The 57,671-nt window shown below is 72.8% G+C and carries 41 protein-coding genes and 1 pseudogene (2 of these 42 cut by a window edge); 29 read left to right on the top strand and 13 right to left on the bottom strand.

All coding sequences use genetic code 11. The annotated features are described in order from the left end of the window. The 3 genes from KBZ10_RS18895 to KBZ10_RS18905 all read left to right on the top strand — a co-directional run. Positions 1 to 341: the 3' portion of a hypothetical protein gene (locus tag KBZ10_RS18895; protein WP_210988835.1), read on the top strand. Its footprint begins 286 nt before the window's first position; only the last 341 of its 627 coding nucleotides appear in the window; the start codon falls outside the window, past its left edge; its stop codon occupies positions 339 to 341. Positions 342 to 474: 133 nt separating this feature from the next. Further along, positions 475 to 1,416, top strand: coding sequence for an NAD-dependent epimerase/dehydratase family protein (locus KBZ10_RS18900; protein WP_210988836.1), 942 nt, complete (start codon positions 475 to 477; stop codon positions 1,414 to 1,416). A gap of 71 nt (positions 1,417 to 1,487) precedes the next feature. Beyond that, positions 1,488 to 4,979 carry an aminotransferase class I/II-fold pyridoxal phosphate-dependent enzyme gene (locus tag KBZ10_RS18905; protein WP_247702622.1) on the top strand — a complete coding sequence of 1,164 codons (3,492 nt, stop codon included), beginning with the start codon at positions 1,488 to 1,490 and terminating at the stop codon, positions 4,977 to 4,979. A 10-nt stretch (positions 4,980 to 4,989) separates the two neighbouring features. Here KBZ10_RS18905 and KBZ10_RS18910 read toward each other — a convergent pair whose 3' ends face one another. From KBZ10_RS18910 to KBZ10_RS18930, 5 genes are all read right to left on the bottom strand, one after another. Continuing rightward, entirely contained in the window at positions 4,990 to 5,583 is a 594-nt protein-coding gene (locus tag KBZ10_RS18910) for a toxin (RefSeq protein WP_210988837.1), read from the bottom strand. A 13-nt stretch (positions 5,584 to 5,596) separates the two neighbouring features. Further along, the gene (locus KBZ10_RS18915) at positions 5,597 to 6,079 is read right to left on the bottom strand and encodes a helix-turn-helix domain-containing protein (RefSeq protein WP_210988838.1); all 483 of its coding nucleotides are present in this window, start codon (positions 6,077 to 6,079) and stop codon (positions 5,597 to 5,599) included. A gap of 348 nt (positions 6,080 to 6,427) precedes the next feature. Further along, the gene (locus tag KBZ10_RS18920) at positions 6,428 to 7,588 is read right to left on the bottom strand and encodes an MAB_1171c family putative transporter (protein ID WP_210988839.1); all 1,161 of its coding nucleotides are present in this window, start codon (positions 7,586 to 7,588) and stop codon (positions 6,428 to 6,430) included. 71 nt (positions 7,589 to 7,659) lie between these two features. Beyond that, positions 7,660 to 8,388, bottom strand: a complete 729-nt coding sequence (locus KBZ10_RS18925) for a TetR-like C-terminal domain-containing protein (protein WP_210988840.1) — start codon at positions 8,386 to 8,388, stop codon at positions 7,660 to 7,662. A 165-nt stretch (positions 8,389 to 8,553) separates the two neighbouring features. Continuing rightward, the gene (locus KBZ10_RS18930; RefSeq protein WP_210988841.1) at positions 8,554 to 9,057 is read right to left on the bottom strand and encodes an ATP-binding protein; all 504 of its coding nucleotides are present in this window, start codon (positions 9,055 to 9,057) and stop codon (positions 8,554 to 8,556) included. Between the two features lie 249 nt (positions 9,058 to 9,306). On the opposite strand from KBZ10_RS18930, the gene KBZ10_RS18935 reads away from it, so the two are divergent. After that, entirely contained in the window at positions 9,307 to 10,545 is a 1,239-nt protein-coding gene (locus KBZ10_RS18935; RefSeq protein ID WP_210988842.1) for a helix-turn-helix domain-containing protein, read from the top strand. Between the two features lie 12 nt (positions 10,546 to 10,557). Next, a complete protein-coding gene (locus KBZ10_RS18940) occupies positions 10,558 to 11,034 on the top strand; it encodes a hypothetical protein (RefSeq protein WP_210988843.1) in 477 nt (158 codons plus the stop codon). Positions 11,035 to 11,481: 447 nt separating this feature from the next. Here the strand turns inward: KBZ10_RS18940 and KBZ10_RS18945 are convergent, their stop codons facing one another. The 3 genes from KBZ10_RS18945 to KBZ10_RS18955 form a co-directional block, all read right to left on the bottom strand. Continuing rightward, positions 11,482 to 12,150 (bottom strand): nucleotidyl transferase AbiEii/AbiGii toxin family protein, encoded by a 669-nt coding sequence (locus KBZ10_RS18945; RefSeq protein WP_210988844.1) that lies wholly within the window; start codon positions 12,148 to 12,150, stop codon positions 11,482 to 11,484. 5 nt (positions 12,151 to 12,155) lie between these two features. After that, positions 12,156 to 12,548: a hypothetical protein gene (locus tag KBZ10_RS18950; protein WP_210988845.1), complete on the bottom strand. Its 393-nt coding sequence runs from the start codon at positions 12,546 to 12,548 to the stop codon at positions 12,156 to 12,158. Between the two features lie 274 nt (positions 12,549 to 12,822). Continuing rightward, positions 12,823 to 14,352 (bottom strand): UDP-N-acetylglucosamine 1-carboxyvinyltransferase, encoded by a 1,530-nt coding sequence (locus KBZ10_RS18955; RefSeq protein WP_210988846.1) that lies wholly within the window; start codon positions 14,350 to 14,352, stop codon positions 12,823 to 12,825. A gap of 251 nt (positions 14,353 to 14,603) precedes the next feature. Here KBZ10_RS18955 and KBZ10_RS30075 point away from each other — a divergent pair, with 251 nt between their 5' ends. The 23 genes from KBZ10_RS30075 (at position 14,604) to KBZ10_RS19070 (ending at position 50,048) form a co-directional block, all read left to right on the top strand. After that, a complete protein-coding gene (locus KBZ10_RS30075; protein WP_210988847.1) occupies positions 14,604 to 15,248 on the top strand; it encodes a gas vesicle protein in 645 nt (214 codons plus the stop codon). Continuing rightward, a complete protein-coding gene (locus KBZ10_RS18965) occupies positions 15,241 to 16,323 on the top strand; it encodes a gas vesicle protein (protein ID WP_210988848.1) in 1,083 nt (360 codons plus the stop codon). Before KBZ10_RS30075 ends, KBZ10_RS18965 begins: the two co-directional genes overlap by 8 nt. Next, positions 16,307 to 16,657 (top strand): gas vesicle protein K, encoded by a 351-nt coding sequence (locus KBZ10_RS18970; RefSeq protein ID WP_210988849.1) that lies wholly within the window; start codon positions 16,307 to 16,309, stop codon positions 16,655 to 16,657. The genes KBZ10_RS18965 and KBZ10_RS18970 overlap by 17 nt, the downstream gene beginning before the upstream one ends. Continuing rightward, entirely contained in the window at positions 16,654 to 17,610 is a 957-nt protein-coding gene (locus tag KBZ10_RS18975; protein ID WP_210988850.1) for a GvpL/GvpF family gas vesicle protein, read from the top strand. Before KBZ10_RS18970 ends, KBZ10_RS18975 begins: the two co-directional genes overlap by 4 nt. A 530-nt stretch (positions 17,611 to 18,140) precedes the next feature. After that, a complete protein-coding gene (acnA, locus tag KBZ10_RS18980) occupies positions 18,141 to 20,864 on the top strand; it encodes an aconitate hydratase AcnA (RefSeq protein WP_307847509.1) in 2,724 nt (907 codons plus the stop codon). Positions 20,865 to 21,835: 971 nt separating this feature from the next. Beyond that, entirely contained in the window at positions 21,836 to 23,269 is a 1,434-nt protein-coding gene (gene ngcE / locus KBZ10_RS18985; RefSeq protein WP_210988852.1) for an N-acetylglucosamine/diacetylchitobiose ABC transporter substrate-binding protein, read from the top strand. Between the two features lie 107 nt (positions 23,270 to 23,376). After that, positions 23,377 to 24,309 carry a carbohydrate ABC transporter permease gene (locus tag KBZ10_RS18990; protein WP_210988853.1) on the top strand — a complete coding sequence of 311 codons (933 nt, stop codon included), beginning with the start codon at positions 23,377 to 23,379 and terminating at the stop codon, positions 24,307 to 24,309. 5 nt (positions 24,310 to 24,314) lie between these two features. Then, the gene (locus KBZ10_RS18995) at positions 24,315 to 25,262 is read left to right on the top strand and encodes a carbohydrate ABC transporter permease (protein ID WP_210988854.1); all 948 of its coding nucleotides are present in this window, start codon (positions 24,315 to 24,317) and stop codon (positions 25,260 to 25,262) included. Positions 25,263 to 25,600: 338 nt separating this feature from the next. Continuing rightward, on the top strand, positions 25,601 to 26,803 hold the full coding sequence (locus KBZ10_RS19000; RefSeq protein WP_210988855.1) for an ROK family transcriptional regulator: 1,203 nt from the start codon (positions 25,601 to 25,603) through the stop codon (positions 26,801 to 26,803). Positions 26,804 to 26,920: 117 nt separating this feature from the next. Beyond that, a complete protein-coding gene (locus KBZ10_RS19005; RefSeq protein WP_210988856.1) occupies positions 26,921 to 28,006 on the top strand; it encodes a sugar ABC transporter substrate-binding protein in 1,086 nt (361 codons plus the stop codon). A gap of 176 nt (positions 28,007 to 28,182) precedes the next feature. Further along, positions 28,183 to 28,971: an ATP-binding cassette domain-containing protein gene (locus tag KBZ10_RS19010; protein WP_210988857.1), complete on the top strand. Its 789-nt coding sequence runs from the start codon at positions 28,183 to 28,185 to the stop codon at positions 28,969 to 28,971. Further along, positions 28,968 to 30,236: a sugar ABC transporter permease gene (locus KBZ10_RS19015; protein WP_210988858.1), complete on the top strand. Its 1,269-nt coding sequence runs from the start codon at positions 28,968 to 28,970 to the stop codon at positions 30,234 to 30,236. The genes KBZ10_RS19010 and KBZ10_RS19015 overlap by 4 nt, the downstream gene beginning before the upstream one ends. Before the next feature lie 215 nt (positions 30,237 to 30,451). Further along, positions 30,452 to 32,404, top strand: a complete 1,953-nt coding sequence (gene dxs / locus KBZ10_RS19020; RefSeq protein WP_210988859.1) for a 1-deoxy-D-xylulose-5-phosphate synthase — start codon at positions 30,452 to 30,454, stop codon at positions 32,402 to 32,404. Positions 32,405 to 32,618: 214 nt separating this feature from the next. Further along, on the top strand, positions 32,619 to 34,142 hold the full coding sequence (locus KBZ10_RS19025) for an amino acid permease (RefSeq protein WP_210988860.1): 1,524 nt from the start codon (positions 32,619 to 32,621) through the stop codon (positions 34,140 to 34,142). A 477-nt stretch (positions 34,143 to 34,619) separates the two neighbouring features. Then, entirely contained in the window at positions 34,620 to 35,924 is a 1,305-nt protein-coding gene (locus KBZ10_RS19030) for an ATP-grasp domain-containing protein (RefSeq protein ID WP_210988861.1), read from the top strand. Positions 35,925 to 36,225: 301 nt separating this feature from the next. Then, complete coding sequence (locus KBZ10_RS19035) at positions 36,226 to 42,450, top strand: non-ribosomal peptide synthetase (protein ID WP_210988862.1); 6,225 nt, start codon at positions 36,226 to 36,228, stop codon at positions 42,448 to 42,450. Between the two features lie 19 nt (positions 42,451 to 42,469). Further along, a complete protein-coding gene (locus KBZ10_RS19040; protein WP_210988863.1) occupies positions 42,470 to 42,889 on the top strand; it encodes a RidA family protein in 420 nt (139 codons plus the stop codon). Continuing rightward, complete coding sequence (locus KBZ10_RS19045; protein ID WP_210988864.1) at positions 42,886 to 43,761, top strand: alpha/beta hydrolase; 876 nt, start codon at positions 42,886 to 42,888, stop codon at positions 43,759 to 43,761. Before KBZ10_RS19040 ends, KBZ10_RS19045 begins: the two co-directional genes overlap by 4 nt. Continuing rightward, positions 43,758 to 45,011 carry an MFS transporter gene (locus tag KBZ10_RS19050; protein ID WP_210988865.1) on the top strand — a complete coding sequence of 418 codons (1,254 nt, stop codon included), beginning with the start codon at positions 43,758 to 43,760 and terminating at the stop codon, positions 45,009 to 45,011. Before KBZ10_RS19045 ends, KBZ10_RS19050 begins: the two co-directional genes overlap by 4 nt. Further along, positions 45,008 to 46,882 carry a non-ribosomal peptide synthetase gene (locus KBZ10_RS19055; RefSeq protein WP_210988866.1) on the top strand — a complete coding sequence of 625 codons (1,875 nt, stop codon included), beginning with the start codon at positions 45,008 to 45,010 and terminating at the stop codon, positions 46,880 to 46,882. The genes KBZ10_RS19050 and KBZ10_RS19055 overlap by 4 nt, the downstream gene beginning before the upstream one ends. 129 nt (positions 46,883 to 47,011) lie before the next feature. Further along, complete coding sequence (gene gntA / locus KBZ10_RS19060; RefSeq protein WP_210988867.1) at positions 47,012 to 47,716, top strand: guanitoxin biosynthesis heme-dependent pre-guanitoxin N-hydroxylase GntA; 705 nt, start codon at positions 47,012 to 47,014, stop codon at positions 47,714 to 47,716. Continuing rightward, entirely contained in the window at positions 47,713 to 48,408 is a 696-nt protein-coding gene (locus tag KBZ10_RS19065; RefSeq protein WP_210988868.1) for an MOSC domain-containing protein, read from the top strand. The genes gntA and KBZ10_RS19065 overlap by 4 nt, the downstream gene beginning before the upstream one ends. 59 nt (positions 48,409 to 48,467) lie before the next feature. Beyond that, positions 48,468 to 50,048, top strand: coding sequence for a glycosyltransferase family 39 protein (locus KBZ10_RS19070; RefSeq protein ID WP_210988869.1), 1,581 nt, complete (start codon positions 48,468 to 48,470; stop codon positions 50,046 to 50,048). A gap of 80 nt (positions 50,049 to 50,128) precedes the next feature. Here the strand turns inward: KBZ10_RS19070 and KBZ10_RS19075 are convergent, their stop codons facing one another. The 3 genes and pseudogenes from KBZ10_RS19075 to KBZ10_RS19085 all read right to left on the bottom strand — a co-directional run. Next, positions 50,129 to 51,019, bottom strand: coding sequence for a class I SAM-dependent methyltransferase (locus KBZ10_RS19075; RefSeq protein WP_210988870.1), 891 nt, complete (start codon positions 51,017 to 51,019; stop codon positions 50,129 to 50,131). 106 nt (positions 51,020 to 51,125) lie between these two features. Further along, positions 51,126 to 51,725: a helix-turn-helix domain-containing protein gene (locus KBZ10_RS19080; protein ID WP_210988871.1), complete on the bottom strand. Its 600-nt coding sequence runs from the start codon at positions 51,723 to 51,725 to the stop codon at positions 51,126 to 51,128. A 341-nt stretch (positions 51,726 to 52,066) separates the two neighbouring features. Then, a pseudogene (locus KBZ10_RS19085) lies at positions 52,067 to 52,471 on the bottom strand (NTP pyrophosphohydrolase); the annotation flags it as partial. 274 nt (positions 52,472 to 52,745) lie between these two features. Between KBZ10_RS19085 and recQ the strand changes: the two are divergent. Next, positions 52,746 to 54,890: a DNA helicase RecQ gene (gene recQ / locus KBZ10_RS19090; RefSeq protein WP_210988872.1), complete on the top strand. Its 2,145-nt coding sequence runs from the start codon at positions 52,746 to 52,748 to the stop codon at positions 54,888 to 54,890. Positions 54,891 to 55,282: 392 nt separating this feature from the next. Here the strand turns inward: recQ and KBZ10_RS19095 are convergent, their stop codons facing one another. Together KBZ10_RS19095 and KBZ10_RS19100 are read right to left on the bottom strand one after the other, a co-directional pair. After that, positions 55,283 to 56,410 (bottom strand): LCP family protein, encoded by a 1,128-nt coding sequence (locus tag KBZ10_RS19095; protein WP_210988873.1) that lies wholly within the window; start codon positions 56,408 to 56,410, stop codon positions 55,283 to 55,285. A gap of 439 nt (positions 56,411 to 56,849) precedes the next feature. Then, positions 56,850 to 57,671 carry the end of a 3-hydroxyacyl-CoA dehydrogenase NAD-binding domain-containing protein gene (locus KBZ10_RS19100; protein WP_210988874.1) on the bottom strand. The gene runs 1,308 nt beyond the window's last position, so the window shows 822 of its 2,130 coding nt (coding positions 1,309-2,130); its start codon lies beyond the right edge, outside the window; the stop codon is at positions 56,850 to 56,852.

The following is a 57,671-nucleotide window of genomic DNA, read 5'->3' on the forward strand; positions in this document are numbered from 1 at the left end:
GGGTGGCCATGTACCGGCTGCTGGTCCACCGCCGCCACCGGATGCGCCACGCCTGGATCGCCCTGCCCGCCCTGGCCCTGGGCATCGCGACGGCGCTCGCCGTCATGGTCAGGGGAGCCGTGGGCGCGGGCCTGTTCCTGCTCACCGTCCTGCTGTCCGTCGCCGCCGTCGGCGCCTGGGGCAGCCGCCGCCGGCTCACCCGCCTCCGGCGCCTGGAGGAGTCCCTCGTCCGGGAGCGCGAACGGGAACGCGAACGGGAACGCGCACGGGAACGCGCGCGCGACCGCGCACGGCAGCACGCACGGCAGCGCGCCCGCGTCCGCCTCTCGGCGGGAGCCTGAGGCCGGACCGGCCGTCCGGCCGCGGGCTTTCGTACGGTATCCGCGGCTGACCGCGCGACGGTGCACCGGCCATCCGTCGTCGCACCCCGCCACCGTTCACCCAGGCGCCGCACACTCGCGCTAGTGTGCGCGCGTGAGCCTTTCTGTCGTTTTAGGTTTCGGGCCCGCCGGAGCAGCCACCGCACGGCTGCTGGCCGGACAGGGGCATTCCGTACGTGTCATCACCAGGTCGGGCCGGCCTCCGGAACCCGGCATCGAGCACGTCGCGCTGGACGCGGCGGACAGCGAGCGGCTGACCGGCGCCGTGCGGGGCGCGGACGCGATCTACAGTTGTGCCGCACCGCCCTATCCACGCTGGACCCGTGACTGGCCGCCGCTGGCCTCCTCGGTCTGCGCGGCGGCCGAGGCGACCGGGGCGGTCCTGGTCATGCTGGGCAATCTCTACGGCTACGGCCCGGTGGACGGCCCCCTGACCGAGGACCTGCCGCTCGCCGCGACCGACCGCAAGGGGCGGGTGCGCGCCGCCGTCTGGGAGCAGGCGCGGAGCCTGCACGAGCAGGGCCGGATCCGGGCGGTGGAGCTGCGGTCCTCGGACTTCTTCGGGCCCGGCGTGACCGACGGCGGGCACCTGGCCGGGCGCGTCATGCCGCGGCTGCTGCGCGGCAAGCCGGTCTCCACGCTCGGCGATCCGGACGCCCCGCACAGCTGGACCTACCTCTCCGACGTGGCCCGGGCGCTGGCCGAGGCCGCGGAGGAGGAGCGGGCCTGGGGGCGCGCCTGGCACGTTCCGACGGCGCCCCCGCAGTCCGTCCGGGAGATGGCCGGCCGCCTCGCCGACCGGGCCGGGACGGGCCCGGTCGCGGTGCGCGGCCTGCCGCCGGCGGTGCTGGGGATCGCGGCGGTCTTCTCCCCGCTGCTGCGCGAACTGAAGGAGATCCGCTACCAGTTCGACCGCCCGTTCGTCGTGGACTCCAGCGCCTGGGAGGCGGCGTTCACGGTACGGGCCACCCCCGTCGACGAGCAGGTCGGGGCGACGGTGGACTGGTGGCGCGAGCGGACGGCGGACGCCCGGTGATGCCGGTGGCAGCGAAGGAACCCCCGGTGCACTTAACCGGAGCGAGACGCGAGGACATCGCGATCGTCGGGATGGCCTGCCGGTTCCCGGGGGCCCGGAACGTGACCGAGTACGAGCGGCTCCTCATGGACCCCCGGGCCCAGTTCTCCGCCGTTCCCGACGCGCGATGGCGCGCCGCCGCCCTTCTCGGCGAGGACTTCCGCGACACGTCCTCCGCCTACACGGACACCATGGCGCTGCTGCCGGACGTGGGCCACTTCGACGCCGCGCACTACGGCATCCCGCCGCGGCGGGCCAAGGCGATGGACCCCCAGCACCGGCTGCTCATCGACCTCGCCCGGGAGGCCGTCCAGGACGCCGGTTGGGAGGCCGGGGGCTTCGACCGCGAGGAGACCTCGGTGATCACGGCGCTCACCGAGAGCGGCTACCGCGCGCTCAGCACCCTGCGGATCCGGATGCGCCAGCTGGCCGGCGGCGAGTTCGGGGCGCCCGCCACCGACCCCGGCTGGCCGGAGACGGTCCGCGCGGTCGGCGGCCTGCACGGCACCTCCGCGGCCGGGCTCCTGCTCAACATGGGCCCGAACACGATCAGTTCCGTCTTCGATCTGCACGGCGAGAGCTATGCGCTGGACTCGGCGTGCTCCGGCGGCCTCATGGCCGTGGCCAACGCCGTGTTCGCGCTGCGCGCCGGCCGGTGCCGCATCGCCCTCGCGGGCGGGGCCCAGCTGCACATCACCCCCGACCTGCTGGTGGGGCTGTGCCGGATCGGCGCCATCTCGCGCACCGGCCGGTGCCTGCCGTTCGGCGCGGACGCCGACGGCTTCGTCCTGGGAGAGGGCGCCGGGGTCCTGGTGCTGCGGCCACTGGCCGACGCGCTCGCGGCCGGCGACCGGGTCTACGCGGTGATCCGGGGCGTCGGCACGGCCAACGACGGCACCGTCCAGGGCGGCATGCACCCCGAGGCGGCCGGCCAGCTCCGGGCGCTGCGCCGGGCCTACCGCGACGCGGACCTGTCCCCGGACGCGGTGGACTACCTGGAGGCGCACGGCACCGGTACCACGGTCGGCGACCCGGTCGAGGTCGGGGTCCTGCGCGAACTGCGCGGGGAGGGCGGCGTGCCCGCCTACCTCGGGGCGGTCAAGGCGGTGGTCGGGCACGCGCTCAACGCCGCCGGGATCGCCGGGCTCGTCAAGACCGTCCTGGCCGTGCACCGCGGGGTGATACCGCCGCAGCCGGAGTTCGGCCTGGCCGACCGCGCCGGGCTCGACGCCGCGCGGCTGACCGTCCCGGTGGAGCCCGTCCCGTGGCCGGAGCGGGCGCCCCGGCAGCCGCGCCGGGCGGGGGTGAGCGCCTTCGGCTTCGGCGGCACCGGGGTCCATCTGGTGGTGGAGGAGTGCACCACGGCGGCGGCCCGCCCGGCATCCGGCGAGGGTCCGCACCTTCTGGTGCTCAGCGCCCGGGACCGCGCCGGACTCGCCCGCCACGCGCGGGAGCTGGCGCACACCCTCGACGGCGACCGGCCGCCACCGGCCGGGGTGGCGGACACCCTGGCCCGCCGGACCCTCTTCGCGGAACGGCTGGCCGTGGTGGCGGAGGACACCGCGGACGCCGTCACCAAGCTCACCGCGGCGGCCGGGGCGGTGGCGGCGGGACGGACCGGGAAGCTGGGTCCGGGACAGGTGGCCGGCACGGCACGGCTCGCCGCCGGCGAACTGCCCGAGGTGGCCGTGCCGGCACCGGGCTCGCTGTCCGCCGAGGCGCGCGGGGCGGTGCTGGCGCGGCTCGCGGAGCGCGTGGCCGCCGGCGCGGGCCTCCGCCCGGCCGGGCAGCGCATACCCCCGTGCACCCTGCCCCCGAGCCCGCTCGCCCCGCGCCACCACTGGGTGGTGGACGAGACGGCCCGCGGGGACGGGGGCCACGGGAACCGGCCCCCCGCCGCCGGGGCGGTGAACGGGGCCGCCCCCGCGGCCGGGGCGGCGGGGGAGGAGCGGCCCGCCCCGCCGGCCCCGCCCGACGGGGCGCCCACCGACGGGGCGCTCACCGACGGGGTGCCTCCCGCCGACGCGTCCACCGCGGCGGCGTCCCTCGTCTTCGAGGAGGTGTCGCGCACCGGCGTCTTCCCGCTCTCCGACCTGACCGAGCGGACGGTGCTGGTGACCGACCTGGGCTTCGACTCCCTGATGCTGCAGGAGCTGGAGTCCGGCATCGGCAAGCGGATACCGGGCTTCCACACCGACGAGATCTTCTCGCGCGACCTCACCATCGAGCGGCTGATCGCACTGGTCGCCCCGCACGTCTCCCGCCCGCCCGCTCCCGGCGGTGCCCTGCCCCCGGAGGCGGGCGCCGACCCGGTCGCGGGCACCGTGTGCGTCGACGACTTCCCCGAGGTACGGCAGTTCGAGGAGCGCCTGAGCACGATCACCGGCAGCGGCGCGGACTTCCCGTACTTCCGCGTCCACCAGGGCACCATCCGCGACACGACCGTGATCGGCGACCGCGAGTACCTGTCCTTCGGCAGCTACAACTACCTCGGCCTGTCCGGCCATCCGGCGGTCCGCGAGGCCGCGCACCGGGCGGTGGAGCGGTACGGGACCTCCGTCTCCGCGAGCCGCGTGCTCTCCGGTGAGCGGGACCTGACCGTCGCGCTGGAACGGGCGCTCGCCGGCTTCCTCGGCGTCCCGGACTGCCTGGCGCTGGTGAGCGGCCACGCCACCAACGTCACCGCGATAGGGCACCTCATCGGCGCGGGGGACCTCGTGGTGCACGACGAACTCGCCCACGACAGCATCCTGCAGGGCTGCGTTCTGTCCGGCGCGGCGCGGCGCCCGTTCCCCCACAACGACACCGGCCGGCTGGACCACCTGCTGCGGCTCAACCGGCCCCGCTTCCGGCGGGTGCTCATCGTGGTCGAGGGCGCCTACAGCATGGACGGCGACCTGGCCGACCTGCCGGCCGTCATCGAACTGAAGAAGCGCTACGGCGCCCTGCTGATGGTGGACGAGGCGCACAGCATCGGCACCGTGGGGGAAAGCGGGCGCGGCGTGGGCGAGTTCTTCGGCGTCGACCGGTCCGATGTGGATCTGTGGATGGGCACCCTCTCCAAGGCGTTCGCGAGCTGCGGCGGTTACCTCGGCGGCTCGGCCCGGACGGTGCGGTGGCTGCGGCACACGCTGCCCGGCTTCGTCTACAGCGTGGGCCTGACCCCGGCCAACGCGGCCGCCGCGCTGGCCGCCACCGAGCTGATCGACGCCGAACCGCACCGGGTGCGGGCTCTGCAGCGCAACGCCGAGCTGTTCCTCGGCCTGGCCGCCTCGGCCGGCCTGGCGACGGGCTCCAGCGCCCACACGCCCATCGTGCCGTGCGTCCTCGGCGATTCGGCGAGGACGCTGCGCGTCGCGGACCGGCTGTTCGACCGGGGTGTCGTCGCCGATCCGATCTTCCACCCCGCCGTGGAGGAGGGGCTCGCCCGGCTGCGGTTCTTCGTCACCGGCGAGCATCGCGAGGACGACATCCGGCGGGCCGTGTCGGTCCTGGCCGAGGAGGTGGCGGCCACCGGGCGGTGAGGACGTCATCTCAGAACAGCGTGCGTTCTATCCGGTTGAGCGTGGCGTTCTCCCCCGGTGCCCCGCCCTCTCCGGCGTCACCCGCGTCACCGGGCGGGGCCTGGGGCGCGCCGCGCCGTTCCCTGCCGCCGGCCAGCCGCTGGGAGAGCAGATAGGCGATGATCTCCGCCTCCTGCTCCTGGACGTCGTCGTAGGTCGCGCGCAGCAGCATGTCGCGCACGAGGTCGGGGTCGAGGTTGGGGAAGAGGAGGCGGGCGCTCGCCTCGTCCAGCCAACCCGCCCCGCGATGGCAGCAGATGATGTGCCCCAGCTCATGCAAGATGATGTGCTCCCGATGCGCGCTGGTCGTGTTGGCGTCGTAGAAGATGAGGTCCTCGTCGCGTGCGGCGACCCACATGCCGCACGGGTGCGTCGCGGGCATCTGCATCGGGACCACCGTGATGGGACGGTTCCGGACCTCGCCGAGGTGGCGGCAGAGTTCGGCCACATCGGCGACCTTCGGCAGATCCAGTTCGGCGATCCGGCGCGCACCGGCCTTGCGGAGCCTCTTGAGCCGGCTGCGGCGGTCCTGGTCGGCCGGCTGCCCCTTTCTGACCCCTCTCACCGGTCCGTGCCCCTCACGCCCGCTCCGAGGGGCCGGGGCGGGGGCCGGGCTCCGGCTCGGGGCCGGGCTCGGGGTCGGTGACGGGCGGCAGGCCCTGCAGCTGCCGGTACTGGTCCATGATGGCCGTGATGGCCTGGAGGTTCTCCTTCTTCATCCCGGCAGCCCGCATCGCCACGGAGCGGACTCCCGCCTGCCGCAGTGCCTCGATGGCGGCGACCTCGCTGAGCACCGACTCGGCCACCTCGTCGTCGAAGAAGTAGGCCACCGAGACGCCGAAGAAGCGCGCCAGAGCGGCCAGCAGGTCCGGGGAGGGGTTGGAGCGCTTGCCCGTCCGCAACTGCGACAGATACACGCCGCCGGCCCTGAGGTCGGGGTTGGCCCGCTTCAGCTCCTCCGCCACCTCGGCATTGGTCCAGTGCCTGCCCTTGGGGCGCACCGTTTTGAAGAGCTGGTCCAGACGCACTGCCAGCACGGGCCGGTCGTCAGTGTCGGACATCGAAGAATCTCCCTCCTGCCACCTCCTCGGACGTGCTCTCAGCTATCCGTCAGTTTTCCAGATTAGCGGTCAGTTGACAATCTGACGAGACTGCGCCAACGTGGACCCCGGCCGATAGCTGCCAGCTAACTCGCTTACGGGGGAAGTGAGTTGTTGGACTGTCGGGCCGGCCTGGCCCGCGCTCGGGGGATCGAGCCGGGCCGGGCCGGGCAGGACGCACCTGCCCGCTCCGGAGAAAGCACGGGGGACCACGGGGGAAGCGGGGGAGGCCCGCCCGGTCTGCAGGGGGCAAACCGGGCGGGTCCCCACCCGCGAGCGGCCGCGAGCACCCTCAGGCCCCAGGCCCCGTCAACTCGTCTTCCCCAGCCTGCGATAGGCCGACGCGACCTTGGTGAGCCAGACCACCTCGGCGGTGAGATTGTCCGTGTCGCGGTCCTCGAAGTCGCCGCCGGTGTCCTTGTTGTCATCGGGGATGGTGCCGGTGCGCTTGGCCCGCAGAGCCTGCCGGATCTGCGCCGCCTCGGCGAAGGCCTGCCGGGACTCCTCACTCGCCCCGGAGCCCGTCCCGTCCGCGCCGCCGGACGTGCGCTCGATATAGGGGCGCAGATCACGCCAGCCGTCGCGGATCTCGATGACCCGCCGGTGGAGCCGGTAGTTGAGGTCGGAGACCGAGGCGGCCCCGGACGGCTCCAGCACGATGTCCGGCGAGGACTCGTACAGGTCCCGCCAGAGCGGGTAGAGCGCCCGGTACGACCGGTAACTCCGCGCCCACTCCACGAGCCTGGCCACCGAGCCGCCCCAGGACGGGACGGTCAGGCTGAGGGAGAGGACGACGATGCCCGCCGCGCTGAAGACATTGGAGGCGAGCTGCCAGACGCCGATGTCGATCCCGCTCGCGGCGGTGAGGATGTTGACCGTCCTGGCGCAGCAGTAGAGGAAGAGGATCACCGCGGCGACCCGGAGCATCCGCAGGGCCTGCCGCAGCGAGTCGTTGTCCGTCATCCGGGCGTAGCGGCCGCACTGGCGGAAGATGGTGACGCACGGAATCGCCTGGGAGACGATGAAGAACAGCAGGTAGGTGAGCACCAGCGGCCGGCCGCTGCCGGTGTTGAAGTCCGCCGCCGGCCGGCCGGGGCCGTCCGCGACGAAGAACAGCGCGATCAGCAGCGCGTTGAGGGCGACACCGGCCGCCAGCCAGGAGCGTGTCTTCCAGACCGCCTCCTCGGCGTCCGTCGCCCAGCGCAGCAGGATGATCTGCGCGCTGACGCAGAAGGCCACCGCCGACACGTGCATCACCAGGATGGCGAGGTTGCCGACGCCCAGGAAGCTGTCGCTCCCCATGGCGACGGCGCCCATCGTGAAGGTGAGGCACTGGAGCAGCAGCGTGACCACCAGTGTGCGGTACGCGAGGTCCCGCCAGCTGCGCCGTACCTGCAACAGCCGGTAGACGAGCGCGGCGTAGGACGAGAGCGCCGCGATGGCGAAACAGAGGGTTCTGATGCTGTTCACGTCTGGCCTGATCCCCCGGTTGGTGCCGCGCGGGTGCGCGGACGGACTGATCGGACGGCTGGACGGACGGTCTAGTCGCCGGCCCCGCCCGCGGGAACCGTGAGCCCGATGCCCTCGGCCGCCACGGCGATCGCGTAGTCGAAGAACGCGGACTCGTCCCGGACGCTGTCGTGGGTGCGGCTGAAGACCTGGAACACCAGGAGCCCGATCAGGCTGCTCCACAGCACGATGCCGCGCTCGATGAGGTCCGTGTACGGAGCCGGTGGCGTGCCGCCGAAGAGCTGCACGGCCTCCGGCAGGAGCAGCGGCGGCCCGGGCACCTCCCGCCGCGGCGGGGCCAGTTCACCGGCCTCCAGCGCCGACCGCACGATCCCGGCCAGCACCGCGGGGGTGCGTGAGGCGGGCGGGACGGTGTCCTGCGGGGCGTGATAGCCCGGCACGGGCGAGCCGTAGATCAGCGTGAACTCGCCGGTGCTGGCGAAGGACCACTCCCGCAGCGCGCGCGCCACCGCGAGGAGCCGCGCCCCCGCCGAGGCCCCGGCCTCCCGGGCGGCCTCGTCGGCCCGCTCCATCGCGGCGGCTGAGCCGTTGTAGGCGTCGATGACCAGCGCGGTCAGCAGATCGTCCCGGTGCGGGAAGACGGCCTCCACGGCGGCGGCGTCCAGGCCGCCCTCGCGGGCCACGGCCTCCGGGGACAGCCCCGCGGCGCCCAGCTTCACCAGCAGTTGGCGCGCGGTGGCCTTGACGGCCTCCGGGGACCCGCTGTTCTCATCGGCAACGCTTGATCCGGTAACTCCCATGGCCAAACCGTAGCGGCCGGTTACCGAAGCCAGAAGTGCCGCCGCCCCGGCGCACGGGCCGTGCGACGCGATCCAGCCACATCCTGTCCGAACGACGCCTGCGTCGGCCCCGGACGGGCTCAACGGGGCGCCGTACGACGGTCCATGACGTCATGCGCGCGGCACTCACGGCCCGGGCGCCTCGGCGAAGCCCTCCGGCACGACGGCACGGACGGAGACGCCCGGAGCCGGGGCCCGCTCGCGCCCGTGCCCGCGCGGGACCCCACCGGGTGCTGCCGGGTTGGGCGCGGGCACGGCGAACTCGGCCCACACCCTCTTGCCGTGCCGCGTCGGCTCCCAGCCGTGCCGTGCGGCGAGCAGGCCTACCAGGGCGAGGCCCCGCCCGCCTTCGTCGTCCTCGGTAGTGGTCAACCGTTTGGGCGGCTCGGGGTTGCCGTCGTAGACCACCAGAAGCAGTCGGCCCTCACTGAGATGGAGACCAACCGTGATGAAGCCTCCTGCGTGGACCACGGCGTTCGTGATCAGCTCCGACGTGACGAGCCTGACCGCGTCCTGCTGCCCCTCGCCCAGCCGCACACCCCAGGCCCGGATCTGCGTTATGACACGGTCCCGTGCGAAGGCGACGGCGGACGGGTCACCGGGTACGGCAAACCGGGCTCGGCGGGTCATGAGGAGCACTCCTCTGCGGTTTGGGGCGGCTGTTCGGGCTCCCACGCGGGACGCGGGGACCGAGCCGTCGTCTGCTGGCGCCGGACATGGGGAGCCTGTGGCTCCGGCTTGCCCGGCTGATCACAGACAGTCAACTCCCGCTCACGCACATGGGAACATTGCTGATGCGGCCCCCGCATGGCGATATGCGCTCTGCGGGTACGGGTTCCCGGCGCCGCTGGTTGAGGCTCGTAGCGTGGAGGGACGCCGATGAACGGGCGGTCACCGGTGCTCAGAGAAGCGTCTCGCGGGGGCGATTACGGAAAGGTCATCGAGCTCGTCCGGAAGGAAGCCCGCTTGACTCAGAAGCAGTTGGGACAGGCATGCGGGCTCTCCCAGTCAGCCGTTTCCCGTCTGGAGAAGCGCGGGACCGGCTCCTACAGCACGGACATCCTGGCGTCGGCAGCCGCTCATCTGGGCATCCCCGCCCGGCTGGTCGGACTGGCCGAGCGGAGCACGGTGCGGAACGGGACGGAACAGGTGGAGCGACGCGGTTTTCTGGGTGGTGTGGCCGCTGTGGCGGCCGGTCCGATACTGGGTGCGTTGCCGCACGTGGAGGCGTCGGAAAACCAGGCGGCAGCCCTCCGGCTGAACACGGCGACGTACCGTCGACTCGACAGCTCGACGCCGGCCCGTGATCTCGCGGAGGCTGTCCACGCGCACATCCGGCTGATCCAGAACGTGGCGCGGGACGCCGGAGGGGACGGACAGCGACTGCGGCTGGCGGCCGTCGGCAGTGAGGCGGCCGGCCTGGCGGCCTGGCTGGCATGGGACACGGGCGACAGCGGGTCGGCACGATCCTGGTACGGCTCGGCGCTCCGCGCGGCGCGCTCCGCGCATGATCCGCTGCTTGCGGCATACCAGGCGGGCAGCCTGGCGCAGTTCGAGGCGCATGCCGGGAACGGCACGCAGGCGCTCAACCTCGCGCGGAGTGCCCGGCGGTACCTCGGAGAGCGGCATCCCGCAGTGGCGGACGCCTGGTTGTGTTCCGTCGAAGCACTCGCCCACGCTGCGAACGGCGACCGGCGGGCCGCGGACCACGCGCTGACAAGGAGCAGGGCCCTGGCGGAGAAGACCGTGTCCGAGGAGCCGCCACCGTGGCCGTGGGTTTTCCCTTTCGACGCGAACAAAGTGGCCGCGTGCCGCATCACTTGTGGCGCCCGTCTCGGCCGGGCGGACTGGGTCTTCGGCGGCGACACCGAAGCGCTCGCCTCCGGCCACGCGAAACAGCGGGCGCTCGTCGTTCTGGATCTCGCAGCCGGCCACCTCGCGGCCGGGAGGATCGAGGCCGCGTTCGCCCTGGCCTCCAGGGCCCTGGACACAGGGCTGCGATACCGTTCCGGCCGGATCGTGGAGCGCTCACGCTCGGTGCGCCGGTCACTGATGTTGGCGTCACCACCCAAGGTGGTGCGGGACTTCGACGAACGCCTTCACGGCGTCCACCTGTAGGGGGAAGCGTCCATGCGCGTCGGGATCACCGGGCACCGGGGACTGAACCGAGTGGTCGAACAGCAGGTCCGCCGGCTTCTTGACAAGGCCGTTCATGGGTTCGACGCATCCGAGTTGGTGGGCATCTCGTGCCTCGCGGACGGCCCGGACGCGTGGTTCGCCGACGCGGTGCTCCAGCACGGCGGAAGTCTCGAAGTCGTCGTACCCGCCGGGCAATACCGCGAGAACCTACCGGAAAGCCACTGGCCGCTCTACGACGAGCTGACGCGCCAGGCGGCGCACGTGCACCACACCGGCATGAAGGCCTCGGACTCCCGCGCCCACATGGCGGGCAGCGAAATCCTCGTCGGCCTGGCCGACGAACTGCTCGCCGTGTGGGACGGGAATCCGGCGCGGGGATACGGCGGCACCGCCGACGTGGTGTCGTACGCGCGTCGGAACGGAGTCCCGGTGCGCGTGCTGTGGCCGGAGGGCGCGACGCGTGAGTGAAGGCGTCGGCGCCCTGGCTCCGGACGGGGCGGTCCTGTCGTCGTTGGCACCGACGTAGCGGCTGGGACTGTGAGGAGGCCATGTAGTCCCCGGCCGGAGACTGCCGGTCCTCAAGGCGCACGCTTCGCGACGAACCAGTTCGTCCAGCCGGCCATCCACCGGCCCCTGCTGTGGTACTTGCCCCGGCAAGAGCACGTGCACAACGGCAGCTTGGCGTTCTTGCAGCTGATCGCTCTTGCGCAGGCCGCGATGTACCTGTAGGCCAACCCTGGCAATATGCCCAGGCTGACCCAGTGGTTCTGCGACAACCACGGACTGAAGTACGCGCCCAGCGATGAGATGGCCCGGCGTGCTGGGTGTGGGACGAGCCCATGACCTACTGCTGTCCCACCTCCCACTTCGGCTCTTGCCCTGATCGCTTGCAGCTCCGGTCTTATTCCGACGCGATCAGTCAATGTGCGGATCACCGGCCTCTTCGAGGAGGCGGGTCGCGAGGTCGTCGGCCCACTCCAAGGCCCAAGCGCGGAGTGCGGTGATTGTGGCGTCATCGAGCCCATAGGCGGCGAAAGCTTCGTCGTCAGTCCACTCGGCGCCTGTGAGATTCGACTGCAGATCCTCGTGCTCGAAGCGGCCGCGAGCGTGGCGGCGGCCGAACTCCTCGAGCTCGGCAGTGGTCCAGCGGCGGGAGGCTGCGAACACGTCGATCAGGTCGCGGGGCGCTCCGCGGTCGGCCAGGGCGCGGACCTTGGTCCCGATCACGTCCTCCTCCGCGAGGACGGGCCCGTACGGGCTCTGGGCGACAGGCCGCCAGAAGATCTCCTTGAGGATGTCGACTTCGCACTCCTGCCCGGTGGCCGGGTCGGTCACGGTGAAGCGGGCGGACAGCGGGGCGGTCTCCAGCGCGTGCACCTTCCAGCCGCGGTCTTCCAGGCCGGCGCGGAGCGTGGCGGCGATGTCGGCCATGGGCGCCGGGTTCTCGGTGGCCACGTCGAGGTCCTGGCTGGGGCGGTTGACGAGGTGGTGCGCCCGCACGGCATACCCGCCGGTGAGAACCAGGGGATACGGGGAGCCGAGGGCGATCACATCTGCCAGGAGCCGCGTGTGCAGCTCCGGCATGTCCGTCACGCGGCTGCCCGGGTGCGGGAGGCGAGCTGGGGGAAGGCGTCCTCCCACACGGTGCGCACGGTGCGGCCGACGAGTGTGCGCAGCACCGGCCACAGGTCGAGAAGTAGATCCCGGTTGAGGTAGCGGGGCAGATCGTCGTGCAGGCCCTCGTGCAGAACGGTGCGGTACAGGCCCATACGCTGGCGCGGCTTGTCCAAGTCGTAGGAGGTCATCCCGGACCAGGCCATGTGCAGCGGAAGTTCCAGGACACCGTAGGCTGGCCCGTGCAGCTCGTCCAGCGACTCCGGTAGACGGCGGCGGAACTTCTCCTGGTACCGCGCAAGGTCCTCGGTGTCCGCGCTTGAGACGTTCCTCGGGGCGCGTGCGGGGTGCTGCGGGCTGGACGGCATGACTCCATTATGGCGGCCGGAGACGTTGTGAGGGTCATCATCCGCGAGCCGGCGTCCGGAGGGGATGGTGGCAGATCTCACGGCGCGCTGGTTGCCGCAATCGGCTCAGCCCGAGCAGGACGAACCTCGCTTGACGCTCGTTCGAGGCTCTGCGCGTCCGCACGAACGACGATGAGCCGGGAAGCCGAGTCTGCCCGGGGACTTTTTGGGATCCGTCCAGGTCCCCGCGTTTGTGCAGGTCATGAGGGGGTTCGTGCTGCTTTCCTCAGAGCTTTCAGATGTCCCGGAAGATCTCGATCTGCGCTCCGACCGAGTTCAGGCGTTCCGCCAGTTCCTCGTAGCCGCGGTTGATGACGTAGACGTTGCGCAGTACCGAGGTGCCCTCGGCGGCCATCATCGCCAGCAGGATCACCACCGCCGGGCGCAGCGCCGGCGGGCACATCATCTCCGCGGCCCGCCAGCGCGTCGGGCCCTCGACCAGCACCCGGTGCGGGTCGAGGAGTTTGACGTCGGCGCCGAGCCGGTTGAGGTCGGTGAGGTAGATCGCGCGGTTGTCGTAGACCCAGTCGTGGATCAGCGTCGAGCCCTGCGCGGTGGCGGCGATGGCCGCGAAGAAGGGGACGTTGTCGATGTTGAGGCCCGGGAACGGCATCGGGTGGATCTTGTCGATCGGGGCGTTCAGCTTCGAGGGGCGCACGGTGAGGTCGATGAGCCGGGTGCGGCCGTTGTCGGCGCGGTACTCGTGGCTGCGCTCGTGGTCGAGGCCCATCTCCTCCAGGACCGCCAGCTCGATCTCCAGGAACTCCACCGGCACCCGCCGGATGGTGAGTTCGGACTCGGTGACGAGGGCCGCGGCGAGCAGGCTCATCGCCTCCACCGGGTCCTCGGAGGGCGAGTAGTCCACGTCCCGGTCGATGTGCGGGACGCCGTGCACGGTGAGGGTGGTGGTGCCGATGCCCTCGACCGTCACGCCGAGCTGCTCCAGGAAGAAGCAGAGGTCCTGGACCATGTAGTTGGAGCTGGCGTTGCGGATGACGGTGACGCCGTCGTGCCGGGCCGCCGCCAGCAGGGCGTTCTCGGTGACCGTGTCGCCGCGCTCGGTGAGCACGATCGGGCGGTCCGGGTGGATGCTCCGGTCGACCTCGGCGTGGTAGATGCCGTCGGTCGCCGTGATCTCCAGGCCGAAGCGGCGCAGTGCCGTCATGTGCGGCTGCACGGTGCGGGTGCCGAGGTCGCAGCCGCCGGCGTACGGGATGCGGAACCGGTCCTCGCGGTGCAGCAGCGGGCCGAGGAACATGATGACGCTGCGGGTGCGCCGTGCCGCCTCCATGTCCATGGAGTCCAGTTCGAGGCGGTCCGGCGGGACGATCTCCAGGTCGGCGCCGTCGTTGATCCAGCGGGTGCGGACGCCGACGCTGCCCAGCACCTCCAGGATCCGGTAGACCTCCTCGATCCGGGCCACCCGGCGCAGGGTGGTGCGGCCGGAGTTGAGCAGGGTGGCGCAGAGGAGGGCGACGCAGGCGTTCTTGCTCGTCCTGACGTCGATGCCGCCCGAGAGGCGGCGGCCGCCGACCACGCGCAGATGCATCGGCCCGGCGTAGCCGAGCGAGACGATCTCGCTGTCCAGGGCCTCGCCGATACGGGCAATCATCTCAAGGCTGATGTTCTGGTTGCCGCGCTCGATGCGGTTGACGGCGCTCTGGCTGGTGCCCAGAGCGTCCGCGAGATGCGACTGTGTCCAGCCGCGGTGCTGCCGGGCGTCTCGGATGAGGCGTCCGATGCGTACGAGGTAGTCGTCTCCCATGCGGTTCACGTTATCTCAGATATGAGATTCCCGCGCTTTGGAGAGTCCGGAGGGTGGTCGGCCGGATGAGGGTGGAGTGCCCGTTTTGTTCGCGTTCTCACCCGGGTGGGCGCATGACTGCCCAGTGCGGGGTCGTCCGTCCCGCAAAGAGCCGGGCGTCCGGGACGGCGGGGGCCCCGGCGCGGCGCGGGGCCGCCCGGCACCCGGTTTTCCGGAGGGTTGACGGCGGGCGCTCAGGTAAGGCGAGGGACATGAGAGAACCCGATCCGATACGTGACGTCCGGGGCCCCTCGGGAGCCCCGGCGCCGGCTGCGCGTGCGCCGGCGGCCGCGGTCGGCACCGGGCGGTACGGCGGCGGTGCCCGCGCGCTGGAACCGCAGCGCGGCGGCGAGGGCAGCCTCGCCCATGTCGTCGAGACCCTGCTGGACAAGGGGCTCGTCCTCAACGCGGACATCATGGTGTCGGTCGCCGGTGTCGAACTGCTGGGCATCCGGCTGCGCGCCGCGCTGGCCTCCTTCGAGACGGCCGCCCGCTACGGGCTGGAGTTCCCCTCCGGCACGGACATGGAGACCGCCGCCTGGCGCGAGGTCAAGGAGGACAAGGAGACCTGTCCCGAGTGCCACAAGAAGGTGCCCACCCGGGAACTCCTCAACGAATGGTGCCCCTGGTGCGGCTGGCGCAGTGCCAGGGCGCTGTCCCGGGCGTCCGCCGCCGACCCCGGCGCGGTGCCCGGCGGTGCTTCCGCCGGGCCGGAGGACGGGGAGCCCGCCGCGGTGGAGGGCGGCGCGCCGGGTGGCCGGCCGCACGCCCGGCAGGGCGGGAGCGAGGCCCGGGGCGAACGGCGGGGCGAACGGCGGGACGCGCGGCGGGATGCGCCGCAGGCGGACGATGCCTGACCGCGCCCCGGCCCTCCCGTCGCTCCGGCCCACCCGCGACCCCCGGGTCACCCTGGACGACCTGCTGGAGGTCGTCCTCAACAAGGGGGCCGTCCTCCATCTGGACCTGATCATCGCCGTCGCCGACATCCCGCTGATCGGCGTCAACGTCCGCGCCGCCATCGCCGGCATGGAGACGATGCTCGAGTACGGGATGCTGCGGCAGTGGGACGAGGCCACCCGCGCCTGGGCGGAGCGCTCCGGCGGCCGGGGCCTCGAACTGCGGGACGGCGAGCGGCTGGTCAGCAAGATGTTCGGCGGCCACCGGCTGACGGGCGAGGTGTACTCGGCCTGGCGGCCCGGCAGCGTCCAGCTGACCGACCGGCGCCTGGTCGTGCTCCGCCGGGAGCCGCGCGAGATCCTCTGGGAGGCCGAGCTGGCCGAGCTGGAGTCGGCCGCCCTGGAGACCGAGCGGGCCGTCGGCGGCGAGGACCGCACCCGGCTGCGGGTCCGGCTGCGCGACGGCGGGGAGGCGCTGCTCTCCGCCGCCGAGCCGGAACGCCTGCACCGGGAACTGCTGCGGCTGGCGCCCGGTGCGCGGCCCCTGACGGCGGCGGACGGGAGCGACGGCGGAACGGCCGGCCCGGGCGGGGACGAGGGCGGGCACGAGGGCCATCTGTGGTACCACGAGCCGCGCCGTGGCGGCGCGCTGTGGCGCGGCGGCCGCGGCCGGGTCGACGCCGGCGGGCTCTCCTGGAAGTCGCCCGTCGACGCCCGGCCCGCGCTGGTACTGGCGCCCGGCGATCTGCTCGGCGTCCGCCTGGAGGAGCGGGACAACCCGACCGGCGGCCCGTACACCCTGGTGCTGGACACCCCCGGCGGCGAGGTGGCCCTCGCGGCCGACGCACTCCCCGACTGGACCGGCCCTCTCCACCGCGTGACGGCGGGCGGCGCGGGTCAGGAGACGGGGCGGGCGGATCGGGACGCGGGTGGGGAGGACGTGGGCCGGGAGGACGCGGGCCGGGAGGACGCGGGTCGGGAGGAGAACGGGGAATCCCCGGAGCGAAGGAGGGATGACGGTGGCCCTCACCGTTGACGAGAAGAGCCTCAAGCACGGGGTGCTGACCCTGGTCGTCACCCTGGTCGAGGTGATCCAGGAGGCCCTGGAGCGCCAGGCGCTGCGGCGGATGGAGGGCGGCGACCTCACCCCCGAGGAGACCGAGCGGCTCGGTGAGGCACTCCTCGAACTGGACGAGGCCATGAAGGAGATCAAGGACGAGCACGGCATCACCGTCTCCGTGGCCGACCTCCACCGCGGACTCGACGAGGTCGTGGACGACGTGGTGGACAAGCTCGTCAACCCGGCGCGCTGGGCCGAGGAGGCCGGAGCGGGGGAGGGGCCCGGGACCGGGACGGGAGGTGCGCGATGAACGGCACCCCCGGCCCGGCGAACGGCACCCCCGGCCCCGCCACCGCGCCGGGCACCCCCGGCCCCCACCCGGAGCACGACCGGTCCGCGCCGGCGGAACAGCCCCAGGCCCTGTACGTCTACGCGCTGCTGCCCGACCCGGGTACGGAGGCCGCTGAGACCCTGCCGGGCACGACCACCGGCCTCGACGGCCGACCCCTCCGGCTGGTGGGCGACAAGCCCGGTGGTCCGGTGGCACTGGTCCACGCGACGGCTCCGGCGCCGTACCAGGGCCCGGACGAGGACGTGCGCCGCTGGATCGTCGAGCACGACCGCGCCGTCGACGCGGCCTGGCAGCTCACCGGGGCCGTCCTGCCGATGACGTTCAACGTGCTGGTGCGGCCGGAGGACGGGCGGAGCGCGGAGCAGCGGCTGCGTGGCTGGCTGGCCGAGCACCACGACGAACTCACCGCCAGGCTCGACGACTTGGCGGGCCACGCCGAACTGCGGGTGGAGATCACCCTGGACCGGGAGGCCGCCGCCGTGAGCAGCGAGCGGGCCCGGTCCCTGATGGCGGACATGGCGGAGAGCTCGCCCGGGGTGCGCAGGCTGCTCGCCAAGCGGCTGGAGATGGCCCGCCGTGAGGCGTCCGAGCAATTGGCCGACGCGCTGTACGCGGACGCCCGGCGCCGGCTGGCGGTCGTCTCCGAGGACCTCCAGGACCGGCGCCGCGCGGTCCGCGACCCCGGCGAGACGGACGTGCTGTCCGTGTCCCTGCTGGTGCGGCAGGACGGGATCGAGACGGTGGGCCGGGTGCTCGCGGAGATCCAGGACGAGCAGTCGGCGGTCCGCATCCGCTTCCTGGGGCCCTGGCCGCCGTACTCCTTCGCAGACCTGGGACGGGGCCCGGGCGGCCGGGAGCCGGAGGAGGCCCCGCCCGGCGGCGGGGCGGTTCCCGGCCTCCGCCCGGCCTGACGGCCGTCCATCCCGTCCCGCCCGTCGCTGCGGCTGTCCCGCCTGTATCCCGCCTCTCCCGCCTGCCGCCTCTCCCGCCTGCCGCCTCGGCCGTCCGCCCGCTCGGCCGTCCGCCCGCTCGGCCGTCCGGCCCGTACGCCCGGCCCGACAGGGGTTCGGTCCGGCGCCGAGGGGTACCCGCAGGCACCGGTGCGGCCGCTCCGGACGGGAGTCCGGCCCCTGCCCGGAGGGCGGCGGAACGGCGGCTGGACGCAGCCCGGACGCAGCCCGGACGGAGCCCGGACGCAGCCCGGACGCAGCCCGGACGGAGCCCGGACGGAGCCCGCGCGGAGCCGGACGGCCGCCGGGGATGTCCGGCACCGGGTCCGTGCACTAGTGTTATCTTGACATCGAGATATCTGCCGAGCGGGCACACCGCGGCCGCCAGGGGACACGGGCTCACACGCAAGTAAGCCTTACCTCAGCGGAGGGACTGTGAGTCGGGGCGGCAGCATGGCGGTAACGGACGCACATTCATGAAGGAGACTGTCGTGTCGGCGAACAGCTTCGACGCCCGCAGCACGCTGCGCGTGGGTGACGAGTCGTACGAGATCTTCCGGCTGGACAAGGTCGAGGGCTCCGCGCGCCTCCCCTACAGCCTGAAGGTGCTGCTGGAGAACCTGCTCCGCACGGAGGACGGCGCCAACATCACCGCCGATCACATCCGCGCGCTCGGCGGCTGGGACGCGGCCGCCCAGCCCAGCCAGGAGATCCAGTTCACGCCGGCCCGCGTGATCATGCAGGACTTCACCGGTGTGCCCTGCGTCGTGGACCTGGCCACCATGCGCGAGGCCGTGAAGGAGCTCGGGGGAGACCCCGCCAAGATCAACCCGCTGGCGCCGGCCGAGCTGGTCATCGACCACTCCGTGATCGCCGACAAGTTCGGCACCCCGGACGCCTTCACGCAGAACGTCGAGCTGGAGTACGGCCGCAACCGCGAGCGCTACCAGTTCCTGCGCTGGGGCCAGACGGCCTTCGACGAGTTCAAGGTCGTACCGCCCGGCACCGGCATCGTCCACCAGGTGAACATCGAGCACCTGGCCCGCACCGTCATGGTCCGGAACGGCCAGGCGTACCCCGACACCCTCGTCGGCACCGACTCGCACACCACCATGGTCAACGGCCTCGGCGTGCTCGGCTGGGGCGTCGGCGGCATCGAGGCCGAGGCCGCGATGCTCGGCCAGCCGGTGTCGATGCTCATCCCGCGGGTCGTCGGCTTCAAGCTGACCGGTGAGATGCCGGCCGGCACCACCGCCACCGACCTGGTGCTCACCATCACCGAGATGCTGCGCAAGCACGGCGTCGTCGGCAAGTTCGTCGAGTTCTACGGCGAGGGCGTCTCCGCGGTGCCGCTGGCCAACCGCGCCACGATCGGCAACATGTCGCCGGAGTTCGGCTCCACCGCGGCGATCTTCCCGATCGACGGCGAGACCCTCAACTACCTCAAGCTGACCGGCCGTTCCGAGCAGCAGCTCGCGCTGGTCGAGGCGTACGCCAAGGAGCAGGGCCTCTGGCTCGACCCGGCCGCCGAGCCGGACTTCTCCGAGAAGCTGGAGCTCGACCTCGCCACGGTCGTCCCGTCCATCGCCGGCCCGAAGCGCCCGCAGGACCGCATCATCCTGGCCGACGCCAAGGCGCAGTTCGCCCAGGACGTGCGGAACTACGTGGCCGTCAACGGCGACCTGGACGAGGCGGGCAAGGAGTCCTTCCCGGCCTCCGACGCCCCGGCGGTCTCCAGCGAGGTCCCGGCCAAGAAGGCCAAGGTCACCGCCCCCGACGGCACCGAGTACGAGCTGGACCACGGCGCCGTCACCGTCGCCGCGATCACCTCCTGCACCAACACCTCCAACCCGTACGTCATGGTCGGCGCCGCGCTCGTCGCCAAGAAGGCGGTGGAGAAGGGCCTCACCCGCAAGCCGTGGGTCAAGACCACCCTGGCCCCCGGGTCCAAGGTCGTCATGGACTACTACGACCGGGCCGGCCTCACCCCGTACCTCGACAAGATGGGCTTCAACCTCGTCGGCTACGGCTGCACCACCTGCATCGGCAACTCCGGCCCGCTGCCGGAGGAGGTCTCGCAGGCGGTCAACGAGCACGACCTCGCCGTCGTCTCGGTGCTCTCCGGCAACCGCAACTTCGAGGGCCGGATCAACCCCGACGTCAAGATGAACTACCTGGCGTCCCCGCCGCTGGTCGTCGCGTACGCCATCGCCGGCTCCATGAAGGTGGACATCACCACCGAGGCGCTCGGCACGGACCAGGACGGCCACCCGGTCTTCCTCAAGGACATCTGGCCCTCCGAGCAGGAGGTCGAGGAGGTCGTGGCCTCCGCGATCGGCCAGGAGATGTTCGGCAGCAGCTACGCCGACGTCTTCGCGGGCGACGCCCAGTGGCAGGCGCTCCCGATCCCGACCGGCAACACGTTCGAGTGGGACAGCGAGTCCACCTACGTCCGCAAGCCCCCGTACTTCGAGGGCATGGGCATGGAGCCGGCCCCGGTCGAGGACATCTCCGGCGCCCGCGTGCTCGCCAAGCTGGGCGACTCGGTCACCACTGACCACATCTCCCCGGCCGGCGCCATCAAGGCCGACACCCCCGCGGGCCAGTACCTCACCGAGCACGGCATCCAGCGCCGCGACTTCAACAGCTACGGCTCCCGCCGCGGCAACCACGAGGTCATGATCCGCGGCACCTTCGCCAACATCCGCCTGCGCAACCAGATCGCGCCGGGCACCGAGGGCGGCTACACCCGCGACTTCACCCAGGACGGCGGCCCGGTCTCCTTCATCTACGACGCCTCGCGCAACTACATCGAGCAGGGCATCCCGCTGGTCGTGCTGGCCGGCAAGGAGTACGGCTCCGGCTCGTCCCGCGACTGGGCGGCGAAGGGCACCGCGCTGCTCGGCGTCAAGGCTGTCATCGCCGAGTCCTACGAGCGCATCCACCGCTCCAACCTCATCGGCATGGGCGTGCTGCCGCTCCAGTTCCCGGAGGGCGCCTCGGCGGAGTCCCTGGGCCTCACCGGCGAGGAGACCTTCTCCGTCTCCGGCGTGACCGAGCTCAACGAGGGCACCACCCCGCGCACCGTGAAGGTCACCACCGACACCGGTGTGGAGTTCGACGCGGTCGTCCGCATCGACACCCCCGGCGAGGCGGACTACTACCGCAACGGCGGCATCCTGCAGTACGTGCTGCGCTCGCTGATCCGCAAGTAGGCACGGCACGGCACGACCCCGGCACCGGCCCCCGGCACCGGGCGACGGCCAGCAGGGCGACGGGCCGCACTCCCCGCACAGGGGGTGCGGCCCGTCGCCGTTCCGGGCTGTGCCCGTCCCCGGGCGGCGCCCCGGCCGCCCCGTCCCGGTTCAGCCCAACTGCCCTGTATCGTCACAGAGTTCACGGTGACGCGCGTCATGGGGAACTGGTTGAATTCCGAGCGTCGTCCACATGATCATGCTCAGCCGGCCGAGGACGTGGAGTTCAGCGGCGGCACGGTGCCCGCCGGCGCCACCGCCACCCGCCTCATCGGCGCCGCCGGAGCGTCCGCCTCCCGGCGGGTACGTCGGGACGGGCCGCGAACGGGTACGGGGGCGCGGCCGGCACCACGCATCGGCCGGAAGAGCGGGCCGGCCGGGAGAGAACCGCCCGGAACGGAGTCGCCCGGAACGGAACAGGCCGCGCGCCCCGGGCGGGCCGGGCCCCGGACCCGGGGCGCCGTCCCCCGCTGCGCCCAATCGGCTGAAAATCGGACCGGTGGTGCCGTCGTGCCCGGCCGTGCGGGCCGGTGCCGGTTTGGATGGTCCCCGGCGGACCACCGGCTCCGGCTCAACTCCCGCCGGGAGCAGGCGGACCGCCCTTCCGCGCGGAAGCGGCGCGGAGGTGTGCCGCCCAGGTCTCAACTCGGGAAAGACTCCTGCCGAATGCTGTATTCGATCTTGCTCACCCGGCGCGGAGTGGACTATACCTGTCGGCGTCCCAGGGTCACCCACGGCACCCGCGGAATCGGGGGACGGCACACGGCGGGAGGTGGCTTCGCCGCGCACCACCGGGGTTCTCCGACCGATCCCGGCGCACCCCCAGCACGACTCAGCTGCACATGACCGCGGTGGCGGTGCCCTTCGCCGAGGCGCGGAGCTCCGGGGACCGGCACACACCGCCCGAGTCCGGGAGAGGGCGAGGACCCAGCATGCGATCCAGCTCCGAGCACAGCCGCCACAGCCGTCGCGACGTCATCAAGCGGGCTGCGGCCCTCGGCCTGATCGCCGTACCGGCGATGAGCACCCTCGCGTCCTGCGCCTCCAGCGCCACCAGCGGGGAGAAGGTCGAGAAGGGCGAGAAGAGCGCCGCCAACCCGCTCGGGGTCAACGGCGGCGCGCCCCTCGACGTCGTCATCTTCGACGGCGGATTCGGCGACCAGTACGCCAAGGACGCCGAGGCCGTCTACCGGAAGAAGTTCCCGGACGCCGAGGTCAAGCACGCCGCCACGCAGAAGATCCAGTCGGTTCTCCAGCCCCGCTTCAACGGCGGCACCCCGCCCGACCTCATCGACAACTCCGGCGCCGAGCAGATGGACCTGGGCGTCCTCGTCGGCAAGAAGCAGCTCACCGACCTCACCCCGCTGCTGGACGCGCCGTCCTTCGACGACCCGGACAAGAAGGTCCGCGACACCCTCCGCCCCGGCGTCGCCGAGATGGGGCAGTTCGACGGCGATCCCGTCCACGTCCTCTACTACGCCTACAACGTGCACGGCGTGTGGTACTCGCAGACGGCCCTCGACAAGCTCGACGCCGAATACCCGCAGACCTGGGACGACATGCTCGCCCTCTGCGCCAAGGCGAAGAAGAAGGGCATCGCCGGCTGGACCTACGCAGGCAAGAACCCGTACTACGTGACCTTCAGCCTCTTCCCCTTCATGGCGAAGATCGGCGGCCGGGAAGTCCTCGACGCGATCGACAACCTGGAGCCCGACGCCTGGCGCGGCCCCGCCGTCAGATCCGCCCTGGAGGCGTACTACGAACTCCAGCAGAAGGGCTACATCCTCCGCGGCACCCCCGGCCTGACCCACATCGAATCGCAGACCGCCTGGACGGAGGGGAAGGCGCTGTTCATCCCCAACGGCTCCTGGGTCGAGAACGAGGCCAAGGCCACCACCCCGAAGGACTTCGAACTCCGCGTCGCCGCCCCTTCCGGCCTGGACGGCTCCGACAGGATGCCCGCCGGCACGATCTGGGCGGCCGGCGGCGAGCCGTTCATCGTCCCCGCCCGGGCGAAGAACCCCGACGGTGGCATGGAACTGCTGCGCACCATGCTCGGGGAGCAGTCCTCGAAGAACTTCACCCGCCAGGTCTCCTCGCTGACCTCCTACGACGGCGGCACCGAGGGGCTGACCCTGCCGCCCGGTCTCACCTCCGCGGTGGACGCGCTCGACAAGGCCGGGGACAACATCGTCAACCCGCGGATCAAGGACTGGTACGTCGCGCTGTGGAAGGAGAAGGTCGGCGGCGGCCTCGGCGAGATGATGGCCGGCCGGATCACCCCCGCCGAGGCGGTCAAGAAGATCCAGATCTACACCAACGAGGCGGCGAACGACGACGCCGTCAAGCACTACCGGCACCAGTGAGGGCACGTCACCAGTGAGGGCCGTCACGAGTGAGGGAACGTCACGAGTGAGGGAACGTCACCAGCGTCCGGCGCGGGCGGCGCGGCCGGGGATCGGGGTCGGTCACCATGCACCACGGTAAGTACCGGTTCATCGCCGGGTTCCTGGCCGCGCCGCTCGCGCTCTACACGCTCTTCGTCATCTGGCCCTTCCTCCAGGCGGTCTACTACTCCTTCACCGACTGGACCGGCCTGAGCCCCGAGTTCGCGGTCACGGGACTGCGCAACTACGAACGGCTGCTGGACGACGAGATCTTCTGGAAGTCGCTCCAGCACAGCGTGCTCCTCGTGCTGCTCGTGCCGCTGGTCACGATCGCCCTCGCGCTCTTCTTCGCCTTCATGCTCAACGTCGGCGGGCGGCGGCGCCGGGGCGCGGCGGCCGTCACGGGGGTGCGCGGCTCCGCCTTCTACAAGATCGTCTACTTCTTCCCGCAGGTCCTGTCGATCGCCATCGTCGCCCTGCTCTTCCAGTTCGCCTACAACCCGAACAACGGCGCGATCAACGCGGGGCTGCGGGCGGTCGGCCTGGGCTCGGTCCAGCCGGACTGGCTCGGCGATCCCGGCTACGCCCTGTGGTCGGTGATGGCCGTGCTGGTCTGGTGCACGGTCGGCTTCTTCGTGGTGCTGTTCTCGGCCGGCATGTCCTCCATCCCCCTCGACTTCTACGAGGCGGCCCTCCTGGACGGCGCCGGGCGCGTCACCACCTTCTTCCGGATCACCCTGCCGCTGCTCTGGGACACGGTGCAGTCCGGCTGGATCTACATGGGCATCCTGGCGCTCGGCGCGGAGGCGTTCGCGGTCGTCCAGATCATGACCGTGGGCGCCAACGGCGGCGGCCCCGACTACTCCACGACGGTGCTGCCGCTGTACGTGTACGTGAAGGCGTTCCGCGACGGCCAGGCGGCCTACGCGACGACGATCGGCGTCGCCCTGCTCCTCGTCACCCTGGCCTTCGCGGCCGTCGTGATGCGGCTGGGCCGCCGCGAGCGGCTGGAGTTCTGATACCGATGGAGACCACCGACACCCCGCCCCCGCCCGCTCCCGACGCCGTCCCCCGGCACGGTGTCCCCGAGGAGCCGCCGGTGCGCAAGACCGGCCCCGGCGGGCGCCGGCGCTCCCGGAACGGCGGCGAGGGGAGGGCGCTCAACGCCTTCTCCCACGGCATGCTCGTGCTGTGGGCGTTCATGGTGGTCATGCCGCTGCTGTGGGCGGTGATGACCTCCTTCAAGACCGACCGGGAGATCTTCACCGCGCCGTGGAGCCTGCCGGCCTCGCCCCAGTTCGAGAACTGGGCGCGCGCCTGGAGCCAGGCGCACATGAGCGACTACTTCCTCAACACCGTTCTGGTGGTGGGGGGCTCACTGACGGGCACCATGCTGCTGGGCTCCATGGCCGCCTATGTGCTGGCCCGGTTCGACTTCCCCGGGAACCGGTTCCTCTACTTCCTCTTCATCGGCGGCATGAGCTTCCCGGTCATCCTCGCCCTGGTGCCGCTGTTCTACGTGCTCAACAATCTCGCCCTGCTCAACACCCTGCACGGGCTGATCCTGACGTACATCGCCTACTCGCTGCCGTTCACCGTCTTCTTCCTCACGGCCTTCTTCCGGACCCTGCCCACGACGGTGGCGGAGGCCGCGCTCATCGACGGGGCCTCGCACGCCCGGACCTTCTTCCAGGTGATGCTGCCGATGGCCCGGCCCGGGCTCATCAGCGTCGGGATCTTCAATTTCCTCGGCCAGTGGAACCAGTACATGCTGCCGACCGTGCTCAACACGGACCCCGAGCGGAAGGTCCTCTCCCAGGGCCTGGTGCAGCTCGCGGTCAGCCAGGGCTACAAGGGCGACTGGTCGGGGCTCTTCGCCGGGCTGGTGATGGCGATGCTGCCGGTGCTCGCCGCGTACATCGTCTTCCAGCGGCAGGTGGTCGCGGGCCTGACGGCCGGCGCGCTGAAGTAGCGGGGCGGGTTGTGCGGGACGCCCCGCCCCGGGACGGCCGGTCGTCCGGCACGGGGCGGGTCATCCGATGTGTGGCGCCATGCGGCCTTCGCGTTCGCGCGGTGCACGGGCGCTACCGCCGTACCCGCGGCTCGCGGCCCGGGGGCGCACCGGCGCCCGGGCAGGTCGCACGCGGTACGGCCGGGGGCGCGTCGGTTCGCTCACGGATCCAGCTCTTGACGAGATCTCCTCCACGGGCTCAGCTTAGAGTTCACAAGTTGGAGGAACGGCCGGAACACCCTTGCGGGGGCCGGGCCGGGCGGCGGTCGAGCCGCCGTTCCAGGCGGGAGAGGATGATCGTGGAGACTCCGGGATCGCAGTCGTCGCTGCACCGGGCCAATCTGGAGCGGGTCGTGCGCGCGGTGCGCCTGGCCGGCTCCCTCACCCAGGCGGAGATCGCCCGGAGCACGGGCCTGTCCGCGGCCACGGTCTCCAATATCGTCCGGGAGCTCAGGGACAGTGGGATCGTGCAGGTCACGCCCACCTCGGCGGGCGGCCGGCGGGCGCGCAGCGTCTCGCTCAGCGGGGACGCGGGGATCGTGGTGGGGGTGGACTTCGGCCACACCCACCTCCGGGTGGCCGTCGGCAACCTCGCCCATCAGGTGCTGGCCGAGGAGGCCGAGCCGCTGGACGTGGACGCCTCCGCGACCCAGGGCTTCGACCGGGCGGAGGCCCTGGTCAAGCGGCTCGTCGACGCCACCGGTCTCGGTGTGGGCAAGGTGATCGGGGTCGGTCTCGGCGTGCCCGGCCCGATCGACGTCGACAGCGGCGCCCTGGGGTCCACCGCGATCCTGCCGGGCTGGGCCGGCATCAACCCCAAGGAGGAACTGACGGCGCGGCTCGGCGTGCCGGTGTCCGTCGACAACGACGCGAACCTCGGCGCCCTGGGCGAGCTCGTCTGGGGTACCGGGCGCGGGGTGAAGGACCTGGCGTACATCAAGGTCGCCGGCGGTGTCGGCGCGGGCCTGGTGATCAACGGCCACATCTACCGCGGCCCGGGCGGCACGGCCGGGGAGATCGGGCACATCACCATCGACGAGTCCGGCCCCGTCTGCCGCTGCGGCAACCGGGGCTGCCTGGAGACCTTCACCGCGGCCCGGCACGTCCTGGACCTGCTGCGCACCAGTCACGGCCCGGATCTGACCATCGAGCGCATGGTGCAGCTGGCCCGCGAGGGCGACCCGGGCTGCCGCCGGGTGGTCGCCGACGTCGGGCGGCACATCGGGACCGGCGTGGCCAACCTCTGCAATCTCCTCAACCCCAGCCGGGTGGTGCTGGGCGGCGACCTGGCCGAGGCCGGGGAGCTCGTGCTGCTGCCCATCCGGGATTCCGTGGCGCGCTACGCGATCCCCAGCGCGGCGCGGCGGCTGTCCGTCGTCCCCGGCGCGCTCGGGGGGCGGGCCGAGGTGCTGGGGGCCCTCGCGCTCGTACTCAATGAAATGGGCGATTCGACACTTCTGGACGGATCGGTCGCCGCGGCGGACCCTGTCTTCACTAGATAACGGTTGGCACCGTTGTCATCTCGTTAAGTCTTTACTTCTTGACGGCAACGGCCCGGCCGAGTTGACTTCCCCACACCTCGGCCGCAGGGACGCGGCCTCGTCAGGGAGGTTCAGCACATGAACAGCACGATGCGCCGTGTCGTCATCGGCACCGCAGCGATCTCGATGGCCCTGTCCGTGGCCGCCTGCGGCAAGGCCGGCAGCGACGCGGAGGACAGCGACAACAAGACCATCGGCATTCTCCTGCCGGAGAACAAGACGACCCGGTACGAGACCTTCGACCGGCCGCTGATGACGAAGAAGATCAAGGCGCTCTGCTCCGACTGCGAGGTCTCCTACAACAACGCCAACCAGGAGACCGAGCTGCAGAAGAAGCAGTTCGACGCCCTGATCACCAAGGGTGTGAAGGTGATCATCCTGGACGCGGTGGACGCCACGGCCACCAAGTCCTGGGTCGACGCGGCCGCCAAGAAGGGCGTCAAGGTCGTCGCCTACGACCGTCTCGCCGAGGGCGACGTCTCCGCCTACATCAGTTACGACAACGAGGCGGTCGGCAAGCTCCAGGGCGAGGGCGTGCTCCAGGCCCTGGGCGACAAGGCCAAGGACAGCGAGCTCGTGATGATCAACGGCTCGCCGACCGACCCCAACGCCGCGCTCTTCAAGAAGGGCGCCCACAGCGTCCTGGACGGCAAGGTCAAGAAGATCGTCTACGAGCAGGACATCCCGGACTGGTCGCCGGACGAGGCCAACAAGAAGATGGCCGCCGCGATCACCACGCTCGGCAAGGACGGCTTCGACGCCGTCTACTCCGCCAACGACGGCATGGCGGGCGGCATCATCACGGCCCTGAAGTCGCGCGGCATCAAGGACGTCCCGGTGGGCGGCCAGGACTCCGAGCGCGCGGGCCTCCAGCGGATCGTGGCCGGTAGCCAGGCGTTCACGATCTACAAGGCCATCAAGCCCGAGGCCGAGCGGACCGCCGAGATAGCCGTCGCCCTGCTGAACGGCGACAGCATCGACGAGTTCACCGAGGACAAGGTCGACAGCAAGAGCAAGAAGGGCATCCCCAGCCAGCTCTTCGACGCCGAGATCGTGACCAAGGACAACATCAAGGACACGCTCATCGCGGACAAGGTCTACACCGTCGACGAGATCTGCACCCCGGAGTACAAGGCGGCCTGCGAGGACGCCGGACTCCTCTGACCCGGGCAGGCGCCTGAGCGCCACCGGCCCGCCGGACTTGCCCGGCACCCGCCCCCAACTTCACCCCGCTGCCGGGGGCGGGTGCCGGGCAACGGCGGCACCATCCGACGTTGCTTGCACCACCTTCGCGCCCACAGGGCGCGGCACCCCCTCCGCCTGTGAAGGCGGCTAAGGAGATGATTCACGTGTCCGCTACGCCCGTGCTGGCGTTGCGCGGGGTCTCCAAGCGGTTCGGCGCCGTACAGGCGCTCACCGACGTCGAACTGGAGATCCATCCGGGCGAGGTCGTCGCCCTGGTCGGCGACAACGGAGCCGGCAAGTCCACCCTGGTCAAGACCATCGCCGGGGTGCACCCCATCGACGAGGGCGTCATCGAGTGGAAGGGCCGCAAGGTCCGCATCGACAGGCCCCACGACTCCCAGGACCTGGGGATCGCCACCGTCTACCAGGACCTGGCGCTCTGCGACAACCTCGACGTCGTCGCCAACCTCTTCCTCGGCAGCGAGCTGCGCCGGGGCGGGGTCATCGACGAGGTCGCCATGGAGAAGCGGGCCCAGGAGCTCCTGGACACCCTCTCCATCCGCATTCCCAGCGTGCGCATCCCCGTGGCCTCCCTCTCCGGCGGCCAGCGCCAGGTCGTGGCCATCGCCCGTGCCCTGGTCGGCGACCCCGAGGTCGTCATCCTGGACGAGCCGACCGCCGCGCTCGGCGTCGAGCAGACCGCGCAGGTGCTCGACCTGGTGGAGCGGCTGCGGGAGCGCGGCCTGGGCGTCATCCTCATCAGCCACAACATGGCCGATGTCAAGGCCGTCGCCGACACGGTGGCGGTGCTGCGCCTCGGCCGCAACAACGGGGTCTTCCCGGTCCGGACGACCTCCCACGAACAGATCATCGCCGCCATCACGGGCGCCACGGACAACGCCGTGACCCGTCGCCAGGCGCGCACCACGGAGGCAGGACGATGAGCCACACCGTGCAGAAAGGTTCCGCCAAGGCGGCGCCCGCCCCGGCCGGCGCGGTCGACCCCCGGCTGCTCGTCCGCGAGCAGGGCCTGAAGGGCTACCTCACCGAGTTCCAGCGCAAGATACGCGGCGGCGAGCTCGGCTCCATACCGGTCGTCCTCGGCCTGGTGGTCATCGGCATCATCTTCCAGTCGCTGGACGAGAGCTTCCTCTCCGCGGGCAGCCTCAGCAACATCAGCGTCTACATCGCCGGCCAGGGCATCATGGCCGTCGGCATCGTCTTCGTCCTCCTGCTCGGCGAGATCGACCTCTCCGTCGGCTCCGTCGCCGGTGTCGGCGCCGCCATCTGGGCGGTGCTCAGCGTCACCGGCGACATGGGCGACCTGCAGGCCGTCCTGCTCGCCGTCGCCGCGGGCGCCGCCATCGGCGGCATCCACGGCTTCTTCTTCGCCAAGGTCGGCGTCCCGGCCTTCGTCGTCACCCTGGCCGGCTTCCTCGGCTGGAGCGGTCTGCAGATCTGGCTGATGGGTTCCGAGGGCAGCATCAACACGCCCTCGGGCAGCATCGTCGAGAACCTGACCAACTACTACTTCGAGGACATCGCGGCCGCCTACGGCCTGGCCGGCGCGGCCGTCGCCGTCTACTTCCTCGCGATGCTGCGCGACAGCCGCCGCCGGCGCGCCGCGGGGCTGCTGCACCGCCCCTTCGGCGAGGTGCTGTTCCGGGCCGCCCTGCTCGCGGCCGTGGCGTTCACCGCCGCCTACCAGCTCAACCAGTCCCGCGGGCTGCCGCTGGCGCTGGTGCTCTTCCTCGCCGTGCTGGTGACCGCCGACTTCGTGGTCCGGCGCACCACCTACGGCCGGCAGATCTACGCCAGTGGCGGCAACGCCGAGGCGGCCCGCCGCGCCGGCATCAACGTGGAGCGGGTCCGGATCACCGTCTTCATGATCGCCGGCATGCTGGCGGCCTTCGGCGGCCTCTTCATCGCCAGCCAGTCCGGGGGCGCCACCAAGAGCCTCGGCGCAGGCAACGTGCTGATGAGCGTGATCGCGGCCGCCGTCATCGGCGGCACCAGCCTCTTCGGCGGACGCGGCAAGATCTGGTCCGCGCTGCTGGGCATGCTGGTCATCCAGTCCATCCAGCAGGGCCTCAATCTGCTCGGCATGGCGAGTGAGATCCAGTACATGATCACCGGCGCGGTGCTGCTCGCGGCCGTCGTCATCGACTCGGTCTCGCGCCGCACCCAGAAGTCGGCGGGCCGCACCTGACGAGCTGCCCCCGCGGACCCGCCCGGCACCGGCCCCCTGGCCGGGGCCGGGCGCCCGTGCGTCCGGGGGCGGTGGGCCGGGCGGTGCACCCCCGGGGCCCGCGCGGCGAGCCGCTCCGGCGCACGGCCGGGTCCGCGCGTCCGGAAAGGGAACATTAGACTCAGCGGACCGGCAATGTGCTCGAAGCAAGACGGCCAAGAGGAGACACAGTGGCAATGGTGCCGCGCGAAGAGCGGGAGCTGCTGTCCCGCATCACCGGACCGCGCGATCTGGACCGGCTCGACCAGGAACAGCTCGCCCGGCTGGCCGGGGAGATCCGGACCTTCCTCGTCGACGCCGTCTCCAGGACGGGCGGTCACCTCGGACCGAACCTGGGCGTCGTCGAGCTGACGATCGCGCTGCACCGCGCCTTCGAGTCCCCGCGGGACAAGGTGCTCTTCGACACCGGACACCAGTCCTACGTGCACAAGCTCCTGACCGGCCGACAGGACTTCTCGAGGCTCCGCGCCAAGGGCGGCCTCTCCGGCTACCCCTCCCGGGCGGAGTCCGAGCACGACGTCATCGAGAACAGCCACGCCTCCACGGTGCTGGGCTGGGCCGACGGCCTGGCCAAGGCCAACCAGGTGCTGGGCCGCGAGGACCACGTCGTCGCCGTGATCGGCGACGGCGCCCTGACCGGCGGCATGGCCTGGGAGGCCCTGAACAACATCGCCGCCGCCAAGGACCGCCCCCTGGTCATCGTCGTCAACGACAACGAGCGCTCCTACGCCCCCACCATCGGCGGCCTCGCCGACCACCTCGCCACCCTCCGCGTCACCGACGGCTACGAGCGCTTCCTCGCCCGCGGCAAGGACCTCCTGGAGCGCACCCCGGTCGTCGGCCGCCCGCTGTACGAGACGCTGCACGGCGCCAAGAAGGGCCTCAAGGACTTCATCGCCCCGCAGGGCATGTTCGAGGACCTCGGCCTCAAGTACGTCGGCCCCATCGACGGCCACGACATCGAGGCCCTGGAGTCGGCCCTGGTGCGGGCCAAGCGGTTCGGCGGCCCCGTCATCGTCCACTGCCTCACCGAGAAGGGCCGCGGCTACTCGCCCGCCCTGGAGGACGAGGCCGACCGCTTCCACGCCGTCCCCGTCATCCACCCCGACACCGGCCTGCCCGTGTCCGCCGCAGGCGCCGACTGGACCTCCGTCTTCGGTGAGGAGATGGTGAAGCTCGGCCGGGAGCGCGAGGACATCGTCGCGATCACCGCGGCCATGCTCCAGCCGGTCGGCCTGGAGAAGTTCGCCAAGACCTTCCCCGACCGGGTGTACGACGTCGGCATCGCCGAGCAGCACGGCGCCGTCTCCGCGGCCGGCCTGGCCACCGGCGGGCTCCACCCCGTCTTCGCCGTCTACGCCACCTTCCTCAACCGCGCCTTCGACCAGGTGCTGATGGACGTGGCGCTGCACCGGTGCGGCGTCACCTTCGTGCTCGACCGGGCCGGCGTCACCGGCACCGACGGCGCCTCGCACAACGGCATGTGGGACCTGTCCATCCTCCAGGTCGTGCCCGGCCTGCGGATCGCCGCCCCGCGCGACGCCGACCAGCTCCGCGCCCAGCTCCGCGAGGCCGTCGCCGTCGAGGACGCCCCCACCGTCGTGCGCTACTCCAAGGGCGCGGTCGGCCCGGCGGTCGCGGCCGTCCGCCGCATCGGCGGCATGGACGTCCTCCGCGAGCCCGCCGCGGACACGACGACGCGGGACGGCTCGCAGGCGGACGTCCTGCTCGTCTCCGTCGGCGCGCTCGCCCCGATGTGCCTGGAGATCGCCGGGCTCCTGGACAAGCAGGGCATCTCCACCACCGTCGTCGACCCCCGGTGGGTCAAGCCGGTGGACGAGCAGCTCCCCGCGCTCGCCGACCGGCACCGCGTCGTGGTCACCGTCGAGGACAACGGCCGCGCCGGCGGCGTCGGCTCGGCGATCGCCCAGGCGCTCCGCGACGCCAACGTGGACGTGCCGCTGCGCGACTTCGGCATTCCGCAGCGCTTCCTCGACCACGCCTCCCGCAAGGAGGTCATGGCGGAGATCGGCCTGACGGCGCCCGACATCGCCCGCCAGGTCACCGGCCTGGTGGCGAAGCTCGACGGCCGCTACGACACCGAGCCGGCCGAGGTCGCCGGCGACTGACCGGCCCCGTCCCCGGCCGGCCCCGTCCTCGCGGGGCCGGGGCCGGCCGGCGTACCCCGAACGGCTGTGCCGGCCGGCCCGCGCCCGTTCCCGGCTCCCGCACCTCCCCCTCTTCCGATGGGGTGAATTCCCATGCGCCCGGCGGTGTAGTGCCCCGGCCCGGCGGGGGCACGTGAACCATGTCGCCGACGAGCCGAGCGCGTGGAGGTAGACGGTGAGCCAGGGAAACACGGGGAGCCGCGGGCCGGGCGACGTCCTCCGGACCAAGACGGTGGAGCAGTCCATCCGTGACACGGAGGAGCCCGACCACCGGCTCAGCAAGTCGCTCTCCGCCTTCGACCTGATGGTCTTCGGCGTGGGCGTCGTCATCGGCACCGGCATCTTCGTGCTCACCGGCGCGGTGGCCAAGGAGACCGCCGGCCCGGCGGTGGCCGTCTCCTTCGCCGTCTCCGGTCTCGTCTGCGCCCTGGCGGCCATCTGCTACGCGGAGTTCGCCTCCACCGTGCCCGTGGCCGGTTCCGCGTACACCTTCGCCTACGCCTCGCTGGGCGAACTGCCCGCCTGGATCATCGGCTGGGATCTGATGCTCGAACTCGCCCTCGGCTGCGCGGTGGTGGCCGTCGGCTGGTCCGGCTACATCCGTTCCCTGCTGGACAACGCCGGCTGGCGGCTGCCCGAGGCCCTCGCCGGCACCAGTGAGCAGAGCGGGTTCGCCTTCGACCTGCCGGCTTTCCTGCTGGTGCTGACGCTCACGGCCGTCCTCGTCGCCGGGATGAAGCTGTCCGCGCGCGTCACCTCCGTCATCGTGGCGGTCAAGGTCGCCGTGGTGCTGATCGTGATCGTCGTGGGGGCGTTCTTCGTCCGGGCGGACAACTACGACCCCTTCGTGCCGCCCGCGCGGGACACCGGCTCCGGCGGGGGCGCCGACATCGGCGCGCCGCTGGTCCAGACGCTCTTCGGCTACACCCCGTCCGCCTTCGGCGTGATGGGGATCTTCACCGGTGCGGCCATCGTCTTCTTCGCCTACATCGGCTTCGACATCGTCGCCACCGCCGCCGAGGAGACCCGCCGCCCGCAGCGCGATCTGCCCCGGGGCATCCTCGGCACGCTCGCCGTCACCACCGTGCTCTACATCGCCGTCTCCATCGTGGTGACCGGGATGCAGAAGTACACCGAGCTGTCCGTGGACGCCCCGCTCGCCGACGCCTTCAAGGCCACCGGGCACCCCTTCTGGGCCGGGCTGATCAGCTTCGGCGCCGCCGTCGGCCTCACCACGGTGTGCATGATCATGCTGCTCGGCCAGCCCCGGGTCCTCTTCGCGATGAGCCGGGACGGGCTGCTCCCGAAGATCTTCTCCCGGGTCCACCCGCGCTTCCGCACGCCCTACCGCTCGACGATCCTGCTCGGCGCGACCGCGGCCGTCATCGCGGGTTTCACCAGCATCTCCGAGCTCGCCGAACTGGTGAACATCGGCACCCTCTTCGCCTTCGTCGTCACCGCCCTCGGCGTGGTCGTCCTCCGCCGCACCCGGCCCGACCTGCCGCGCTCCTTCCGCACTCCGCTGGTGCCGCTGCTGCCGGTCGTCTCGGTGCTGGCCTCGGGCTGGCTGATGCTCAACCTCTCCGGCGAGACCTGGCTGCGGTTCGTCGTCTGGATGGCCGCCGGCGTCCTGCTGTACTTCCTCTACGGCCGCCGTCGCAGCCGCCTGCACGGCGGGGCCGGGAATCCCGTTGCCTGAGGGGCCTCTCGTCCGGACCGGGCCGCATCGGCGGGGGCCGCATCCACGGGGGCCGGAGGCCGGGCCCGCCCCCGCGGAGGACCCCGGCTCCGAGGCCGGTGCGCTGTGCGCCGAGCGGGTTACGTTCGCCACCCGGTCGACGAATCATGGCCGAAAGACATCGAAGGGCCCCCGTCAATCCGCCCGGCGTCTACTTCGCCCCGGACGGGGACCGGCCACGCTCGCGGCACGAGGGGTGAGACGGCATCACTCCGTCACTACGCGATCCGGCGGAGGAGGAAGCGGAAGCGGAATCCGCCGGCAAACGGTTACGGGACGTCGTCGGCGCGACGGACGTTCCTGATGCGGAATCTCGGCCCCGGCAGGCAGGGGCCCTGGCGGGCCCGGCTCCCCGCTGGTTTTCGCGGAATCCCCTGGGGGGACGGCTGCGGCTGTGCTACCGTCGCCGACGACTCAGAGAGCGGTCTGAAACGGGGGATGATCGTGTCACGGGGGCGCGTTCTCGTTATCGGGGACAGTATTCGATTAGTTTCGAAAGCGAAGTCGGCCGGTGTCGACGTCGCCTATATGCAGAAGCCGTCACAGTTCGATCCTGCGCTGATCCCGCACTGCGAGCAGCTCGCCCTGGTGGATTATCAGCACGTCCCCAGCGCCGCCGCGATGGCCGCCGCGCTGCACCGGATCGCACCGATCACGCGGATCGTCACACAGACCGAGGCGGCGCAACTGGTGGCCGGCCATGTGACCGATGTCCTGGGAATTCCCGGCACGTCCGAACGATGCGCCCGGCTGCTGCACGACAAGTCCGCGATGCGGGCCCTGCTGAACGAGCAGGGCATCGGGCCCGTTCCCTATGTGGTCAACCCCACCCGGGCGCAGCTCCGTGAATTCGTCGTCTCGCACGGGGCGGCCGTGGTCAAACCGACCAAGGGCTCGGGCAGCCTCGGAGTGCGCCGGATCGCGTCGGTCGAGGACGCCGACGCGGTATGGGCCTGGTGCCAGTCGTTCGAGCTCGGTGAATTCCAGGTCGAGAAGCTCCTGGCCGGTCCCGAACTGAGCGTGGAATCCTTTTCCGAATCGGGCCGGCACACGATCATCGCGGTGACCGCCAAGGACACCGAGGGCGGCACCGTGGAACTCGGGCACGTCATTCCGGCCCCCCTGGCAAAGGACCAGCTCGACCAGATCCGCGACATGACGGTGCGTCTGCTCGACGCGGTCGGTCTTGAGGACGGCCCGTCGCACACGGAGATCATCCTCACCGCCGAGGGGCCGCGGGTCGTCGAGTCGCACACCCGCCGCGGGGGCGACCGGATCAACGATCTCGTCAGGATGGTGTACGGGGTCGACATGGAGGAGGCGACCTACCGCCTCGCCGGCCACGGCGCTCCGCTCGACGGCCATCTGCACCCCGCCCGCGGCGCGGCCGCCATCCGCTTCCTGACCGCGGCCCCGGGCATCGTCACCTCCGTCACCGGCCTGGAGGCGGCGCGCGCCGCCGACGGAGTGGTGGAGGTGTCGGTGAGTGTGGAGGCGGGGTCGGTGGTGCCCGAGCTCCGCTGGTCGGACGATCGGTGCGGGCACGTCATCGTCCATGCCGACGACGCCGGCACGGCCGTCCGTCTGGCCCGCAGGGCCGCCGGGCACATCGCGATCAACACCGAGCCCGTCACGGGTGACGGTGCGGGTCCGGACGCTGCGGCACCGGACACGCTGAGCTCGATCCTGCGCCCGTACGACGAAGTCTTCGACCCGTTTCACGGGGCCGTGACCGCGCCGTAGCCGCGCTCCCGGACGCGGCCTTCCCGGCCGGATCCCGCCGGTTCGATCCTCTCCCGCCGCGCGGGCCGGGAAGCCCCGGCCCGCGGCGTGCCGGGCGGCGGACAGCCGCGGCCCGCGCGTCCTCCCGGACACGGCCCGGCACGGGACGCGCAGCCGGAACGCCCGGGCGCCCCCGGACGCCGTGGAGGCGTGCGACGGGGCGCCGATCCCCTGCATCCACATCGCTCGTCACGTCAACGAGCCACATTTCGTACCGAGTTTGGAGTGTCGTATGGCCGGGAAACCGGACACAGGCGCAAGCATGCTCTCATACACCCAGGAAAGCCTCTGGCTCTTCCACGAGCTCGCCGGCTCCGACGCGCCCGCGTACAACGAATCGGTGGCCTTCGAGACGGCCGGTGACCTCGACCCGGGCGCGCTGCGCCGCGCCATCCGGGCCACCGTCCTGCGGCACGACGCACTCCGCACCACGTTCCACGAGACCCCCCACGGGCCGCGGGCCCGGGTGCACCACGCCGGCGAGGACGCCCTTCCGGACAGCACGACCGTGGTCGACCTGCGCACCCTGGCCGCTGCCGAGGCCCGCCTCCGGGCGGAGGAGGTGCTCGCCGAGCACCACCGGCGACCGTTCGACCTGGGCGCGGCCCCCCTGCTGCGGGCGGTCGTCATGGCGCTGCCCGGCGACAGCTGGGTCCTCGGCCTGACGGCCCATCACATCGTCATCGACGACTGGAGCATCCACCTCCTCCTCGACGAGGTGGCGGAGAACTACCGCACCCTGGTGGCCACCGGACGCCTGCCGCGGCGGCCCGTTTCCGGCGCCGCCTTCCGCGCCTTCGTCACGGAGAGCCGCTCGGCGGCCGCGGACGAGGAGCGGACGGCCGCCGTCGAGCGCTGGCGCCGGTCGCTGGCCGGCGCCCCGGACCTGCTCGGCATGCCGCTGGACCGCCCGCGACCCGCGGTGCAGACCTTCCGCGGCGACAGCACGACCATCACCGTGCCCGGCGCGGACATCGAACCGCTGCTGAAGGAATGCGCCCGCACCTGCCGCAGCACCGCCTTCCCGGTGTTCCTCGCCGCCTACGCGCTGCTGCTGCACCGCTACACACGGCAGGAGGGCTTCGCCATCGGCACCACGGTGCTGAACCGGCCGGGCGCGGAGGATCTGGAGCAGGTCGGCTGCTACGTCAACACGCTGCCCCTGTTCGTGCCCGTGGACGCGGACGCCACGTTCCGCACCGTGCTGTCCGGCGCGCAGGAAGCCGCCCAGCGGCTGCTGGACGACGGCGACGCGCCGTATCCCAAGGTGGTCGAGGCCCTCGGGGCCGAGCGGGCGCGGAACCACAACCCGGTCTTCCAGACGATGCTCACGATGCTCGACGGCCGTCCCTCGATCGACCTCGGGCCGGGACTGGTCTCCCAGTACCACCCCGTCCGCCGGACCGCCGCCAAGTTCGACCTGATGCTGTACGTCAACCGGGCCGGCGACGCGTACGAGTTCGAGCTCGAGTTCTCCACGGATCTGTTCACCCGGGACACCGCGGAGCGCATCCTGCGCAACTACGCGCAGCTGCTGACCTCGCTGGCCGGCGCCGGTGTCGACACACCGGTGGCCACGCCGTCGATGACCCGCGACGAGGAACGGGACCTGATCCTCGGCGACTGGAACGACACGCAGGTCACCCACCCCGGCGGCACGATCGCCGATGTCATCGAGGAGCAGGTCCGGCGGAGCCCCGACAGCCCGGCCGTCGAGTTCGAAGGCGAGACGTACACGTACGACGAGCTGAACCGGCGGGCCAATCAGGTGGCGAGCCGTATCCGCACCATCCTCGGGACGACCGGGGCGGGCCCCTTCGTCGGGGTGTTCATGGACCGCTCCGCCGAGATGGTGATCGCGCTGCTCGCCATCGTCAAGGCGGGCTGCGCGTACGTGCCGATCGACCCCGAATACCCGGCCGCCCGGGTCGAGTTCATGATCCAGGACGCCGGTGTTCCGCTGATCCTCACCCAGGAGCACCACCGCTCCGCCCTCGGCAGCGCCGCCGCCCGGCTCCTCGTGCTCACGGACGGGGAACTGGACCACGAGGACGACACCGATCCCGTCCGCGAACTGGGCCCCGGCTCGCCCGTGTACATGATCTACACCTCCGGATCCACAGGGCAGCCCAAGGGGGTGATCAACCGCCATGACGCGCTGGCCAACCGGCTCCACTGGATGCAGTCCGCCTTCCCGCTGACCGGCGGTCCGGGGGCGGACCGGGTGCTCCAGAAGACCCCGTACAGCTTCGACGTCTCGGTGTGGGAGTTCTTCTGGCCGCTGATGACCGGAGCCACCATCGTCGTGGCCCGGCCCGGCGGGCACCGTGACCCCGACTACCTCAAGGAACTCATCCGGTCCCGGGCCGTCACGACCGTGCACTTCGTTCCCTCGATGCTGAACGTGTTCCTGGAGGCGGAGGAACTCGCCGGGCACTGCGGCCCGCTCAAGCGGGTCATCTGCAGCGGCGAGGCACTTCCCCGCAGGACCATCGAGGTCTTCGCCGCCACGCTCCCCTCCTGCGAACTGCACAACCTGTACGGCCCGACCGAGGCCGCGATCGACGTCTCGCACTGGCCCTGCCGGACCGACTACCCGGGAGAGCTCGTCCCCATCGGCAGGCCCATCGACAACGTGCGGCTGTACGTCCTGGACCGGGACCTGCGGCTCCAGCCGGTCGGCGTACCCGGGGAGCTGTGCATCGGCGGCGTCGCCGTGGCGGCCGGGTACCACCGGCGCGACGACCTCAACGCCAGGATGTTCGTCCCCGACCCCTACGGAACGGCGCCGGGAGCCCGCCTCTACCGCACCGGCGACCTGGCGCGCTTCCTGCCGGACGGCCAGATCCAGTACCTGGGGCGCATCGACAACCAGGTCAAGCTGCGCGGCCTGCGGGTCGAGCCCGACGAGATCGCCGCGGTCATGCGCGACCTGCCCGGCGTCCAGGACGCGGCCGTCGTCGTGGACGCGTCGGGCCCCGCGCAGGCGCTGGCCGGCTATGTCGTGAGCACCGCCTTCGACCCCGACGACCTGCGGGCCCGGCTGCGGAAGCTGCTGCCCGAGTTCCTCGTCCCGCAGTACCTCGTCGAGGTGCCGCAGCTGCCCACCACGCCCAACGGCAAGCTGGACCGGCGTGCCCTGCCCGCGCCGGCGGCCCACCCGGCAGCGGCCGGCCGGGCCGGCCGCCCGCCCGCCACCGCCGCCGAGCAGGACGTGGCCCGTGCCTGGACGGACGTCCTCGGCCTCCGGGCACCGGTCGGCGCGGACAGCAACTTCTTCGCCCTCGGCGGGGACTCGATCATGGCCTTGCGCGTCAGTTCCCGGCTGCGCGCCGCCGGATACGCGGTCGGCCTGCGCGACGTGTTCGCCCACACGACGATCGCCGAGCTCGCCGCCTCGCTGACCCGCGAGGACCCGGCGTCGCCCGTGCCCGCCGCCGTCGAGGCGTTCGGCCTGCTGACGGACGACGACAAGGCGGTGCTCCCCGCGGCGGCGGAGGACGCCTGGCCGCTGACGAAGCTTCAGTCGGGCATGATCTACCACTCGCTGCTCGACGAGGACTCCCCGGTCTACCACGACATCTTCGACTACGAGTTCGCCGGCGTGGCCGATCCGGCCGAACTGGCCCGTGCCGTCCGGGAGACCGTGGCACACCACGCTCACCTGCGGTCCCACTTCGACCTGGAGAGCTATGGCGAGCCGCTCCAGGTCGTGCTCCGCCCGGACGCGGCCGGCGCCGCGCCGTCCCTGGAGGTCGTGGACCTCACCGGGCTGCCCGCCGACGCGCAGGACCGGGCGGTCGAGGAGTGGATCGAGGCCGAGAAGAGCCGCCCGCTGGACCTCGCCGGGCCGCCCCTGCGCTTCTGCGCCCACGTACGGGGCAACGGCCGTGTCAACCTGGCGTTCTCGTTCCACCACCTGATCCTGGACGGGTGGAGCGTCGCCCTCGTCATCGAGGAGATCCGGCGCCGCTGCGCCGGGCTCCCGGCCGGCCGGACGGCCGGCGCCGCCCCGGAGGCCGGCTACGGCACCTACGTGGCGCTGGAGCGCGAGAGCGCGCGACGCCCGGCGGACCGGGACGCCTGGCGCGGGCTGCTCGACGGCTTCCCCGCGACGCTGCTGGCGGGCCACCCCGGACCCGCGGCGCCGGAGACGATCGAGACCGCGGTCCTGGAGCGGGCCGTCCCGGCCGGGCTGGAGGAGCGCCTGCGGCTGCGCGCCGCGGCCCTCGGACTCCCGCTGAAATCGCTCTATCTGGCCGCGCACTGCGCCGCCCTGGCGGACCTGACCGGCAGGGCGCGGGTGGTCACCGGGCTGGTCGGCAACGGCCGTCCGGACGTGCCCGGCGGCAGCGAGCTGGTCGGCCTGTTCCTGAACACCCTTCCGCTGCCCGTCGAGGTGCGTGAGGCGGACGACGCGCGGTTGCCGGCCTCGGTCTTCGAGCGCGAGCGGGAACTCGTCCCGCTCCAGCGGTTCCCCCTCGCGGACATCGAGCGGCAGCAGGGCGGGGCACTCTTCGACGTGGTCTTCAACTACACCGACTTCCACTCCTACGCGACGGGCGATGCCGCGGACGCCGCCGCGCGGGGCACGGTGTCGATCGAGAAGGCCCGCTACTTTGAGCTCACCAGCTTCGCGATGACCGTCCACGTGCACCGGGACCACTTCGCCGGGGCCACGCAGCTCGCCCTGGCCCACGACCGCGGGCGGGTCAAGACCTCCACGGCGGAGCGGTTCCTGGGTGAGTTCCTGGCCGCCCTCGAACGGTACGCGGGGCAGGAACCGGATGACGGCGGCCGGGGCGCCGTGGAGCGGGCCGTGGCGGGGATCATCGCGAAGGCGGTCGGCGGCGAGACGCTCGGGGCGGAGGAGAACTACCTCGACGCCGGCGTCGACTCGATCAGCTCCATCCGCATTCTCGCCAAGCTGCGCAGGCAGTTCCCCGGTGCCGCGCTGCGCGACGTGATGGAGGCGCGCACGGTACGGGCGCTGGTCCGCAGGCTCGCGGCGCGGGCGCCCGGGTCCGAGCCCGGGTCCGGGTCCGGGTCCGAGCCCGGGTCCGGGACCGCGGAGACGGCGGGCGGCGCCGTGGAGTCCCCGGGCGCGTCACCCGACGGGCTCCCTCCGGGGGCCGTCGACGCCTACCCCCTGACCGCCACCCAGCTCCGGATGATCCGGGCGACGAGGCGGGACCCCGCACAGTCCGCCTACCACGACGTCTTCGCCTACTCCGTCGCGCTGCCCCTGGAGGCCTCCCTGCTGCGCGCCGCGCTGCGGCGGATGACCGCGTCCTGCGAGACGCTGCGCGCCGCCGTCGACCTGGCGGCGGAACCCGTTCCCCGGCAGCTCGTGTACGCCTCGGTCGAGCCCGACCTCACCGTGGCCGACGCCGTGGGCGATCCCTCGGCGCCCGACGAGTGGTTCGAGAAGGAACGCGGTTCGGGATTCCGCTGGGAGCGGCCCGGGCTCATCCGGTTCGCGGCGCACCGCACCGCGCCGGACCGCTTCGTGCTGTCGATGAGCTTCCACCACGCGGTGATCGACGGCTGGAGCCTCTCCCTCCTCGTCCGGGACCTCCTCCTCTCGTACGCCTCGGACCTCGGTGCGTCCGCCGCCGGTGCCTCGGCAGGCGCCGGCGCGGGGCCCGTCCGGTCCGGCGACGCGGCCGGCTCCTTCCGCGACTACGCCCTGGCCGAGACGGCCGCCCGCTCCTCGGCCGAGTCGCGGGAGTTCTGGCGCGGTGTCCTCGCGGGCCACCCCGGGGCGTGGCGGCCCCGCCACCCGTCCGGCGGCGGTTCCCGCTGGGCCGAGGCGACCGTCGTCCTCCCGCCCGACCGGGAAGCGCGGCTGCGCGAGGTCGCGCGCCGCACCGGACATCCGCTCAAGTACCTGCTGCTGGCGGCCCATGTGAGGGTGCTGGCCCTGGTCACGGGCGAGCCCGACGTCCTGACCGGGGTGTTCACCCACGGCCGGCCCGAGACCGACGACGCGCAGGAACTCGTCGGGATGTTCCTCAATTTCCAGCCGCACCGGGTCCGGATCGGGGACCAGACGTGGCCGCAACTCATCGACCAGGTGTTCACCTTCGAGATGCGCGCGCTCGCACACCGCCGCTGCGCCGCGACCGGCGACGGCCCGGACGACGACTGGCCCCGCTACTCCGCGCTGTTCAACTACACGGACTTCCCCGCGTATGCGGACGCCGCCCACGGGGGCGGGCACCTTACCGGTGTCCGGTGGTTCGAGCACACCGACGCGCCGTTCCTCGCGACCGTGGGCCGCGACCCGGACCGTGCCGCGCTGGAGATCACCCTCAATGCCGACGGCAGGCTCCTCCCGCAGGGCATGGTGGATGCCCTGGCGCGCCTGTACGAGGCCGTCCTGGAGCAGATCGCCGAGGCCCCCGACGGCTCCGTCCGCGACACCACCGACCGGATCGAGACGTGTGCGGACGGCCTCCGCGCGCACCGGAACCCGTCCGTCTGAAAGGGAACGGAGAACCTCCGTGAACACCTTCCGAAACCCCCAGGGAATCGCGGCGCCCCTCGCCGCCTACTCGCACCAGGCCGAGATCACCGGCCCGGTCCGCTGGCTGGTGATCTCCGGCCAGATCGGCATGGCCCCCGGCGGCGAGCTCCCCGAGGACCCCGTCGAGCAGCTCGGCATCGCGCTGGACAACATCACGGCCAACCTGGAAGCGGCCGGGATGCGCCACGAGGACCTGGTCAAGCTGACGTTCTACTTCGCCGGCGAGGTCGATCTCCAGCGCCGGCGCCGGCGGCTGGGCGAGTGGCTGGGCGACCTGCGCCCCTGCATGACCGTCATGACGGTGGCCGCACTGGCCACGCCCGCACTGCGCGTCGAGGTCGAGGCGCTCGCGTGCACCGAGGACATCCCGGCGACCCGGAAGAGGGAGCAGCAGTGATAGTTCAGACCACCCTGGAAGGCGTCCACACCTTCGAGCAGCCGGACGGCTACGTCACGCACTACCGGCTCTGGGGCGCCGAGACCGCCGCGGATCTCGTGGTGATGCTGCACGGGGGCATGAGTCACGCGGGCTGGCAGGCGCCGCTCGGCGCCCGGCTCGCCGAACTCGGTGACGACGTCGCCTTCCTCGCCGTCGACCTGCGCGGCTCGGGACTCAACGCCGTGCGCGGACACATCCCGGACGGCGACCTGGCCGTCCGGGACATCGAGCTGCTGCTGGGCAGCCTCGCGGAAGCCCGCCCCGGAACCCGCATCCACCTGGCCGGCTGGTGCTTCGGCGCCCAGGTGGCGACGGTGGCCGCGGCCCGGCTCGCCGGCCGCGGCGTCCTGACGAGCCTGCTCATGGTCTGCCCCGGCTTCTTCTTCAACGACCGCTACTCCGACGTGCTGGACCGCTCGACCGACGCCGCCCTGGAGGCCGTCGAGGAGCTCGGCATCACCGTCGAGGCGACGCGCCCCTTCATCAGGGTGCCGCTGCGCCCGGCCGACTTCACCGACCGCGAGGAGTGGCTCGCGGCCATCGAGGACGACAAGCTGAAGCTCTCCCACGTGACGGCCGGCACGCTCGACGCCTGGGAGGCCATCGCCGTCACGTCGGAGACGGACTACGCACGCATCGGGCCGCTGCCGGTGCGGGCGGTGTTCGGCACCCGGGACAAGCTGGTCGACAACGACCGCGTGCGCGCCTTCCTCCGGAGCCATCCCGATCTGGAGACGCACGACCTCGACGCCGGCCACGCCGTCCACTTCGAGGAGACGGAGGCGCTCACGCGCCTGCTCGCGGACTTCGTGGCCGAGCTGAAGCGATGACCGCGGGGTTCGCGCGCTACCGCACGGTCCTGTCGACCCCGGGAGCGTGGGGGTTCTTCCTCCCCGGAATGCTCGCCCGGTTCCCGCTGGGCATGACCGGCATCAGCATCCTGCTCTTCGTCTCCGCGACGCGGGGCGACTACGGCACCGCGGGCGCGCTGTCGGCCGCCTCCGCGGTCGGGTACGCGGTGGCCGCACCGCAACTGGCCCGCGTGGCCGACCGGGTGGGGCAGCGCAAGGTGCTGCTCTCCTGCGCGGTGCTGTGCGCGGTCAGCGGCGGCGCGTTCGTCGTGAGCACGCTGAGCGAGGGGGCGCCGCTGTGGATTCTGTTCGCCACGGCGGCCCTGACGGGTGCGGCGACCCCCGCGTTCGGCTCGATGGTGCGGGCGCGCTGGAGCGGTCTGCTGGACGGCTCCTCCCTGAAGGGGACGGCCTTCGCACTGGAGTCCCTGGTCGACGAGCTCGTCTTCATCGTCGGCCCGGTCATCGCGACCTCGCTCGCCGTCGGGGTGAGCCCGGCCGCGGGCCTCGTCAGTGCGCTGGTCCTGGTGTGCGCCGGCAGCGTCCTGCTCTCGCTCAGCCGGCGCACGGAGCCGCAGCTCAAGCCCGGCCCCAGGGTGGGGAGGAGCGCCCTGTTCCTGGGGCCGGTCGCTGTCGTGGCGGCACTGAACCTGTGTTTCGGCGGCATGTGGGGCTCGATCGACATCGCCACCGTGGCCTTCTCCGGCGAGAAGCAGCAGCCCTTCATGGCGGGGGTCCTGCTGGGGATCTACGCGATCGGCAGCTCGGTGGCGGGAGTGGTGTACGGCGCGCGGGAGTGGCCGGCTCCGCTGCCGCGGATCCTGTGGGTCTCGACCCTGGTCATGGCGGTCGGGATCCTGCCGATGCTCGTGGTCGACACCTTCGCCGGGGCCGGCCTCGTGCTCCTGCTCGCCGGGTCGAGCTCCTGTCCGGCCCTGATCGTCGCCATGATGCTGGTCGTGGACGGAGTGCCCGCCTCCCACCGCACGGAGGCGCTGGCCTGGCAGTCCACGGCGCTCTGGCTCGGGGTGTCGATCGGCTCCTCGGCGAGCGGCCACCTCGCGGACTTCCGGGGTGCGCCGGCCGCCTACGCCTTCGCGGCCCTCTGCGGCGGCGCCGGCTTCGTGGTCGCCCTGGCCGGTGGCCGGCGGCTGCGGCCGGTACCGGCCGCGGACACCCCGGCCGCCGATGACCGTCCGAACCTTCCCACCGAGTCAGGTATCCGATGACCTCCACCAGCATCACCCGTCCTCCTGCCGCCACCGCCTCCCCCCGGTGGGTGGCCGACCGGATCGCCGCGACGGCCGGGCACCCGGACCCGGCGGTCCGCGGGCGCGTCGCCCTGCGGACCGCCCATGAGGCCGTCACCTACGCCGAGTTGCGGGAGCGCGCGCGGAAGACCGCCGCCAGACTGTCCGCGCTCGGAGTCGGCGTCGGGGACGTCGTCGGTCTGCGGCTGCCCTCCGGCCCCGGCGCCGTCGTCGCCATGCTGGCGTGCTGGCACGCCGGCGCCGCCTTCCTGCCCATGGACGCCGCGGCCCCCGACGCGTACCGCGACCGGCTGCTGAGCTGTTCGGGAGCGCGTGCCGTGGTCGACGCCGACGGCCCCCGGGCGCTCACGGGCACGGCCCCCTCCGCCCGTCCGGTGACCGGCCGCCCCGGGGACCGGGCGGCCTACGTCATCTACACCTCGGGTTCGACCGGCGCCCCCAAGGGGGTGCTCGTCGGGCAGGACGCCCTGGCCGAGCACACCACCGGCATCGGCGGCCTCCTCGAACTGCGCGACACCGACACGGTGCTCCAGTTCGCGGGGCTCGGTTTCGACGTCGCCCAGGAGGAGATCTGGCCGACGCTCGCCGCCGGCGGCACGGTGGCCTTCCTGGACTCCGCGGACCGCGCCCTGAGCCCGGCGGAGCTCGCCCACCGGGTACGCGGCCTGGGGGTGTCGGTGCTCCAGCTTCCCACCGCCTACTGGCGTCTGGTCTGCGCCCAGATGCAGGGGCCGCAGGGCGCCGGTCTCTCCTTCGACGGCGTGCGCACCGTCGTGATCGGCGGCGAGGCGGCGGGCACGCGGGACGCCCACGTGCACCGGAACGGACCGTTCGGCCACTGCACGCTGGTCAACGGCTACGGGCCGACCGAGACGGTGGTGACCTGCACGGCCTTCGTCCTGCGGCCGGACGAGCCCGTCCCGGCCACGGCCGGCCTGCCCATCGGCGGCCCGGTGGGCAACCGCCGGCTTCACGTCCTCGACACCGACCGGCGTCCGGCCGAGGCCGGAAGCCCCGGCGAGCTCTGGGTCGGCGGCAGCCCGCTCGCCGACGGGTACCTCGGCGACCCGGTGCGCACGGCCGAGCGCTTCCGCCCGGACCCGTTCGCCACGGCGGCCGACGCCCGGGTGTACCGCACCGGTGACCTGGTCGTGCGCCATCGGGACGGCACGCTGGAGTTCCTCGGCCGCCTCGACCATCAGGTCAAGGTCCGCGGCCACCGGATCGAACTCGACGAGGTGGACCGCCACTTGACCGCCACGCCGGGTGTCACCGCGGCCGCCGCGGTGGCCCTCGACGACGGGACCGGGACCGGCGGACGCATCCTGGCCGCCGCGCTCTCGGTGGCCGCGGGTGGCCCGACGGCCGAGCGGATCCGCGAGGACCTGCGCGGACGCCTGCCCTCCCACCTGGTCCCCGGCCTGATACGCGTCCGTGACACGCTTCCGCTGACCACCTCCGGCAAGATCGACCGCCGTGCCGTGGCCGCGGCGCTCGCGGAGGAGTACGCGGCCTCCGCTCCGGAGGCCACCGAGCAGAAGGCCCCCGCGCCCGCGGACGACGCGCCCACGCCTGCCACGGCGCCCGCGGCCGGCGCCGGCACGACGGACGGGACGGCGGAGCTCACCCTCCTCCTCGAACTGGTACGCGGACTGCTCCGCGCCCCGGACTTCGGCCCCGGCGACGACTTCCTGGCCCGCGGCGGGGACTCGCTCGTCGCCCTCCGGGTCAGCGGCGCGATGCGCGAACGCGGTTGGCGCCTGCGGCCGTCGGACCTCCTGACGGGGGGCGACGCACGGTGCGTGGCGGCCCGCATCGTGCCGTGCTGAAGGGGAGCGCGGTGCCGACGGGACGAGCGGCCCACCGAAGAGCCGATCGGCGGAACAGCGGATCAGCACTGCACAGCAAGGCACAGCACAGCACAGCATGCCGGCCGATACGCCAGAGGGAGAGGTTTCATGACAGCCATACCCGTCCGTGACCAGTTGGCGGCCTGGATCGAGAGCGAGGAGTTCTCCTGCCTGGGGGCCAAGTCGGCCCTGCGCCGCGACAGCCTGCGCCACGTCCAGGTGGGGGTCATGGGCACCGGGAGCGCGACGGCCGCGCTCCACGGCGCCCTCACCGAGTTCGTCTCGCGCGACCTCGACGACGAGCAGAACTTCGCCACCATCGTCGCCGTCTTCGAGGGCCCGTCAGGACTCCCGGAGCACGACTTCCACGCACTGCTGTGGCGGCAGCTGAGCGACCTGCACGCGTTCGACGCCGACCGCGGCTTCGCCTGGGCGGAGGGCGCGGACGCGGATCCGGACTCCCCGAAGTTCGGTTTCAGCGTGGCCGGGCACCCGTTCTTCATCGTGGGCCTGCACGAGAACGCTTCCAGGATCACCCGGCGCTTCCCGTTCCCCGCGATGGCGTTCAACTCGCACCACCAGTTCCGCCGGCTGGTGGAGAACGGCGTCTACGGAGGTCTCCAGCGCCGCATCCGTGAGCGCGACATGCGCCTGCAGGGTTCGATCAACCCGAACCTCGCCGAATTCGGCGAGGCGTCCGAGGCGCGTCAGTACTCGGGGATGCGGACGGACGCGCAGTGGCGCTGTCCCTTCACCCCCCGGCACGGGTCGGCCGCGGGACCCGAGCCGGCCACGCGCCGGTCCGACGCGTGAACGGCTCGCACGGCTCCGTGCTGAGCGTTAACGTCGGCCGGGCCCGCGCGGTGCCGTACACGGACGCCCCGGGCGGCGCGACGGGAATCGACAAGCAGCCCGTGGACGGGCCGGTCCGGGTGGACCCGGCGGGGCCACCCGGCCTCGCGGGCAGCGGAGTCAGCGGTGACGCGGTCTGCGACCTGCGCTTCCACGGTGGCGCCGACCGCGCCGTGTACGCCTTCGCCCGGGAAGACCTGGACGACTGGCAGCGGGAGCTGGACCGGGAGCTGGGCAACGGCTCCTTCGGCGAGAACCTGACTGTCCTCGGCATGGACCTCCGCCACGCGCTGGTCGGAGAACGGTGGCGGGTCGGCCCCGGCACCGTCCTGGAGGTCACCGGCGGCCGCATCCCCTGCCGCACCTTCGCCGGCTGGCTCGACGAGAAGGGCTGGGTCCGCCGCTTCACGCGCGCCGCGTCCCCCGGAGCCATGCTCCGCGTCATCGAGGCGGGCGACATCGGCGCGGGCGATCACATCGCCGTCGTGCACCGCCCGGACCACGACGTGACCGTGTCGCGCCTGTTCCGCGCGGTGACCACCGAACGGGCGATGCTGCCCGGCGTGCTCGTGGCCGCCGCCTGGATGGAGCGCGAACAACGGGAGATCGCCCAGCAGTACACCGCCAAGTACGTCACGGGCGCCGGCCGGTAGCCCGCTCCCGGGCCGGAACCGCTGGACTTCGGGCCGGGCGGCACGTCAGGTTATGACCCATGCCCGCCGAGTCCTTCCGCTCCGTACCCGCCGGCGCCCCGTCCCGCCGGGGCGCGCCGGCGCCCCTCCCCGCGCAACCGGCCGGAGCGGGCGCGGCGCCCCGGCCCTCCGGCCGGCGGCGGTACTGGGTGCGGCTGGTGCCGCTCCTCGCGGCGCTGGTCCTGCTCGCCCGGCTGCCGTCCTTCCTCCGCCCGCTGTGGAACCCGGACGAGGGCTATCTCGCCGTCCAGGCGCGGATGCTCGCCGCGGGCGGATCGCTCTACGAGACGGTCGTCGACCGCAAGCCGCCGCTGATGCCGTGGCTCTACCAGGGCGCCTTCGCCCTCTTCGGCGACGACTCGCTGTGGCCGCTGCGTGTCCTCGCCGTCCTCGCCCAGGTGCTGACGGCGGTGCTCCTCGCCTCCCTCGCCCGCCGCCGCTGGGGCGACGCCGCCGGGCGCACCGCCGGTGTGCTGTACGCCCTGGTCTCCATCGGCCTCAACCCCGAGGACACCCAGGCGGCCTCCTTCGGCGTCTTCATGCTGCCCGCGACCGCCGCCGCGGTGTGGTCGGCGGACCGCGCCCGGTGGGGCACCGCCGGACTGATGGTGGCGGTGGCCGCTCTCACCAAGCAGACCGGGGCGGCGGTGCTGCTGCCCGTCCTGTGGCTGCTGTGGCGGCACGGCGTCCCGGCGGAGCGGCCGCGGGCCCTGCTGCGGCTGGCGGGCGCCGCCGCGGCCCCCGTCGTCGCGGCGGCCCTTCTCACCGACCCCCGCGGTTTCCTCTTCTGGACGGTGACGGGCTCGGCCGGCTACGCCTCCCCGGACGGCTCCGTGCTGCACGTCCTGGCCCGCGCGGCGGGCAACGCGGGGCTGCTGGCCGCGGCCTGCGCCGGGCTGCTCGTGCCGCTGGCGGCCGTCCTGCGCCGCCGTGCGGACCGCGCCGGCGCCGTCACGGGCGATCTGTGGGTGTGGACCGCCTCCTCGGTGCTCGCCGTCGCCACCGGGTTCCACTTCTTCGGCCACTACTACCTCCAGCTCATCCCGCCGCTGGTGCTGCTCGGCACGGCTGCCCTGCGGCGGCTGCCCCGGCCGTGGACGCGCGGCGCCGTCCTCGTCTCGGCCGCGTCCTGCCTGGTGTTCGCCGGCTGGGGGCTGCTCGCGCCCGGCGGGGAGCCCGACCACGCCCGGCGGCTGGCCGAGCGGGTGGAGCGGCGCACCGACCCGGCCGACCGGGTGCTGTTCTGGGGGATGCACCCCGAGCAGTACTGGTTCGCCGGCCGGATGCCCGCCACCCGCTATCTGACGGCCGGGCTGCTCACCAACTACAGCGGCGGCCGGGAGGACGGCCGCCAGGTGGGCCCGCGCCACGGTGTTCCGGGGAGCTGGCCGGTCTTCCGCCGCGAACTGGCCGCGAATCCCCCCGAGGTGATCGTGGACGACTCCCGGGGCAAGCCGTACCGCCCCGCCCGCGTCCCGGACCTCCGGGAGCTGCTGCGGGAGCGCTACGAGCCGGTGGAGCGGGTGGACGGGGCGGTGCTGTACGTGCTGCGCGAGGACGCCCCGGGCGGCGCGGGCACCCCGGGCGGCGCGGGCGGCTGAGCGCCGGGGCAACCGGCCCCGGCCGGCGGGAGCGCGGGCGAGGCCGGTGCCGTGCCGCGTCGCCGCCGCATGACGGCACATCAGCTGCGGCGTGCGGCCCACACGGTCCGTGCGGTGCGGACGGCGAGGTCGCCGCGGCGCAGGAGGCTCTGCGGACCAGTGGGGTCGAGCAGACGGTCGAGGGCGGCGAGGTCCCCGGCGTCCAGGGCGTCGGCGGCGCCGGCGCGCAGGCGGCCGAGGCTGCTGAGCGCGTAGGGGCCGACCGCGCCGCTGCGGGAGCCGTCCACGTGCACGGACACGGTGCGTTCGTCCTCGACGGTGAAGCCGGCGGCTGCCAGCCGGGGGCCCCAGTCGGCGCCGCGGTGCGGCATGTGCTCGGCGTGGCGGTGCGCGAGGGCGGCGTGGCAGCGCTCCTCCAGGCCCGGCCGGCCCCCGGGAGCGTCCTCGGGCAGGAAGCGGGGGGAGCCGTCGAGTTCGACGAGGGCGAACAGCCCACCGGGCGCGAGCAGTTCGCGGACCGCGCGCAGGGCGCGGTCGGGATCGGCCAGGTGGTGCAGCGACGCCGACGCCCACACCAGCCCGGGCCGGCCGAGGCCGGGCCAGTCCGCGTCGAGATCGGCGCGCACGGTCCGCACCCGGCCGGCGACCCCCTCCGCCCCGGCCCGCTCCCGCAGGCGGTGCAGATGGGGGGCCGACGCGTCGACGGCGGTCACGGTGGCCCGGGGGAAGCGGGCGAGCAGGGCGAAGGTGCCGGCCCCGGTTCCGCACCCGAGGTCCACCACGTGGCGCGGATCCGTCTCGACGGGCAGCGATGCGGTGACGGAGGCCAGGTGCCCGGCGAGCACGTCCGCCTCCAGGTCGAGGAAGTCGGCCATGTCGTCGGCGTCCCGCTCGTGCGGAGAAGGGCGGTGAGTGTGGTGGGCGTGGGCGTGGGCGGGATCGTGGTCGGTGCGCGGAGATGTGTGGGTCATGACAGCGATGCTGGACCGGTCGTGCCGTACCGGCACCATGGATCCCGGGGTGCGCAAGACGATGGCCGGAAGAACTGCCGGACGCGCAAGCGGCCCGCCCGGTGTGTCACGGGGCGGGCCGGCCGTCACCCGTGTCCCCGCCGCGCTGGTGGCCGCGGCGGGCGTCGCGGTCGAAGACGCCCAGGATCTCGCACGGTCCGCCCTCGGCGCCGATGGCGTGCGGGAGCATCGTGGGGAACTCGGCGGCCTGGTCGGTCTCGACGCGGAAGCGCCGGTCGCCCAGCATCAGGACCGCGGTGCCGGAGAGGACGACCAGCCATTCTCGGCCGGGGTGGGCGCGCATCCGGGCGGGGTTGTCCGGCGGCGGGTTCGTCAGGCGCTGGCGCACGACCGTCATCCCGGGGTCGGCCTTGAGCGTCCAGCGCTTCTGCCCGTGGGCGCTGTCGATCACCGGGTTGGTCACGACGTCCTCTGCGCCGGTCGCGACGAGCTGGTCGACGGAGGTGTCCAGGGCCCGCGCGAGGGTGACGAGCTGGTCCAGCGCGAGACGGCGCTGCCCGTTCTCCAGGCGCGAGAGGGTGGACTGGCTGACCCGGGCGCGCACGGCCAGGTCCTCCAGGGACCAGCCCTGCGCGACCCGGAGGGCGCGGATCCTCTTGCGCACCAGGCTCTCCAGCTCACCCTCGTTTTGCGTCATGGGCAACATCGTATGCCTTCGCGGCAAAGGTGCTCACCGCCGGCCATACGGGCACGGCGACGGGGGCCCCGGAGGAGAGGGACAGCCATGCCGGTGACCACCACCGCGGACGGGACCGGCAAGCTGCCGGACGGGACCGGCTCTCCGGCCGGGCGCCGGCACGCCGGAACCCGGGCGGTCCGCGGGGAGGACCCAGTCCCGCGCCCCGCCCCCGCCCGGGACGGTGGAGACGGCTACGCGCCGGGCGCGTCACCCCGCCCGGTGAGGCCGTCCGTCCCCCGCGCTCCCGTGGCACCCGTCGGCCGTTCCGGCCGCGTCCGGCCGTCCCGCCCGGAGCTGCCGCCGGCCGCCGGGCGGACCGTGCGCGGTCCGGCGCAGACCGCGCCCAGGGCGGTGACCCGGCGGCGCAGTCCCCGGTCCGCCGTCACCACCAGGCAGGGCCGCCCGGAGGACGCCGGGGCCTCTTCGGCCACCAGGTCCACGATCCGGTCGTCCCCGCTGCCCGGGGCGGACTCGACCCGCACCCCCGGCACCGACGGCAGCCCCCGGGCCGCTCCCTCCACGACGAGCACCACCTCCGGCGGCGGCGCGGCCGTCCAGGGCGGCAGGCCCGCCGCCTCCGGCAGACCGTCCCGCCCGTATCCGGCCAGGGCGTCGCGCAGCCGTTCGGCGGCGGCCCGGCGGTCGCGCCACCAGCCGTCCGGTACGGATCCGACGACGTTGGCGGCGTCCACGACGACCAGTGCGGGAGTCATGCCCCCAGTGTTGCGCGGGGCCCGTCCGCGCGGGGACGCGGGCCGGACGCGCCGCGCCCGGCGGGGCTCGGCAGCTCGCCGCCGGACAGGCCGCCCGAGGACCCGCGGCAACCCGCGCGCGTCCGCGCGGGAGTCGCCGGGCCGGACGCGGTGCCGCCCGAGGGCTCCGGCCGCCGCACCCCGGGAAGCCGGACACGTGCCACGCGCCACCCGGGAGATCCCGGGTTGTCCACAGGCCCCGCGGCGGCCCCGGCCGTCCTCGTAGACTGCCCGGATGACCGCCCTCGACGACACCACCGGCACCGGCGACACCTTCCGTCCCGACAGCGGCGACGACGGCAGCGAGGCGCTGCGCGTCCTGCGCAAGGTCTTCGGCTACGACTCCTTCCGGGGGCCGCAGCAGGAGATCATCGACCATGTGGTCGCGGGCGGTGACGCCCTCGTGCTGATGCCGACCGGCGGCGGGAAGTCGCTCTGCTACCAGATCCCCGCGCTGGTGCGGCCGGGCACCGGGGTCGTCGTCTCGCCGCTGATCGCCCTGATGCAGGACCAGGTGGACGCCCTGCGGGCCCTCGGCGTGCGGGCCGGGTTCCTCAACTCCACCCAGGACCTGGACGAACGGCGCCTGGTGGAGGCCGAGTTCCTCGCCGGCGAGCTCGACCTGCTCTACCTGGCGCCGGAGCGGCTGCGCGGCGAGGCCACCATGAGCCTGCTCGACCGCGGCACCGTCTCCCTCTTCGCCATCGACGAGGCGCACTGCGTCGCCCAGTGGGGCCACGACTTCCGCCCCGACTACCTGGCCCTCTCCGCACTGCACGAGCGCTGGCCGGACGTTCCGCGCATCGCGCTCACCGCGACGGCCACCGAGGCCACCCACGGTGAGATCGCGGACCGGCTCGCCCTCCGGAGCGCCCGGCACTTCGTGGCGAGCTTCGACCGCCCCAACATCCAGTACCGCATCGCGCCCAAGAACGACCCCAAGAAGCAGTTGCTGCACCTGCTGCGCGCCGAGCACGCCGGTGACGCGGGCATCGTCTACTGCCTCTCCCGGGCCTCCGTGGAGAAGACCGCCGGGTTCCTGGTGCGCAACGGCATCGAGGCCGTGCCGTACCACGCCGGGCTGGACGCCGGGGTCCGCGCGGCCAACCAGGCGCGCTTCCTGCGGGAGGACGGCGTGGTGGTGGTCGCCACGATCGCCTTCGGCATGGGCATCGACAAGCCCGATGTGCGCTTCGTGGCCCACCTCGACCTGCCCAAGTCCGTCGAGGGGTACTACCAGGAGACGGGCCGCGCCGGCCGGGACGGCCTGCCGTCCACGGCCTGGCTGGCCTACGGCCTCCAGGACGTCGTCCAGCAGCGCAAGATGATCGACACCTCCGAGGGGGACGAGGCGCACCGCCGGATGCTGCGGGCCCACGTCGACGCGATGCTCGCGCTCTGCGAGACGGCCGGGTGCCGCCGCGTCTTCCTGCTGGACTACTTCGGTGAGAAGAGCGGCCCCTGCGGCAACTGCGACACCTGCCTCACCCCGCCCGAGTCCGTGGACGGCACGGTCCCGGCCCAGAAGGTCCTGTCCACCGTCGTCCGGCTGCAGCGGGAGCGGCGGCAGAAGTTCGGCGCGGGACAGATCGTGGACATCCTGCTCGGCCGGAAGACGGCCAAGGTCATCCAGCACGACCACGACACCCTGTCGGTGTTCGGCATCGGCACCGAGCTGAGCGAGGCCGAGTGGCGGGGCGTGGTGCGCCAGCTGCTCGCGCAGGGCCTGCTCGCCGTCGAGGGCGACTACGGCACGCTCGTCCTGACCGGCACCAGCGGGGAGGTGCTGGGCGGGCGCCGCGAGGTCCGGCTGCGGCGGGAGCCGGAGCGACCGGCCGCCGCCAGGGCGGCGAAGACCACCTCCTCCGGGCGGCGGGCCGCCGCCGCGCCCGCGGATCTGCCCGAGGAGGCGGTGCCGGTCTTCGAGCGGCTGCGCGCCTGGCGGGCCGCCACGGCCAAGGAGCAGGGCGTGCCCGCGTATGTGATCTTCCACGACGCGACGCTCCGCGGTATCGCGACGGCGGCACCGGAAAGCCTGGCCGCGCTGGGCACCGTGAGCGGCGTCGGCGAGAACAAGCTGGCCAAGTACGGGCAGCAGATCCTGGATCTGCTCGCCGAAGACCCGGGAGCGGCTCCGGAGGCAGCCGCGACCGCCGCACCGGGAGCGGGGGCCGGGGCGGGGGCCGCGGTACCCGCGGCGGGACCGGCGGCGGCACCACCCGCTCCGGCTCCGGCTCCCGCTTCCGCTTCCGCTTCCGCTTCCGCTTCCGCTTCCGCGGACACTGCGGCGTCCACCGGAAAGACCCCGCCGTCCCCGGCCGGGGAGGACGACCCGCCCGGCTTCTGGGACGAGGAGCCCCCGGCGGAATACGACTACTGACCGGCCGGGCCGAGAGCTGCCGGGCGCGCAAGGCCGGACGCACGGACGGGGGCGGACTCTCGGACGGGGGGGCGGGTCCGAGCGGCCGTACCGGCCGTACCGGCCGTGCGCGGGGAGTCGCGTGCGGCGTGTGTCTGGGGTGGCCGGCCGTGAGTACCCTCTGCGGCGCGGGCACGCGCTCCATCGGTGCGGGGCCGCCGCAGAGCGGGCCGAGCCGGGTGCCGGATACCGGACCGGCTGCCGGAGGCCCGGGTCCGGAGGGCTCGGACGGGCTGGTCCGGGCGGCCGTACCGGCCGTCTGCGGGAGTCGCGTACGGCGCTCGGTCCGGGGGAGCGGAGGCGTCCGGACCGTGAGCGCCCGCTGCCGCCTGCCGCCGCGCGCGGCCAGCGGCTCAGCCCGTGGAACTCCCGTTGACGGGGGACCGCTTGGCGGTGTCCGGCACGGCCGCGCCGGTCCGCAGGGCCTTCCACAGCTCCTCCGCTCGGGGCTGCACGGGCACCACACGGTTGGGATCCCGTTCGTCCTGGATCACGGGCAGCGTGATCGTCTCCATGGCGGCCGGGTCGATGCCCTGCAGGCTCCGGCCGAAGTCCGCGAGGCCGGTCAGCGAGCCGATGGCGGTGTCCGTGGTCAGGGAGGCGGTGGCCGCGTCCGCGATCCGGTAGAGCTTGGCCGGGCTGGTCAGGATCTCCTGCTGCTTGATCTCCGTGAGCAGCGCCGTCAGGAACTGCTGCTGCAGCCCGATGCGCCCGAGGTCGCTGCCGTCCCCGATACCGTGCCGGGTGCGGACGAACCGCAGCGCCTCCTCGCCGTCCAGCCGGTGGGTGCCCGCGCCGAGCCGGAGGCCGGTCGCCTTGTCGTCGATGGCGCGGTCGGTGGTGATGGTGACACCGCCCAGGGCGTCCACGAGGTCCCGGAACCCGGCGAAGTCGATCTCCATGTAGTGGTCCATGCGGATTCCGGACATCCGCTCGACCGTTTTCACCACGCAGGCCGGTCCCGCCTGGGCGTAGACCGAGTTGAACATCACGCGGCCGGCCTCGGGGAGGGTCCGGCCCGAGGGGGTGCCGCACTCGGGGCGGGTCACCAGGGTGTCGCGGGGGATGCTCACCGCCGTGGCCCGGCTGCGCCCCTCGGGTATGTGGACCACGAGAGCGGTGTCGGAGCGGGCTCCGGGGGCCTTGCCCGCGTCGAGGGCGGCGTTCTCCCCGGCCCGTGAGTCGGAGCCGAGCACCAGGATGTTGCGGCCGCTCGTCGGCAGCTTCTCCGGGCGGTCGTCACCGAGGGCCCTGTCGATGTCGACGTGTGCCAGATTCGCGTCGAGGTCGCGGTACAGCCACCAGCCGGTGCCGCCCAGGGCGAGCAGGAGGGCCAGCAGGGTCAGCGGGACGAGGACGGCCGGCCGGAGGCGGCGTCCGGACCGGCGCCCGCGCCCCGGCTTCTCCCCGTCACCGGGCCGGCCCGGGCCGTCTTCGTGCTGGGCGTCCTGCGCGCCGGTGTCCGCGGTGCTGTGCGTCATGGCCGGGGGCCTCCTCCGATACGGCGCCCGTGGGACGGGGCGGATGGGTCGGGTGGGGGGAGGCGGCCGGCCCGCTGCGGATGGTTCTGCTGCCGGGCAGCATATGGGCAACTCCCGCCCTGGGGGGCACAGTTCTCACGCCCCGCCGTCGGCCGGGCCGCGAACCGGGCCGCCGGACGGTCTCTTCCCGCGGGCCGCTGGGGGCCACCCCACGGCCCGCGGGAAGAGACCGTCCGCCCGGCACCGCCCGCCCCGGCCGTCGGCCCCGAGCCGTCCGCCCGGGGGCGCCGGACCAGCCGCCGGCCGCCGCGCCGGGAGAAGCGGCGACCACGGCGAACGGGCCGGGCAGGAGGGATCCTCCTGCCCGGCCCGCCGCTCACGCACCGTGGCGCGTCACCGCGTCACCGCGTCACCGCGTCACCGCGTCACCGCGCACCGGTCACGCCGGAACGCTGGCCACCCCGGGGGCCAGGAAACGCTTGCCGTTGACCCGCTCCGAGACGCCCTCGCGGTCCAGGTACGGCGTGATGCCGCCCAGGTGGAAGGGCCAGCCGGCGCCGGTGATCAGGCAGAGGTCGATGTCCTGCGCCTCGGCGACGACACCCTCCTCCAGCATCAGGCCGATCTCCTGCGCGACGGCGTCGAGCACCCGGTCGCGGACCTGCTCCTCGGTGAGGACGGTGTCGCCCTGCTGCAGCAGCGCGGCGACCTCCGGGTCCAGCTCCGGCTTGCCGGAGTCGTAGACGTAGAAGCCGCGCTTGCCGGCCTTGACGACGGCGGCCAGGTTCGCGGAGACCGTGAACCGCTCCGGGAAGGCGCGGTTCAGCGTCTCGGAGACGTGCAGGCCGATCGCCGGGCCGACGAGCTCCAGCAGCACCAGCGGGGACATCGGCAGACCGAGCGGCTCGATGGCCTTCTCCGCGGTCTCGACCGGGGTGCCCTCGTCGATGACGTTCTGGATCTCGCCCATGAAGCGGGTGAGGATGCGGTTGACGACGAACGCCGGGGCGTCCTTCACCAGCACGGCGGTCTTCTTCAGCTTCTTGGCGACGGCGAAGGCCGTGGCCAGCGAGGCGTCGTCGGTGCGCTCGCCGCGGACGATCTCCAGCAGCGGCAGCACGGCGACCGGGTTGAAGAAGTGGAAGCCGACGACCCGCTCCGGGTGCTTCAGCTTCGACGCCATCTCGCTGACGGACAGCGAGGAGGTGTTGGTGGCGAGGATCGCGGTCTCCGGGACGACCGCCTCGACCTCGGCGAACAC

The sequence above is a fragment of the Streptomyces sp. F63 genome, from assembly GCF_018070345.1.
In the GTDB taxonomy this organism is placed as follows: Bacteria; Actinomycetota; Actinomycetes; order Streptomycetales; family Streptomycetaceae; genus Streptomyces.

Coding starts and splice junctions, on each gene's coding strand:
- KBZ10_RS18955 (WP_210988846.1), bottom strand. CDS start 14,352: ATGGGAGACGACTACCTCGTACGCATCGGACGCCTCATCCGAGACGCC.
- KBZ10_RS30075 (WP_210988847.1), top strand. CDS start 14,604: ATGAGAGAACCCGATCCGATACGTGACGTCCGGGGCCCCTCGGGAGCC.
- KBZ10_RS19050 (WP_210988865.1), top strand. CDS start 43,758: ATGACCGCGGGGTTCGCGCGCTACCGCACGGTCCTGTCGACCCCGGGA.
- KBZ10_RS19005 (WP_210988856.1), top strand. CDS start 26,921: ATGAACAGCACGATGCGCCGTGTCGTCATCGGCACCGCAGCGATCTCG.
- KBZ10_RS18925 (WP_210988840.1), bottom strand. CDS start 8,388: ATGGGAGTTACCGGATCAAGCGTTGCCGATGAGAACAGCGGGTCCCCG.
- KBZ10_RS18975 (WP_210988850.1), top strand. CDS start 16,654: ATGAACGGCACCCCCGGCCCGGCGAACGGCACCCCCGGCCCCGCCACC.
- KBZ10_RS19015 (WP_210988858.1), top strand. CDS start 28,968: ATGAGCCACACCGTGCAGAAAGGTTCCGCCAAGGCGGCGCCCGCCCCG.
- KBZ10_RS18990 (WP_210988853.1), top strand. CDS start 23,377: ATGCACCACGGTAAGTACCGGTTCATCGCCGGGTTCCTGGCCGCGCCG.
- dxs (WP_210988859.1), top strand. CDS start 30,452: ATGGTGCCGCGCGAAGAGCGGGAGCTGCTGTCCCGCATCACCGGACCG.
- KBZ10_RS19095 (WP_210988873.1), bottom strand. CDS start 56,410: ATGACGCACAGCACCGCGGACACCGGCGCGCAGGACGCCCAGCACGAA.
- KBZ10_RS18935 (WP_210988842.1), top strand. CDS start 9,307: ATGAACGGGCGGTCACCGGTGCTCAGAGAAGCGTCTCGCGGGGGCGAT.
- KBZ10_RS18945 (WP_210988844.1), bottom strand. CDS start 12,150: ATGCCGGAGCTGCACACGCGGCTCCTGGCAGATGTGATCGCCCTCGGC.
- recQ (WP_210988872.1), top strand. CDS start 52,746: ATGACCGCCCTCGACGACACCACCGGCACCGGCGACACCTTCCGTCCC.
- KBZ10_RS19030 (WP_210988861.1), top strand. CDS start 34,620: ATGATCGTGTCACGGGGGCGCGTTCTCGTTATCGGGGACAGTATTCGA.
- KBZ10_RS19075 (WP_210988870.1), bottom strand. CDS start 51,019: ATGACCCACACATCTCCGCGCACCGACCACGATCCCGCCCACGCCCAC.
- KBZ10_RS19010 (WP_210988857.1), top strand. CDS start 28,183: ATGATTCACGTGTCCGCTACGCCCGTGCTGGCGTTGCGCGGGGTCTCC.
- ngcE (WP_210988852.1), top strand. CDS start 21,836: ATGCGATCCAGCTCCGAGCACAGCCGCCACAGCCGTCGCGACGTCATC.
- KBZ10_RS18995 (WP_210988854.1), top strand. CDS start 24,315: ATGGAGACCACCGACACCCCGCCCCCGCCCGCTCCCGACGCCGTCCCC.
- KBZ10_RS18930 (WP_210988841.1), bottom strand. CDS start 9,057: ATGACCCGCCGAGCCCGGTTTGCCGTACCCGGTGACCCGTCCGCCGTC.
- KBZ10_RS18915 (WP_210988838.1), bottom strand. CDS start 6,079: ATGTCCGACACTGACGACCGGCCCGTGCTGGCAGTGCGTCTGGACCAG.
- KBZ10_RS19070 (WP_210988869.1), top strand. CDS start 48,468: ATGCCCGCCGAGTCCTTCCGCTCCGTACCCGCCGGCGCCCCGTCCCGC.
- gntA (WP_210988867.1), top strand. CDS start 47,012: ATGACAGCCATACCCGTCCGTGACCAGTTGGCGGCCTGGATCGAGAGC.
- KBZ10_RS19055 (WP_210988866.1), top strand. CDS start 45,008: ATGACCTCCACCAGCATCACCCGTCCTCCTGCCGCCACCGCCTCCCCC.
- KBZ10_RS19080 (WP_210988871.1), bottom strand. CDS start 51,725: ATGTTGCCCATGACGCAAAACGAGGGTGAGCTGGAGAGCCTGGTGCGC.
- KBZ10_RS19035 (WP_210988862.1), top strand. CDS start 36,226: ATGCTCTCATACACCCAGGAAAGCCTCTGGCTCTTCCACGAGCTCGCC.
- KBZ10_RS18940 (WP_210988843.1), top strand. CDS start 10,558: ATGCGCGTCGGGATCACCGGGCACCGGGGACTGAACCGAGTGGTCGAA.
- KBZ10_RS18905 (WP_247702622.1), top strand. CDS start 1,488: ATGGCCTGCCGGTTCCCGGGGGCCCGGAACGTGACCGAGTACGAGCGG.
- KBZ10_RS18950 (WP_210988845.1), bottom strand. CDS start 12,548: ATGCCGTCCAGCCCGCAGCACCCCGCACGCGCCCCGAGGAACGTCTCA.
- KBZ10_RS18965 (WP_210988848.1), top strand. CDS start 15,241: ATGCCTGACCGCGCCCCGGCCCTCCCGTCGCTCCGGCCCACCCGCGAC.